Below are 43008 nucleotides of genomic sequence, written 5' to 3'. Positions count from 1 at the left end.
GGGGAAAGGACCCCGAATTTGCCGAAAGCGGCAGCAATGGGAGCAGTGGCGGCATCGGATTGTAGCCCGTCGGTGGTGGACAGGTTGGGGCAATACGCCCGAAGACCGTCTGTCGGTAAAAATGGCGAACGCCCGAGGTGTGTCTGGACGTCGGGGTGGCAGATTGTCGCCGTGGCGGGAGCGGGCAACGAACCGGTGGGCGGTCTGTGAGGCGTCAGGTGGCGAGATTGCTGGAGGCCCGAGGTTTGTCCGGGCCTCATGGTCGTGACATTGGCGAAGGGGCCGGAACGGGCAGCGAGGCTGTGGGGCGTCTGGTGGCTGGTGGAGGCACGGGATTTGTCCGGCGTTGCCCGAAGCCCAGCATCGCCGGAACGCACCGTGGCGTGGGCCGTGAGCATGATGGTCGTCTGTGGGACCCCAGGTTTGTTCGGGCTTCGTCAGTTGCGGGACGTCCGGTTTGGGTTGGGTGCCCTGCTGTTGTCGCCGTCATGCTGCCGTAGTCATTGGGGGAAAACAGGGCAATGGAAGCATTACCCGTTTGATCCGTCATAGGCCGCAATCACCCTAAATTCCGGGCCGTCGGCGGTGGAGTGGCTTTCGTAAAGGCAGAAGCGGTCGACGGTAAAAGTCCGGGATGTCAGGTCGATATTGTCGGCCACCGCCTGTTCGACGGTCGCACGGGCGGCGTCGCGGTTGCGGCCAAGGGTGATGTGCGGGGTGAATTTGCGCATGTCCATGTCCGGGCATTCTTCAAGCCGCAGCAATGCCTTTTCCACGCGGTTTGCCAATGCGTGCAAGGCGGGCTGGTCTGCGACACCGGCCCAGAAAATGCGCAGTTTGCGGGCGGATGCAAAGATGCCAAGGCCCTGCACGCGAAGATCGAACGGTTCGAACGGGAGTTCGGAGAGGGCCGCATCGATTTCGCGGGCCAGACCGGGATCGACATTGCCGATGAATTTCAGCGTGATGTGCATGTTTTCCGGGGTCTGGGCATCGAGCCCCTTGATCCCGCGCGCCAACGGGTAAAGGTCGTCGGCAATATCAGCCGGAATTTCGACGCCAACAAACAAACGCATATTCGGAACTCACGCACGACAATCTGGCAGATGGGGATTTGAGTAGATGATCGCCCGGTATTTATCCGGTCGAACGGCCCGGAAGCGGGATGATGTCATCCTCGCCCTTGATTTGCGGGAAGCGGCCCGCGGCCCAGTCCGCCTTGGCCTTATCGATCCGTTCCTTGGAACTGGAAACGAAGTTCCACCAGATATGGCGATAACCGACCGGCAATCCGCCGAGCAGCATCACGCGACAATCGGATTGGGCGACGATATCGGGAATTTCTTCGGGCGCGATATAGATGAAGTTTTCCGGTTCATACAGATCGCCGTCAATGCGCAGGTTGCCGGAAACGACATAAAGGGCGGCTTCCTGATTTTCGCCGGGCAGCAGAAGCTGCGCGCCGGCATCCATGCGGACATCAAGATAAAACAGCTTGGATTTGACCGGAACCGGGGCGGTTTTGCCGAAGGCCTCGCCCGCGATCAGGCGCATATGCAAACCGGCATCCTCGATGATCGGCAGGTCGTCCTTGGCGATATGGAAAAATTCCGGATCGGATTCTTCTTCGTCTTCGGGCAGGGCCGCCCATAATTGCAGGCCATCGAGTTTATGATGGCTGTTGCGTACCGCATCGGTTTCGCGTTCGGAATGGGTGATGCCGCGCCCGGCACTCATCCAGTTGAGATCGCCCGGCTGGATTTCCAGAAGACTGCCAAGGCTGTCATGATGGCGGATCGCACCTTCGAAAAGATAGGTGACGGTGGCAAGGCCGATATGGGGATGCGGGGCAACGTCAACCCCCTGCCCCGGCTCGAACGATGCCGGTCCCATGCGATCAAAAAACACAAACGGACCGACAGACCGGACATCCCGATGTGGCAGGACGCGGCGCACGGACAGGGGACCAAGATTGGTTTCCTTGCCGGAAATCAGTATAGACATGCGCCGCCTCCTTTTTAAGTCTGCTTCAGACTAATCTGGTTTCTTCCTGCCTTACGGGCAAGGGTTCGGCCAGGTTGTCTGGATTTTCTCGATCTCGGCCAGAACGTCGTCGGACAGTTCAATATAGGCAGAGCCGATATTTGATTTGAGCTGTTCCATGCTGGTCGCACCAATGATGTTGGCAGTCAGGAACGGGCGGGTATTGACGTAAGCCAGCGCCATCTGTGCGGGATCAAGGCCGTTATCCTTGGCGAGTTTGACATAGGCCTCGGTCGCCTTGATGCCATTTTCCGTCAGGTAGCGGCCGAAATATTGCGGCCAGATGGATGAACGTGCGCCTTCCGGGCGGGCACCGCCCAGATATTTGCCCGACAATGCGCCACCGCCCAATGGTGAGTATGCCAGAAGACCGGCATCTTCGCGGATCGAGCATTCCGCCAGACCGACTTCATAGGTCCGGTTCAAAAGCCCGTAAGGGTTCTGCACCGAAACCACGCGCGGCCAGCCTTTTTTCTCGGCCAGTTCAAGGAACTTCATCAAGCCCCACGGGGTTTCGTTCGACAGGCCGATATGGCGGATTTTGCCCGCCTGCACCAGATCATGCAGGGCTTCGAGGGATTCCTCGATCGGGGTGAATTCCTCGTCGCTGTCATGGACGTAACCGAGTTTGCCAAAGAAGTTGGAATTCCGGTCCGGCCAATGGAGCTGATAAATGTCGAGATAGTCGGTTTTGAGGCGTGTGAGGGAACCGTCAATCGCCTCGTTGATCTGTGCGCGGGTCAGGCGCGGGCCACCCCGGACATAGGGAAAACGTTCTGCCGGGCCGACAATTTTGGACGCGATGACCAGATCATCGCGACGGCCGCGTTTTTCAAGCCAGTTGCCGATGATGGTTTCGGTTCTGGTGAAGGTTTCTTCCATCGCCGGGACCGGATACATTTCGGCGGTGTCGATGAAATTGATTTCATTGCCGGTGGCGTAATCGAGCTGTTCGAACGCTTCGTCCTGCGTATTCTGCTGGCCCCAGGTCATGGTACCCAGGCAAATCACACTGACATTGATGTCAGTCCGACCCAATCGACGATATTCCATAGATCAATCCCCTTTTGCGCCCTGATTGGGCGCATTTTATTTTCAATGGTATGAATATATCCCGGTCGCGGAGTGATGAAAGCTTTTAGCGCAAATTTTCTTGCAACATCATGGAATTGCAATGAATTTTCGACGCATTTGATCCTAGATGAACAGGGTCAGAACCCCGGTATAGCTGTAAAAGCGATCATTGCAGACCTCGCCACTGCCGTAAAATCCGGTGAGCGGCAGATCCCCGATTTCATCGCGGATGATCATCATTTCACGGCTTTCGGTGCCAAACAGATGCGGCCCGCGGGCGACACAACTGCAATAAAGCGCGCCGCGCGGTTTGCCCGGCAGGCGTTTTTGCAAATCAGCCAGCATGCGGCGCAAATCCTGTTCGGCGGCAACGCCGTCACGCCGCACGAAACGGATGGTATCGCCGACCTGCACATCGCCGCTGATGGCCATCAGGTTATTGTGCGGATCAACCCCCATCAGATTGCGGACGACAAAATCGCCGGTATCAGAGCCCGGCACCATCAGGGCAACGTGATAGCGGCCCGAGGCGATGGAATTTTCGTTGCCGTCGGCTTCCATTTCCGATTTGAAGACTTCGAGTGCCGGACGGTCATCAAGGGTTGCGATGATGCCATCGCGTCCCTCGGTCACGCGATGCACCGGTCCGACCGGGGTGCAGGCCTGACTGATTCCGACCTGCACAATCGTTTTGTCGGCAAACAAAACCCCCGAAAGGCCGCCTTCGACGACCTTGTCGGCGATTTGCGGCGCACCGCGTTCGCCCGATGCAATGCCGCCAACCAGATAGGTCGACCCCAGACGCGCCAGTTCGGAAAGAGTGGCCAGGCTGTCAGGTGCGCCCGGATCGCCGTGAACCAGACCGAATATCGGTTGCAGGCGATCAATCGCCCGCTGCAATTCCGGTGCATCGAGATCGTTGTCGGTTTTAAGCGGTTCGAAAATATGAAAATCATTCGGATCAATCGGGGCCACCATCACGGAGGCGGCCGGAACCCCGAAATAGGCGCGGCCTGATCCGCACACACCAATCCCGACAGTACCGACCCAGTGTTCAAGCGACAGGCGGGATCGCAGGAAGGTCAGGATGCTGCCGAGATCGGCGGCCAGTGCCTCGGAGACATATAAAAAAGCCAGTGCCTGTTGCGGCAATGGCTGTGTTTGCAATTGATCGGCCAGTTCGGTGGCGACTGCTGCCCAATTTTCCCCGCTGGCATGTGCCGCATGAAATTCAGCCGTCATGCATTCTCCCGCTTTTTGAAAACCTGCCTGATGATGTGGCGGTCCGTTTTCTTGGTCTTGTGGTTATCCAAGCTCTATCTAAGCATTCGGGGGGGCCATTCACAATGGGCGAACAAAGATTTCAGCCCTGCCCCGTCAGGCAATATGTCGGCGCAGCAAATCCATCGCGGCATTAAGCTGTGTCATGCGTTGATGTGAGCCATAATTGCTATCGGGGTGGTGAATGGCGGCCAGAATGCGATATTTGGTGCGGATGGACTTCATGTCGGGACGGGCATTGGGCGCAAAGCCCATGACATGCAGGGCTTCGTTAAAGGTGGTGACGCCGCGATCAAGTGGCTCGAACGCCAGATTATCGACAATGGCGCGCAGACGTTCAAGTTCCTCGCGCGATTGCAGAAGTTCGACGGGCGGTTCGGCCTGGCGTTTTCGGATGGCGTGGGCTTCTTCCAGTGCCTTGCGTTCGGCCGCAAGGATATCGGCCTTTTCAACGCGCATCTTGACTTCGCCCTTGTCGAAATGCAGCGCCATATTGAGCGCCTTGCGCACCGCGATGATTGAATGCCCCGGAGGCAAACGCAGTTGCAGTCTTGGTTTGCGCCGCCAGGGACGGCCTTCGGCGGGGCCTGATTTCAGGACGATGGTTTCACGATCACCCGGCGGCGGATCGCCGGGGTCCTCGTAATCTTCAATCGCGCCTTCGGGCACAATCAGCATGACGGAGCGCGCCAGATCGGCCGCATTGACCCCGCGTTTGGCGGCCAGTGCGAGAACAGCATCACGGAACATCGAAGAACACGGAATGGTGTAGGATTGTTTGACTGATTGTGCCGCCATCACCCTTGCCCGATATATATCAATTTAAATCAATATCTTACGGCGGAAAAACCACCGCAATCCCGATTGAGAAGATCAATTTGGCTAAAGTGTAGCGGCGGGAGAACCCGGCTGCAACTGCGGTTGTAGGCAAAATTGAATCGCTTCCGATTCATCCACAGGCAAAACAGGCGATTTCGCAGGGGTTCCCCATAACGCAAAGACAGAATAAGTAGTTGATATTAAAATATCTTTTCCCGCATTATCGATTCTTCGCCTGAGTTTCAGCCCCTTAGCCCGCCCGCAAGAATGGATCACCCATGTTTGCGGCCCCATAAACGGAGGAAAATCCATAAGATATTGTTATTATTGAGGTATATTCGATTTTTATGCTTTGGTTTGCCCCGGCGGCAACGGCGTCAATTTGGCTGAATTAACGTCTTGTTTGCATTTGTTCTGTCAGATCAAACCAGAGATGACTACAAATGTAGTTGCGGATCGGGATATTCGAAACATAACCGAAAGTAAATGATGTGTTAATTTCACACTCAATCAGGTGTTCTGAGGGCTTTTGGGCCATTTTCGGGCCGGTTTTTACCATTTCCCAGCCGACCCTGAAACCATACAACTCATTGATAATAAAAACATAAACTCGCGAACGCGGGCAGATCGACTTTGTCCTGCCCTGACCCACCAAAATCGTTTCGGTTTGCTTTCTAATTCTATCTACGTATGTAGTTTTTCGGAGCGGTTTCTGTCGAAACTGATCCTCGAGGGCGATGGAAATCCTGTATTTTCATGCCAATACCGCCCAGCAATTATTTGTTATAAAAGGAATTATCGAATTCCACCGCAAGAAGAAAAGGCTGCACCAACGGGTACAGCCTTTGAGAAATCCGGTCACCTGAATGCGGTTGGTGCGGAGGCGGAAAATCAGGAATCTGCTTCGAGAACGTCAATCACCTTCGGCAGGATGCGTTCAACGATCACCTTGACCCCGTCGGCATTGGGATGGATGCCGTCATCCTGATTAAGGCTGGAATCGGCGGCGACCCCATCAAGGAAGAAGGGATAGAAGGCGAGCTGATATTCTGCTGCCAGTTCGGGGTAGATTTCATTGAATTCAGCCCCGTATTCCTTGCCCATATTGGGTGGTGCCATCATCCCGGCCAACAGGACCGCAACATCGCGGTCGCGCAGTTTTCCGATGATTTCATCAAGATTTTCGCGGGTCTGGGATGGTTCCACCCCGCGAAGCGCGTCATTGGCACCCAGTTCCAGCAACACGATATCGGGATCATCGACCAGCGCCCATTCAAGGCGCGAAAGACCCGCCGCCGTCGTATCGCCGGAAACCGAACTGTTGATGACCTTGACGTTATGCCCGGCATCGCGAAGGGCGGCTTCAAGCCTGGTGGCAAAGCCATCCTCGTGCGAGAGGCCATAGCCCGCCATCAGGCTGTCACCATAAAGCATCAGGGTTTGCGGGGCATTGTCGGCAGTGTTGTTTGCCGCATTGTCGGCGGCTTGGGCATCATGAATGCCAAACAGGCTCATGGCGCCAATCAGAATACCAAAACCCATCCCGGCAAATCGAAACAGGCGGCGGGAAAGCCCTTCGAACAATCCGGGCTTTTGCTTGAAAGTGAACTGGTTAACAGCCGGGTCTTGCCCGAACAGCGTGTATGCCACAAATCTCACCTTATGTTTTGTCATCTTGCACAGACGGTTAGCCTCTGGTTACCTGCTGGTCACCCATCGGTTACCCTGAGATCGTCAAATCTGAAGTCAAATCTGAACTGGTGACACCAAATTCCGTACAGTTATTTAACCCGTTTCTTCGCCCCTGCAATGCCTTAGCCCGATTGGACCCGTAATGAGTGTTACCGAAACTGCCTCTATGCCGGAAAAAACAGCGAATACGACAGAGGCAGCGCGCCAGCGCACCGTCGATGTTTCCGGTCTTAAGCTGAGCCTTAAGGGACCGGCGGGGATTGTTGATATCCTCAAAGGGGTCGATATCCAGATTGATGCCGGTGAACGTGTCAGCCTTGTCGGGCCATCGGGATCGGGCAAAACGTCGCTTTTGATGGTGATTGCCGGGCTGGAACAGGCGCAGGCGGGCACGATCAATATCTGTGGCGAGGATTTGCGCAAGCTTGATGAAGATGGTCTGGCCCTTTATCGCCGCCATCATGTCGGCATCGTGTTTCAGGACTTCCACCTTGTGCCGACCATGACAGCCCTTGAAAACGTCGCCCTTCCGATGGAGTTTGCCGGACGCAAGGATGCGTTTGAGCGGGCCGAGGCAGAGCTTAAGGCCGTCGGGCTTGGTCATCGGATCGGGCATTATCCGGGCCAGTTGAGCGGCGGGGAACAGCAGCGCGTGGCACTCGCACGTGCGCTTGCGACCGACCCGGAACTGCTTCTGGCGGATGAGCCGACCGGCAATCTTGACGGGGCCACGGGCGAAACGATTATCGAATTGCTGTTTGATCTGGCGAAACGCAAGGGATCGACATTGCTTCTGATTACGCATGATCCGGGGCTGGCATCGCGGTGCGACCGGTCGATCATGCTGCGCGACGGGGAAATCGTTACGCAACAGGATGCCGACATATGAGCCGTATTTCCCAATCCCCCAACGGGGCGGAAAAGCTGTGGTCGATTGCGTGGCGGGTCTGCCGACGCGAACTACGCGGCGGGTTTTCGGGCTTTCGCATTTTTCTGGCGTGCCTTGCGCTTGGCGTTGGTTCCATTGCCGCGGTCGGAAACGTTTCGGAATCCGTTTTAAATGCGCTGGAGCGCGATGGCCGCGCACTTCTGGGCGGGGATGTCGAGCTTCGGCTTGTGCATATGCCCGCAACCGAGGAACAGCAAAGCTGGCTTTCGGAAAATACCGAACGCATGGGCAGGCTTGCGACCATGCGCGCCACTGCCTACGGGCCGGAGCAGCGCAGGCTGGTCGAGCTTAAGGCGGTTGATGATGTCTATCCGCTGTTTGGCGAGATGGAACTTGCCGATGGCATTCCGTTTGACGGCGCACTTGCCAAGAAGGACGATGTCTGGGGCGGTGTGGCCGAGGCCGGGCTTCTGGAACGGTTGAAGATCAAGGTTGGCGATACGGTTCGCCTTGGCGATATCAATATTCAGGTGCGCGGTGTGATCGCGACCGAGCCCGACAAGGCCGTCGGCTTTTTCAATTTCGGCCCGCGTTTGATGGTGTCGATGGATGCCCTTGCCGAGACCGGACTGGTGCAGCCCGGCAGCCTGATCAATTATTATTACGCTTTGGATTTGAATGATGCGGAAACGCCGAAGGTGTTTCGCGACCGGCTTGATACACAGTTCGAGGATGCCGGGTGGCGCGTGCGTGACGTATCGGATGCCAATCCGGGCCTGCGGCGGTTTATCGAACGGCTGACGCTGTTTCTGACACTGGTGGGGCTTTCGGCATTGCTGGTTGGCGGGATTGGTGTTGCCAATGCGGTGCGCAGCCATATCGAAAGCAAAACATCCGTTATCGCGACGCTTAAATCCATCGGAGCATCACATGGGCTGGTGTTGCGGATTTACTTCCTGCAAATCCTGATGCTGTCGCTTGTCGGGATCGGTATCGGGCTTCTGATCGGGGCGGTGACACCGGCGATTATTGCGCCGCTTCTGGCCGGGCGTTTGCCAATTGATGTGACATTGGGCCCGGCATTGCCGTCGCTTCTGATTGCGACCGCGTTTGGTGTTCTGACCACGCTGGTCTTTGCCATGCCGTCGCTTTTGCGTGCACGTGAAATTCCGGCAGCCCGGCTTTTCCGGGCCAGTGCGGGATTGATGAATGGCAGCGCGTTAAGTAAGCGTGACCTGCCTTATGTTGGTGTGCCGCTTATCCTTTTGCTTCTGCTTACGGTCTTCACCGCGACGGATCGCGAGATCGCGATTGGCTTTATCGCCGGATCGCTTTTGGCGATTGCGGTTTTTGCCGCGGCGGGCAAGGCAATTGTATCGATTTCAAAACGGATGACCGGCGGGCGCAATGCCTTTAGCCGTCTGGCGCTGGCAAACCTGCATCGGCCGGGTGCCAGCACGGTGCCGATTGCGCTGTCGCTTGGGCTTGGTCTGACGCTGCTGGTGACGATTTCGGGGATCGAGGGAAATCTGGATCACGAAATATCGGAAAATCTGCCGGACTCGGCCCCGGCCTTCTTCTTCCTTGATATCCGACCTGATCAGATGGATCAGTTCAAAACGCAACTTCTTGAAAAAGATAACGTTTCGGATATCGAACAAACACCGATGCTGCGTGGCCGGGTGGTTGCGATTGACGGGGTTGATGCCAATGATGTTGGTCCGGGGGATGATCGCTGGTTCCTGCGCGGGGATCGTGGCCTGACCTTTGCCGCAAGTCCGCCGCCCGAAACCGAGATCGTACGCGGGGAATGGTGGCCGGCTGATTATGACGACGGGGCCAAGCCGCTTGTTTCCATCTCGCGCGATATTGGCGAGGCATTTTCACTGGAGCCGGGTGATACATTGACCGTCAATGTGCTGGGCCGCGACATCACCGCCGAGATTGCCAACTGGCGCGAAATCGAATGGCAGAGCCTTCGGATGAATTTCGCGATGGTGTTTTCGCCGGGCCTGATCGACAAGGCGCCCTATAGCCTGATTGCGACGGCGCATATGCCACGCGAGATGGAAGAACCGGTTGATCGCATGATTGGCATGGATTTCCCCAATGTGTCGGCGATCCGGGTGCGCGAGGCGCTTGAAGCCGCCAATGCCATTCTGGCCGGGATCGGAACCGCACTTAACGCGACCAGTTCGATTGCGATTGTCGCCGGTGTTCTGGTCCTTGCAGGCGCAGTTGCCGCCGGGCGGCGCAAACGGATTTATGATGCGGTTGTCCTTAAGACTCTTGGGGCGACACGCGGCAACATCCTTTATGCCTATGCGCTGGAATACGGGATTTTGGGACTTGCCACCGGGGTGATTGCCGCCCTGTTTGGCAGTCTTGCGGCCTGGTCGGTTCTGGTGCTGATCATGGAAGCGAGCTGGACGTTCCTGCCGATGACGATCTTTGGCCCGATTGCGATTGGGTTGGCGGCGACCCTGTCGGCGGGTTTCATCGGGACGTGGCAGGCATTGCGCAGCCCGGCGGCACCGCTTTTGTGTAACGAATAGCGCGCCGTACATAACACCAAAAAGGGCCGGTCCATCACAGACCGGCCCTTTTCATTTCGATTGGGTATCGTCGGAAATCATGCCAGATCACGAAGCGCACGACGAACGACCTTGCCGGTTGTGGTCATTGGCAGTTGTTCCATGAAGGCAATTTCACGCGGATATTCGTGGGCGGCCAGCCGGGTTTTGACGAAATCACGGATATCGGCTTCAAGTTCCGGACTTTGCGCGATCCCGTCGGCCAGCACGACGAAGGCCTTGACGATCTGGCCGCGCTGTTCGTCGGGTTTGCCGATCACACCGGCCATGCGCACGGCGGGATGGCCGATCAGGCAATCCTCGATCTCGCCCGGGCCGATGCGATACCCTGCCGAACTGATCAGATCATCATCGCGCCCGACAAAACGGATATAGCCATCCTCGTCAAGCTGCCCCATATCGCCGGTCAGAAGCCATTCCCCGATGAATTTTTCGCGGGTGGCTTCGGGGTTGCGCCAATATTCCAGAAACATCACCGGATCAGGCGACCGAACCGCAATCCGGCCCATTTCACCGGCAGGCAGGACATTCCCGGCCATATCAATCACCGCGACCTCGTGCCCCGGCACCGCACGGCCCATCACGCCGGGTTTGGGGGCCATGATCGACTGACAGGAACTGACCACCATGTTGCATTCGGTCTGACCATAAAACTCGTTGATGGTGACGCCAAACACGCGACGCCCCCAATCCAGAAGTTCTACACCCAATGTTTCCCCACCGCTTGCGATGGAGCGAATATTGCACTTGAACTTTGCCGCCACATCATCGCCAGCGGCGCGCATCATCTTGAGCGCGGTTGGCGGCAGGAAGGTATTGCGCACGCCATATTCGGCAATCAGGCCAAAGGCGGCCTCGGCACTGAATTTTTCAAAGCGATGGGCCACGACCGGCTTGCCGTGATGCCAGGCCGGCAGCAGGACATCAAGCAACCCGCCAATCCATGCCCAGTCGGCCGGGGTCCACATGACATCGCCGTCCTGTGGAAAGAAGTCATGCGACATTTCCACACCGGGCAAATGACCCAAAAGCACGCGATGGGCATGCAGCGCGCCCTTTGGCTGGCCGGTGGTGCCCGATGTGTAAATGATCAGGGCCGGTTCATCGGCGCGCGTCTTGACCGGTTCGAATTCATCGCTGGCCTCGGCCGAGAGTGCCTTGAAATCAAAACAGCCATCGGGCGCACCATCAATCACATAGACATATTCAAGCGCCGGAAGCAGATCGCGGATTTCAGCAATTTTGCGCGCCCCTTCCTGATCGGTCACCAGTGCCTTTGCGGCACAGTTGCCAAGCCGGTATTCAAGGGCCTCGACCCCGAACAGGTTGAAAAGCGGCACGGCAATGCCACCCATTTTATAGGTGGCGATATGGGCCACGGCGGTTTCGGGGCTTTGTGGCAACAGAATACCGACCCGATCCCCGCGACGAATGCCATGACGGCGCATGACATTGGCAAAACGGTTCGACAGACGTTTGAGCTGCGCAAAGCTGTAATCGCGGCGCGATCCATCGCGCCTGCGATACATCAGGGCAAGACGATCAGGGTCGTCTGCCCATTTGTCGCAAACATCGACACCAATATTGAAATGAGTAGGCACGTTCCAGACAAAATCCGAACGCACCGACGCGTAATCCGCACGAACCGGTAGCATGTTTCCTCCCTGTATCCGCCACGTCTTTTTGATTTTTTGATTTCACGACGTTTTGGTCGGCACATGCTAGTCGATGCATCGGCAAATATGAACCATTTTGTCGTGATCAGACCGGCACCACATGACGCAGTACCCGCTAGCGGCCCGGATCGAGCAGGAAGGTAAAATTGGACGGTTGCCCGGCATCGGTAAACGCGGTGGAATGACAGCCAAGGCAGGTGCCATCCATTTGATGCTGGATAAAGCTTTCAAGGGCGACGTTACTTAAGAATCGGGGAACTTCGCCCACCCCGAACGGGGCCCCGCCGCCATTTCCGATCCATTGGGTGCCGACCAGAAAATAGTTTTTCCAGACACTGTCACCCAGTTTCCGCTGCCAGACGAAATTCGCCTCTGCCGTTCCGGAAAAAAGCCGCCAGCAACGGACGATATCGGGCGCAGTGACGCGATTGCCATCCGGATCACGGGCATAGGGTGGCTCGTCAGCCCAGCGTAAATCGGATTGTACGATCTGATTGGCAAGATGGTCGGCACGGTCGACACCGTCATAAAAAACGTAATCACGATCGGTTTTGTCCGGGCCCAGACAACCGTCGGGGAACAGGTCATTGGCGATGATGCTGTTGGGGCGGCGTGCATTTGATGCCAGTGGTGCGTTATCGACATGTTCGAATGTCGACCATATCCAGCGATCCCCATTGCCGCTTTTGACACGCTGAACGATGTGCAAACCGACCATCCCGACCGTCACATCCAGACATTTTGCCCTGCCATCAACGGCATCCTTTGGCGCAACAGCAATCCGGGCCGGTTTTGTATAATAGCGTTCCTGATCGGTGGGATCGGTCATGATGCGCCAGGCAAACTTGATCATTTGCGCGCCGGGCTTGAAAGACGTCTTGTCGCTGGCCAGCAGATTTGCATTTTCGAGTGGCGAGGTTCCCGCCCCCGCAGACAGCTTTAGAATCGGGAAGCCGACAGACTGGCCACTTTGGGCAAAGGCCATGCGACCGGCGGCACTATCAAGGCCATTCCAACGGATATAATCAGCGGCAATATCATTCACGCGTGTTTCGTACAGAACGAAGTTTCCCGCCTGATCAATCAGCACGTCACCAGACGCCTGCACGAAGGCCGATAGCAACAAAGCCCCGTCGGGCAGATCGTTGCGACATTGATCATCGGGTGCCGACGCCCCGGCAAACAATGAATATTTGTCACGATAGGTTTCCCACCATGCGTACCCGGCATCGGGGTGCCGGTACCCGGCATCAATCGGATTCCCGTCACCATCGTAAGGCCAGACCAGCGAAACCATTGCCTGCCATGAGAAACGGTCAAACGGCCGCTGTGCTTCGTAGGCAACGAAGCGATAAATGAAATTGGCGTCAAATTCGGGCACATCCACCGGTTCGGCAGCACATAGGCCACCGACACCCGCCGTCGCACAAAATTCATCTTCGGGATAAACCGCATCAAATACCGGCACCTCGTTTGCCTTTTTGGAAGCAACGAAATTCGGATTCTGTGCCGATGCGACGGAAACGGCGAAAAGCGACAGGACAAAACCGAGCAACGACGCACGCCCCACCCGCGAGATGAACAAGAACATGTTCGATCCACAGGTTTTCAATATGCCGTTGTTATCGAAAACTTTTTTTCCCATCGACGACCCAAACCGCCACCTGAACCGGGGCGAAACCGCGCGTAACAGTACCGATCCTTTGAAAGGATACGAAATTATAGGCCGAAATGGTCAGAAAATCGCGTTTCGAGACGAAGTGAACAAGATCACAATATTGTCAGTTCCGGGGACACCACAATTAGCCAAACCGTTGCTTTTCACGGAAATGCTGCCATATTTTCAGCATTGCAGAGTTCTATGAACATTCTGCCCGTTATGGATCAAAGAGGGATTTCAATGGCTTTTGAAACGCGTCAACGCGGCTATGACGTCTCGGTTGGCCGGTCGGCGGCCGAGATTGATGAAGGTCTCCGCGCCTATATGCTGCGTGTCTACAACTATATGGCATCTGCACTTGCCCTGACCGGTATCGTCGCGATGGCTGTGTCGACCAGCCCTACCCTGATGCAGGCGATTTTCGGAACCGGTTTGCACTGGATCGTGATGCTGGCTCCGATCGGGCTTGTCCTGTTCCTGAGCTTCCGCATCCATAAAATGAGTTTTGGTGCGGCACAGGCAACCTTCTGGGTTTATGCAGCACTGATGGGTCTGTCGCTGTCGTCGATCTTCCTCGTTTACACGGGTGAAAGCATCGCACGGACCTTCTTCATCACCGCAGGCACCTTCGCCGCGATGAGCCTTTACGGCTATACGACGAAGAAAGACCTGTCGGGTTGGGGAAGCTTCCTGTTCATGGGTCTGATCGGGATCATCCTGGCCAGTGTCGTGAATATCTTCCTTGGCAGCTCGATGCTTCAGTTCGTGATCTCGGGTGCGGGCGTTCTGATCTTTACCGGTCTGACCGCCTATGACACCCAGCGGATCAAGGAAAGCTACCATGAGCACGATGATCAAGCGACCGCAGGCAAGAAAGCCATCTTTGGCGCCCTGCAGCTGTATCTGGACTTCGTGAACCTGTTCGTAATGCTGCTTCAGTTCTTCGGTAATCGCGAATAGAACTGATCCCCGGCATTCGCAGTCGGAAAACCCCGCATCCGAAAGGCTGCGGGGTTTTCTTTTGTCTGATTTAAAGCGTTTTGTGTTTAATCTGCACCATTTTGCCGGAAATCCCTTACGAAGCCTTGGCTTCTCCTGCGCCGCCGGTCGCATCGATTACTGCCTGGCGTTGCGAAAGCTGGTGCATCATGTTTTCGGCGCGGGTGAAACTGCCCGAGGCAGCGCGCGCTGCCCCGCGTGCAGCAGCCTCGTCGAAGGCGTCGTAAGCCTGAGAGAAATTCATCCGTGCATGCGAAATTGTCTTAAGGTCTTTTTCGGCGGCACCAAGGGAAAATTGCACACTGCCAAGCGCGAACATCGCCCGCCCCCAAAGATAGGGATGATCGCGTCTTGAACAGACTTTAAGAGCCGCCTGAAAGACCGGAATAACCTGTTCGGCAACGACACCGACGCTGCCAATCGTGGACTGGGCGACAACAGACTCCGCCAGACCATAGGCAATCTGGGCATATAAAACGGTGTGGGCCTTGGCATTCACAAGTCCCAGCGCCCGACGATAATGGCCACTGGCCGTTTCGGCCATTTCGATATCGTCAATTTCCTTGGCATGGATCATCGTGGCTTCGCCAAGTTTGCCAATGGCAATCGCGCGCGAAACCGGCGTGCCCGCCATCAATTCAAAACGGCGTTCCAGAAGCTTCCAGACGCCGATGGCTGTTGCGCCTGAACGCGCGTTCATATTGCTTACCATCGACCAGTTCAAAAGCGTGCCATACAACGCCATGATCGCCGAGCGTTCCGGATCAATCAGTGACAGATCCGCAACCCCGCGCAACATGTCTTCGGTTTTTTTTATGGTTTCAACGGTTTCCTGCTGAACGACCCTTTCATTCAGAAGACCGGTCGGCTTTTTGATCGTTTTGCTGTCTTTTGGCGTTTCCGCGGCCAGGGTCAGGAATTGACGGACAATCGGTTCAATTGCCCGGATGGCACTGAGGCAATAGCTGCGTTCACCCGTTTCAGCCAGCATAACCGCACCAAAAACATAGGCTGTTGTCACGCCCTGCCCGACATCGGCAAAGTTTTCGCCGTTATTGATCCGTTCCTGAAGGTCATCAAGGTGAGATGCAAGGCGTGCCACCTGCAACGCACGCAGATCACGGCCACGTGCACGCGCCAGCAATTCACATGTCAGAAGGATATGAAGGGCCGCTGCGGTATCTTTATGCTGTGGCTGACGAAAGGTGTGAACCAATGGCAGCAGCAATTCATAAAGCGGGGAAACCAGCATGTCGTTGCTGAAATGAACTTCCAGCAATCCGTTCACCGGATTGGTCTGCCCCCAGAATACCGCCGTAGCATCCTGACGCCGGGCAAGGTTCAATACACCAGCATGGGCTTCGCGCACCGCCTGAAAGGCATCGGCAATATCGGTACTGATTGTGAAATGCCGTCCCAACGACAGTGGCGCAGTATCGGGGATATCCGATAGGGTGCGTTTCACCCAGTCACCAACCTGATCGGGCAATGGCGTTCCGGATGGATCTTCGGGGACAAAGTGGGCAACGGCATACAGACATGGCTCAACACGTTCGTCCGGTCCATCGACCGACGCAGAACCGTTTTCAACCGTTTCCCCGGCTGTAAAGATGGACTTGAAAACAAGCCCGACCATCGACCAGAAGCCCGCCATTTATCCCCTTCTCAAACATCCGTCGCCATCCGTCCGTGGCCGGAGGTTGACTTAGACGATTATGATATAATCTCGTGCAGCGGCGGCGGCGTCAATCATACGCCATCGCATTTCGCACCATACCGAAGGATAAAACCGGCAAGGTTTGTATAGGTCGGGGTCGGGAAAACCCCCAAAATTCTAGTAACTTAGATTAATTCCAGGGGCGACGACGCACCCGGCGATCCTTTGCCGCCCCGGACCACGGACCGGATTTTGCCGGTGCGGCAGCTCCCGATTGTGGCGCGCCCGCCATTTCACGCAATTTGGCAATCCGGTTTGACATGCTCGGATGGGTTGAGAACAGATTGTCCACACCTTTGCCCGAAAGCGGGTTGGCGATATACATATGCGCGGTCGCCGGATTGCGTTCGGCATCCATATTGGGAATGGCATGAACGCCCTTGTCCAGTTTGTTAAGGGCGGAGGCCAGCCACATCGGATGGCGGCAGATTTCAGCGCCGATCTTGTCGGCTTCGTATTCGCGGGTACGCGAGATTGCCATTTGCACCAGCATCGCGCCAAGCGGTGCCAGAATGGCAACAAGGATCATCCCCACCCCGCCCAGCGGATTGTTGTTTTCATTGCGCCCCCCGCCAAACATGCCGGCAAACATGGCAAAGTTGGCCAAGGCGGAAATCGCCCCGGCGATGGTGGCGGTGATCGTCATGGTCAGAGTATCGCGGTTTTTGATATGGGCCAGTTCATGGGCCATCACACCGGCAATTTCATTGCGATCAAGCAACTGCATCAGGCCGCTGGTTGCGGCGACGGCTGCGTTTTCGGGATTACGTCCGGTGGCAAAGGCATTGGGCTGGGGATTATCGATCACATAGACCTTGGGCATCGGCAGCCCGGCATTCTGCGCCAGTTCGCGCACCATCGATACCAGTTCGGGTGCGGTGCGGTCATCCACCTGCTTTGCACCGCGCATGCGCAAAAGCATGGAATCCGCATTCCAATAGGCAAACACATTCATCGCCGCAGCAAACAGCAATGCGATGATCATGCCCTGTTGCCCGCCAATCATCATGCCGACTGCGCCAAACAGCGCGGTCAAGCCCGCCAGCAACAAACCTGTACGCACATAATTCATGGTCGACACTTCCTTTGACGAATACTCCGCGCAGAAGATAGGGAGAAGTTGCGCCAAGGCAAGCGTGACCGAAACCAGATGAGATCAATTTCACAAAAGAAAGAAACAGCCGGACCACGGGGTCGGGGGAACTTTATGGTCCGGCTGTTGTGCAACGGTTTTCGTTACTCCGCGGGCTGCTGCGCGTCAGCCCCATCAAGTGAACGAACCTCGTTGCCACGGCCGATCTTGCGCACCAGCACGTAGAACACCGGTGTCAGGATCAGACCGAAGATGGTCACACCCAGCATGCCCGAAAACACGGCGATGCCGATAGCATGGCGCATTTCCGAACCCGCACCGCTTGAAATCACCAGCGGCACAACGCCCATGATGAAGGCAAGCGACGTCATCAGGATCGGGCGCAGGCGCAGGCGGCTGGCTTCGATGGCTGCCTGAACGGTTGTCCGGCCCTGATGTTCAAGTTCGCGGGCGAACTCAACAATCAGGATGGCGTTCTTTGATGCCAGTCCGGCCAGAACGAACAGACTGATCTGGGTGAAGATGTTGTTATCCCCACCGAACAGATAGACACCAAAGGCCGCCGAAAGCGTACTCATCGGGACGATCAGGATGACCGCCAGCGGCAAGGTCAGGCTTTCGTACTGGGCGGCCAGAACAAGGAAGACCAGCAGAATACAGATCGGGAAGATGAAGATTGCCGTGTTACCCGCGAGGATCTGCTGATAGGTCAAATCCGTCCATTCATAGGACATGCCCGGCGGCAGGGTTTCATCAAGGATCTTGATAATCGCGGCCTCCGCCTCGCCACTGGAATAGCCCGGTGCGGCGTTGCCATTCAGATCAGCCGAACGGAAGGCGTTGTAACGCATGGCGGTATCCGGGCCGAATGTTTCGGATACGGAAAGAACACTGCCAAGCGGCACCATATCGCCATCCGCGTTGCGCGTTTGCAGACGCAGGATGTCTTCGGGGCTTGAGCGATAGGGTTTGTCGGCCTGTGCGATCACCTGATAGGTGCGACCGAACTGGTTGAAGTCGTTGACATACATGGAACCCAGATAAATCTGCATGGTCCGGAAGATTTCATCGACCGGAATGCCGAGCTGCTGGACCTTTGTGCGGTCCAGATTGGCCTGCAATTGCGGGACATTGATATTGTAGCTTGAGAACACACCGGTCAGTTCGGGTGCGGCCCATGCCTTGGCCAATACCTGTTTCATCGCATCGTCAAGCGCACGATAACCCTGATCGGTGCGGTCCTGTACCTGCAATTTGAAACCACCGACCGTGCCAAGACCCTGAACCGGGGGCGGCGGGAAGATGGCAACAAAGGCCTCGTCAAGTGCGGCATATTTCTGTTGCAGTTTACCGGCAATTGCCAGCCCCGACAGGTCATCGGATTTGCGTTTGTCAAAGTCGGTCAAGGCGACAAAGACGATGCCGGCACTTGAACTGTTTACAAAACCGTTGATCGACAGGCCCGGGAAGGCCACGGCACTTTCGACACCGGGTTCGGCCAATGCGATGTCAGACATTTCGCGAATGACTTCTTCGGTGCGATCAAGCGTCGCGCCCTGCGGCAATTGTGCGAAGCTGACCAGATATTGTTTGTCCTGCAACGGAATGAAGCCGGATGGCAAAATCTGGAAACCCTGCCAGGTCAGAACCAGCAATCCGGCATAAACCGCCATCATGATGGTTTTCATCCCCAGCAACCGTTTGACACCCCCGCCATACAGTTCCGTACTGCGGTTGAAGAACCGGTTGAACCAGCGGAAGAACCAGCCAAAGACAAAGTCCATCGCACGGGTCAGCCAGTCCTTTGGCGCATCATGGGGTTTCAGCAGAAGTGCCGACAATGCGGGGCTGAGCGTCAGGGAGTTGATGGTTGAAATGATCGTTGCGATGGCGATTGTCAGGGCGAACTGTTGATAGAACTGCCCGGTCAGGCCACTGATGAAGGCAATCGGCACGAACACGCCGGTGATGACCAGCGAGGTTGCGATGATCGGGCCGGTGACTTCGCGCATCGCAGCCACGGTTGCATCGCGCGGTGACAAACCACGTTCGATGTTACGTTCGACGTTTTCGACCACCACGATGGCATCATCGACCACGATCCCGATGGCGAGGATCAGACCGAACAACGACAGCACGTTGATCGAGAATCCCAGCAACAGCATCAGGGCAAAGGTCCCGACAATCGACACCGGCACGGCCAGCAGCGGAATGATCGAGGCACGCCATGTCTGCAGGAAGATCGTCACCACCACAACAACGAGGGCGACGGCTTCGAGCAGGGTTTTGATCACCGACTTGATCGAGCTTCGAACAAAGACGGTCGGATCGTAAACGATGCTGTATTCAAGACCTTCGGGGAAGTTCTGCTTAAGCTCTGCCATGGTTGCGCGAACGTTGCTTGAAATTTCAAGCGCGTTCGACCCGGGCGAGGCAAAGATCGGCAGGGCAACAGCCGATTTGTTATCAAGCAGGGACCGCAGCGCATATTGCTGTGCCTCCAGCTCGACGCGGGCGACATCGCCAAGACGGGTTACGGTGCCGTCTTCGTCGCGATTGACGATGATTTCGGCAAATTCATCGGGTGTTTCGAGACGCCCGTGGACATTGATCGGCAACTGGAACTGCACACCGGTATCATAGGGCGCGCCGCCAATGGTGCCGGCGGCGACCTGCACGTTCTGGCTTTGAATGGCCGATACGACATCACCCGCCGTCAGGCCGCGTTCGGCAACCTTGTCCGGGTTAAGCCAGATGCGCATGGCGTAATCACCCGATCCGAACAGACCGACCTGCCCGACACCCTTGATGCGGGCCAGCTGATCCTTGACATTCAGGGTCGCATAGTTGCGCAGATACAGCATGTCGTAGCGGTCATTTGGCGAGAGCAGATGCACCACCATCGTCAGATCCGGGGATTGTTTTGACACCGTCACGCCAAGCTGACGGACGATATCGGGCAGGCGCGGTTCGGCCTGCGAGACCCGGTTCTGGACCTTTTGCTGGGCCAGATCGGGGTCGGTCCCGATTTCAAAGGTCACGGTCAGGCTGAGACGACCATCGGTCGTCGCCAGCGAATTGATATAAAGCATCCCTTCGACCCCGTTGATCTGTTCTTCAAGCGGGGAGGCGACGGTTTGGGCAATTTCGGCCGGGTTTGCACCGGGGAATTGCGCTTCGACCACGACGGTCGGTGGCACGACTTCCGGATATTCGGAAATCGGCAAATTCAGCATGGCAATCAAACCTGATAACAATATCAGGACGGATAGAACGCCAGCGAAAATCGGGCGATCCACAAAGAATCTGGATATATTCTGCATAACAGTCAGCCTAGCTTTTGCGCGCAGTCAAGCATCCGTCAGGATGCCGAGGCCTGCAGAATTTCAGGAGCAACAGGCATACCGGGCCGGACTTTCATGATCCCGTTCACAATCACCATGTCACCGGGTTCAAGCCCGGAGGTCACGATACGACGCCCGTCAACTTCGGCCCCCAGCGTTACCTGACGATAGGCAACCGTATTGTCCGACTGGACCACGTAAACGAATTTGCGGTCCTGATCGGTGCTGATGGCGTCGGGTGCAATCAGGATGACATCCTGTTCGGCCGAGGTGCCGAGTTGCAGGCTGGCGAAACTGCCGGGCAGAAGTGCGCCGTCGCTGTTGTCAAACAGGGCGCGGGTCCGGATGGTGCCCGTACGGGTATCGATCCGGTTATCGAAACTGTGGATAAATCCGTCAATTGTCTTGCCACCGGCGATGGTCATGCGGACCGGGATTTTCTGATCCGCGCCGCTGACTTTATTGGCGTCATAGATGCTGGCGAAATAGGTTTGTTCATCCAGATCGAAATCGGCATAGATTTTTCCGGTCGAGACAATGGTGGTCAGAACCGGGGCATTCGGCCCGGCATTGACCTGATTGCCGACGGTCAGTTCAACCCGGCTGACACGGCCATCAATCGGTGCCTTGACAAAAGCATGGTCAAATTCGATTTCGGCAAGTTCAAGCTGGGCAAGCGCACGGTTAACCTGACTTTGCGCAACCTGTTCGGCGCTGACGCGTTCATCAAAGACACGTTTGGAAACGGTGCCATTGGCCACCAGTTTTTCAGCGCGTGCCTTTTCCTTGGCGGCAAGCGACAGGGTTTGGCGGGCAGCCGCCAGTTCCGCCTTGGCTTCGTCAACGGCGGCCTTGTATGTGCGGGGATCGATCACGGCGAGAATATCGCCCTGCTTGACGATCTGACCATCTTCGAAGCGGATATCGACAATGGCACCACTGACCTGCGGGCGAAGCTGGACTTCCTCGACCGCACTCAGCCGGCCGGAGAAATTGTTCCAAAGCCTGACAGACTGGCTGTGGACGTCCTGGACAGTGACGGGGGTGATTTGCGGTGCAGCCTGTGCAACGGCTTCGTCGGCATCGGCGGTGCCTATGGTGCTTAGCCCGTAACCACCGGCAGCAATCGCAGCGATTGCAGCTGTGGCGGACAGCAGCATTCTCAGTTTGGATCGTGATTGCATCTTTCCATTTCCCAATAGCGTGACCCGCGCATTCGCGGACAGAATAACGGGAAGATGCGTACCGATCGGTTTGTTAGCAAGGGGAAAATGAAAAAAATTTACATGCGTTCTAAATTTTATGAATTATCCGGCGACTGACAACGAGGCTTCCTCGGCCTTTACATCCCTGAATTCACAGCGTAAATCCAGCATCCGGCAGATGCCGACACGCAAATCAGACCGAACAGTATCCAAACTGTTAAAAACTTTGCCGTAGGTCAGCAAGCCATGCACAAACTGGAAAACAAGACGCGCCAGCAGGGTCACATCGGCATCCCCGGAAAGCATGCCCTCGCCCTTAAGGCCGCGAATCATGGAGGCAAGATACTTGATCTGCTCCTCGGCAAGTTCGCGTGAACAGTCCTGAATTTCGATATCCTCGGGACCAACCTGGCCACCGGCAGTAAAAATCGGGCAGACACAAACCTCGGCATCCCCCGGAATAGCCTGCTTTTTCTGTTTGTTCATGATCAGATCGATATAGCTGTTCAACTGATCAAGTGGCGCAATTTCCGGGGAAAAGATCGCTCTGAGTTCGTCCTTTCCCTTATCCCAGTGATGGCGCGCCGAAGCGGCGAACAGGGCGGCCTTGCTGTCAAAGTGATGATAAAACGCCCCCTTGGTAACCCCTGCATGCTTGCAGACATCACTGACACCAATATCGTGATAGCTGCTGGTCCATAGCAATTGTATGGCGGTCTCCAGCAATTTTGTCCGGGTCTCGGCAGCGTTTCTCATTTTCACACCATTTTTCTCTTTTTCTGTATTCAATATACGTACCGGTTGGTATTTTTCAAGGCATCCCCTGACTTCATTTGGTTTTCATCATATAAAAACGGCAGGAGAATGGCAGTAAATTAAATCGATTCAATTACTTCGCATTCGTTATCCGGTTCAAAAAATTTACCAACCCGACAGCATCCGGGTGCTCCTGACATTCCGGGGGATATTTCAGACCCCGGGCGAAGGCAAAAAAAAGAGGGCACCGAAGCGCCCTCTTTTGCGAAAATGCCTTGCGTGTGCGGATCAGCCGCCGACCATGGCCCTGATCTGACGGTTGGCAACCGTGATCATCGACAGGTCGATCTGCCCTGCGGCACGCAATTCATCGATCAGCTGATCACACCGTGCACAACCGCGCTGATGATCATCGACCCATTTCCTGACCAGATCACCACCAACCGTGCCGTTCGTGCCAGAAGACAGCACCACACGCGTCAGTTCGCGCTGATGACCGAACAGATCATCAATCGCGGCGGCACGCGCCAGTTTCTGCCAATGGGTTTCGGCTTCGATGGACTCGGCTGCTGCACGCAGCAGGCCAAGCTGGAAGCGTGCCCCGATGGCAAAATAGGTTGCCCCGACATCGATGACATCACGCCCGGTTGCCTCGGCAATGCGGACGATATCGCAAACCGCGACCATCTGCTGCATTGCCGCCACACGGCGCGCCAGATCTTCGGGCACGCCCTGATCGATCAGGGATTGCGATTTCTGATCCAGGGTCGTGCGGAAAGCCGCATCGGCCGGGACGATATCGTCAAAGGCCTCGATCACCTTGGCGACTGCCGGACGGAACAGCTCTATCTTCGCCCCGACATTCAATTCCTCGCAATTGCGCAGGAACCACAGGGTCACATCTTCGACCATGCGGTTGATGTGGGAGAACATCGCGATCTGGACCTTGGCATCAACCTTGTTATCAAGGGCCTCGATCCCCGCCCACAGTTTGCGCAGGCCAAACACCGCACGGGTAATCAGATAACCGCGCGAAACGTCCACCGCCGAAAGCCCGGTTGCCTCCATCATGTCATGGACAAAGGTGCCGCCAACGCGGTTGACCAGACTGTTGGTGCCGACGGTGGCGATGATTTCACGTTTCAGACGATGGCTGGAAATCGCCGCACTGTATTTTTTACGGACAGCCGTCGGGAAATACCGCACCAGTTCTTCGACGAGGATCGGGTCATCGGGCAGATCGGATTTAAGCACCTCGTCATACAGCCACAGCTTGGCATAAGGCATCAGAACCGAGATTTCCGGACGGGTAAGGCCCTGATGGGCGGCCGTGCGACGTGCCAGTTCCTCGTCATCGGGAAGATATTCGATTTCCCGGTTCAGACGACCTTCGCGTTCCAGCATCCGGATCAGGCGAACCTGCGCATCCAGCGCATCCCCGCCCCCGGCAAAGGCGTTCGAGATCGCCTGACTTTGCAGATAGTTGTCACGCAGCACCAGATCACCGACCTCGTCGGTCATTTCGACCAGCAGTTTGTTGCGCTGCTTTTCGGTCATGTCACCGGCGGCAACCACTTCGCCCACCAGGATCTTGATATTGACCTCGTGGTCCGAGCAGTTGACACCCGCGGCATTGTCAATGGCGTCAGTATTCAAACGCCCGCCAGCATGGGCATACTCGATACGGCCGCGCTGTGTGCAGCCAAGATTGGCACCCTCGCCAACGACCTTTGCCCGGATATCCTTGCCATTGATGCGGATGGCATCATTGGCACGATCCCCGGCATCGGCATTCGATTCCGCCGACGATTTGATATAGGTCCCGATCCCGCCGAACCACAGAAGTTCGACATCGGCTTTCAGGATGGCCTTCATCATGTCGGCCGGCGTTACCTTGCCGGAGCCAAGATCAAGCAGCTTGCGAACCTCGGCGGAGGGATCAAGCGTCTTGGCCTTGCGGTCAAAGATTGCACCGCCCTTTGACAGGACCTTGGTATCGTAATCGGCCCAGCTTGAGCGCGGCATATCAAACAGACGCTGGCGTTCGGCAAAGCTTTTCGCCAGATCCGGATTTGGATCGACGAAAATATGCATATGGTTGAAGGCGGCAACCAGTTTGATCTGTTCGGACAACAGCATGCCGTTGCCAAACACGTCACCGGACATATCGCCCACACCGGCAACGGTGAAGGGTTCTTTCTGGATGTCCTTGCCGATTTCGCGGAAATGACGTTTGACCGATTCCCACGCACCGCGCGCGGTGATGCCCATTTTCTTGTGATCATATCCCTGCGAGCCGCCCGATGCGAAGGCATCGTCAAGCCAGAAGCCATAATCACGGGCAACACCATTGGCGATATCGGAGAAGGTCGCAGTCCCCTTGTCGGCCGCAACAACCAGATAAGGATCATCGTCATCAAGACGGCGTACACGTTCCGGCGGGATGATATCGCCACCGACAATATTGTCGGTGATATCAAGCATGCCTGACATCAGCGTTTTATAACAGGCAATGCCTTCTTCAAGGAACGCTTCGCGACCGCCATCAACCGGAGGCCGTTTGACGACAAAGCCGCCCTTGGAGCCAACCGGCACGATCACCGCGTTCTTGACCATCTGTGCCTTGACCAGACCGAGAATTTCGGTGCGGAAATCTTCCTGACGATCCGACCAGCGGATACCGCCACGCGCGACCGGACCACCACGCAAATGGACGGCTTCGACCCGCGGCGAATAGACGAATATTTCGCGCCAAGGACGCGGAAGCGGCAGATCTTCGACCATGCCGGAATTGAATTTTACCGACAGATAGGGTTTCGGATTGCCGTCCTTGCCATACTGGAAATAGTTGGTGCGAAGCGTTGATTGAACGAGGTTGAGGAAGGCGCGCAGAATGCGGTCCTCGTCCGGGTTCATCACATCTTCAAGGCGGGTGATAATGTCGCCTTCGATGGCCTCGGCTTCGGCGGCCAGCCCCGGATCACGATCCGGGTCAAAACGTGCGACAAACAGATCGACGATTGCAGCGGCGAGACTGGCGTTATTGGCCAGAGTTTTGGCCATGTAATCCTGCGAGAAGGCCGATCCCATCTGGCGCATATAACGGGCATAGGTCCGCAGAATAACGACTTCGCGCCAATGCAACCCGCCCAGCAGAACAAGACGGTTAAAGGCGTCGTTTTCAACTTCGCCATGCCACATGCGAATGAAAAGTTCCTGGAACTTGTCACGCACATCATGCAGGTGGAATTCGCCGTCAACCAGCACCCCGAAATCGTGAATGCGGACATTCACATCGGTATCGCGTGGTTCGACCTTGAACGGGTTTTCGGTAATGACCTTAAGACCCATATTTTCAAGCATCGGCAAGACGTCAGAAAGCGGAACCGGTGCACCGGGGTTATAAATCTTGAAGCGCAGCTCGTTCTCGGCGGCCTCGATCGGGCGATACAGATTGACCCGCAAGTCCGATGATTTGATCACGTCCTCGATACGGTCGATATCAAGAGCCGCGGTATCAACACCGAACCGATCACGATAATCGCCGGTGAAGCTTTCGCCGTAACGACGATAAAGGGTCAAGCCGCGTTCTTCGCCCATTTCACGGACCAGCACCTGACGGAGCGTATCAGCCCAGTCGCGCGCGGTTTCAACAAGCTGGCGTTCGATGTCGGTAACATTGTATTCCGGCAATTCACCCGGCGTGGTTTTGACCAGAAGGTGCAACCGCGCAAGGGGGCTATCGCCGATCAATGTGTAATGTGCCGTCACCTTGCCATCAAAGGCGGCTTCGATCACCGACTGGAACTTCATGCGAAGCTTGGTCGAGAACCGGTCCCGCGGGCAGAAGACCTGACAGGAAACAAAGCGTTCAAAGGCATCACGGCGCACGAACAGGGCAATCCGCTGGCGTTCCTGCAAATGCAGGATGCCCATGCAGATATGATACAGATCATCAAGTTCGATCTGGAAAAGCTCGTCGCGCGGGAAGGTCTCAAGGATATTGACCAATGCCTTGGCATCGTGGCTGGCAGGCGGGAAGCCGGCACGCTTGATGGTTTCGGCAAGCTTCATGCGCAGAAGCGGAATGAGGCGCGGGCTGAGGTTATAGGCAACCGAGGTGAACAGACCGACAAACAGATGCTGGCCGACAACCTTGCCTTCATCATCGAACTGCTTGACGACAATCGTGTCGAGATGCACCGGACGGTGCACGGTTGACTGCTTGTTGGCCTTGGTCACCATCAGAAGACTTGGCTGGGCGACAAATGCCTGCACCTCGGTCGACAGATTGCCGATCTGGCGCAGCTCATCAAAGATATGCGTCCCTTCACGGCGCAGAATCCCAAGCTGGCTTTGCGGATTAACGTCCACTTTGGCCTTCTTGCCCGTACCGCTGAATTTATATTCACGATAGCCAAGGAAGGTGAAGTGATCGTTATGGACCCAGCCGAGGAAATCCTGGGCTTCCTTCTGGTCTTCTGCGGAAATACCGGTTGGCGCGGTTCTGATGCCATCAAGAACTTCGGCGACTTTTGACAGCATCGCCTGCCAATCCTCGACCGACAGACTGACATCGGTAAGAACGTCTTCCAGACGATCACGGATTTTTCGCAGAACGGCTTCGTCGGTCTGCTCGTCAATTTCAAGATGCATCACGGATTCACGCGACGCATCCGAATTCTCGACTGCTTCGACCGACTGCAATTCACCACGATCATCACGCGCGATACGCATGATCGGATGGATGACCAGATGGACGGTCAGATCGAATTCGTTAAGCGCAGACGTTACGGAATCCACCAGGAACGGCATATCCGTATTGATCATCTCGATCACGGTGTGATCGGATTTCCAGCCGTGCTCTTCAAGATCGGGGTTATAGACCCGGATCTTGGCGGCATTGGCCGATGGGCGCTTTTGCGCGAATTTATATAATGTCAGTGCCGCGCCATAAAGCGAGTCGACGGATCGACCTGCCATGTCGTCTGGCGGTACATCCTTGTAAAAAAGGCGAACGAATGCTTCTGCATCCTTCGCCATCTTACCGGTCAAGCGTTGCTGGATCTGTTCGACAACCTTGTCGATGACTTCCCGTTTCGGGTCGTCGCTTCGGGCTTTCATGTCCAATTTCCCTTTTTATCGGCTCTGTTTGCCAGAACCGAAGTGCCGACCTTTGCGGGCGGCACTACACACCTCGGATGTCACATGTATTTGGGAAGACAACCTGAAGTTCCCCACACCCGGAAATGACGGAAAACTGCAGCTTCCTTCCATGGCTACACATAGCGGATCATCTGCCTAAAAACTATGCTTCTGCACAAAAAAAAATCGTTCACTCAATAGGTTCCGATCAACGGAGCCCTGTATTCCAATTGGGGATTGTCACAGAATTTTACACTTTGCTGCATCGCAAAATCATCTAAGCTTTGTATCGCTTGCGAATCAGGAGTCCGCTTCGCATCCGCAAAACAACTCAAAGCAGGAGATGCCAAGTGCTGGCAGGAAAGAAGGGCCTTATCGTCGGAATTGCCAACGACAAATCGATTGCCTATGGCTGTGCCCGAATTTTCAACCGGGAGGGTGCAGAGCTTGCGATCACCTATCTGAACGACAAGGCCGAAAAGCATGTCCGCCCCTTGGCAGAGGGACTAAACGCCGCGATCATCACCCCGCTTGATGTTCAGAACGAAGACCAGATGGATCGATTGTTCGCGGCAATTTCCGATCAATGGGGAAAACTGGATTTTGTCCTGCATTCCATCGCATTTGCGCCTGGCGATGACCTGCATGGACGCGTGATCGACTGTTCACGCGACGGGTTTCTGACCGCGATGGATATTTCGTGCCATTCATTCCAGCGACTGGCAAAGCGTGCAGAGCCGTTGATGATCGACGGTGGCGCACTTTTGACCGTCACCTATATGGGGTCGGAGCGGGTTATTGACCATTATGGCGTGATGGGTCCGGTCAAGGCCGCGCTTGAAAGTGCAACCCGATACATGGCGGCCGAGCTTGGCCCGAAAAACATTCAGGTCCATGCGATTTCACCCGGCCCCCTTCTGACACGGGCGGCATCGGGCATTGCCGAGTTTGATCACCTTATGACCACCGCCCAAAGCCGGGCACCGGGACGCAGGCTGGTTACCATCGACGAGATCGGGGAACTGGCGGCGTTTCTTGCCAGCGACCGGTCACGCGGGATCACGGGCGATGTCATCCATATCGATGGTGGTTATAACATCATGGGCTAAAGCAATTTGCCTTTAACCGATCATGCTGTCCTCGAACACGATATTGTCCTCGGTGAAATCGGCAAGATCGGTATTTTCAATCAGGACACCATAATCGTAATGCCGACCATCACTAAAATCGACATACAATCCGGCGTCCGTTTCCTCTGCATGCTCTAGAAAATCAGCGAAGTCATGGATGCCGCTTTTTTCCTGAAACTCGGTTCCGAGCTGAAGCCTGTCACCGTTGGAACCTGTTTCAAAATCGGCAATACGGTCGCGTTCGGCACCGCCTTCAAACACCCGCCACAAAAACGTGTCCGGGCCATCATCCTGCGGATATCTGTCACTGTTGCCGCGCAGGAAATCGTTGCCGTCACCACCCTCGATGATGTCATGCCCATTGCCACCATGCAGCACATCATGCCCGTCGCCACCGCGCAGAACATCATCGCCAAAATGTCCCTGCAGAACATTCCGACCGGCATCGCCGATCAACAGGTCATCATGGATTGTGCCGTATAGATTTTCGATATCATGGACAACGTCGCCTTCGGCTTCGCCGCCCTGAAAAACACCGGTTTCAAGGTTGATCGAAACACCGGCATCACCATTGTAGCGCAGTGTGTCGCTTCCAGCGCCGCCATCGACATAGTCCGCATCGGCACCGGGGCTTAACATATCATCCCCGTCGCCACCCAGAAGGGTATCCTCGCCGTCGCGCCCTGTGAGGGTATCGTTCCCGCTTCCGCCCAGCAGGGTGTCGTTGCCCGGATCATTGCCAAGATAATCGCCGTACAGAAAATCGTCGCCGTCACCGCCCAGCAGCAAATCGCTGCCACCGCGCCCCCAAAGCACATTGCTTGCGTCATCGCCGATTACGGTATCGTCAAACGGACTTCCTTCGACCACTTCGATGCCAACAAGCCGGTCGCCTTGTGCCTCGCCCCCGTGACCGGTTCCGGCTTGCAGATCAACAATCACGCCTTGTGTTGCGGTATCGGTATCGTAGTTGGCGCTATCACGTCCGCCGGGTCCACCGTCAAGCAAATCTGCGCCCGGTCCGCCTATCAGTTCGTCATCCCTGCCTGATCCATAAAGCTGGTCATCGCCCGCGAGCCCATAAATCGTGTCATTATCACTTGATCCGACAAGGCTATCATTGCCTTCTGTTCCGGTAACGAGTGCCATAACGCCCTCCTGCAACTGACAACATCAACTGCAGATTTAAATATATATTCCCGCGTACAGCAACATTCGTAAAATAGAATGAAATATAAACTTGAATTATACAAAATGACCATTTTCAAAAAATGGCGATAACGCGTTTTAAGACATGAAATATTAGAAATTATTTTGCCGTTTTCTGGATTTTATTGCATCATCTGCAAGCGGAGCCGCTTTGACAATTTGCTTCTTAAGGGCAAGAACCAGATCGGCATCGGGGTCCGGTGCGCTGGCAGCGAACAAATCGGCTGTATCACCGCCATTGATCGCAATCATGCGCTTTTCCGTTTCGGCCTGGGTTTCGACACGCCCGTCGGAAACCAGGTGCCGCAAATCAAATCCGGCGGCCTTGAGTGCCGGCGCGATCAGCAATGTGCGATGGCAATCCAGCGGATCTTTTTCCGCACACATCAGACAGATTCGGTATTTGCCCGCACCTGATATCAAACGATCAATTCCGGCCCTGAATTCCGGGCGTGCTGCCATCAGGTCATAGTCCAGTCGACCGTTCGGATAAAGTGTCGGGTCTTGTGGCTTTCCACCCAGCAGATCGCCCATGAAAACGTAAGCAATGCCGTTCTCGCGCAGGAACGGGGCAAAGGTATCGGCGTCAAACGCCTTCCAGTAATTCGATCCGCGAAAAGTCCGGATGTCGGCCACCGCCGTAATATCCTGCCCCTTCAGAAGGGCAAGCAAACTGTCGCGGTCATGCCCGGCATAACCGACGGTCCAGATAATGTTTTGGGGGTAATCGTTGTCCTGATTGTCGTGCATTTTTCCAAAAAACGACATCTTATTGGGAACCGCAAGACCAAAACAAAAAAAGGCCGCCCCGAAGGACAGCCGTTTTTAAACTTTCATCATGGAGCGGGCGAAGAGATTCGAACTCTCGACCCTAACCTTGGCAAGGTTATGCTCTACCCCTGAGCTACGCCCGCATCATCATGAAAGCATGATCAAGGAAACCACCTGATGGAGCGGGCGAAGAGATTCGAACTCTCGACCCTAACCTTGGCAAGGTTATGCTCTACCCCTGAGCTACGCCCGCATTCATCAGTATTTCCTGCCCCTGTGGAGCGGCGCGGATAATAGCCCAACAAAACGCGATTGCAACCCTTTTTTCCATCAAATCGCCGCCACATCCAGAATGGCGGTTTTCCTTGACTTTTTACCCTTAAAACAGGGAAATCACGCCAACATGCTGCAATTTGCGTCCTAATTGCAATCTGACGATCTTCGCGCGACCCAGCCAGAAGGAAAACAGGATGAGTGATCCATCAACCGCACTTTTCGATTATCTCGAAAATCTTGGGATCAAAACCAGCACTCACGCGCATGTGCCGTTATTCACGGTCGAGGATTCGCAAAAGCTGCGCGGGGATTTGCCAGGCCTTCATTCCAAGAACCTTTTTGTCAAAGACAAGAAAGATGCCCTGTGGCTTGTCGTGGCCGAGGAAAATACCGAAATCCGCATGAACCATCTGCACAAGACACTGGGCTGCGCGCGCCTTTCTTTTGGCAAACCGGAGCTGCTGCTTGAAACGCTTGGCGTGGTTCCCGGATCCGTCACACCGTTTGCCCTGATCAACGATCATTCGCGCAAGGTCAACTTCGCCCTCGATTCAAAGCTGGCCAAAGGCGACATTCTTAACTTCCACCCCTTGCGGAATGACAGAACCACGACAATTCAATCGGATGATCTGCTTCGATTTGTCACCAGTCTTGGCTATGAAATCAGAATTGTCGATTTTGACGAGGAAATTGGTTCGTTCTGATTCCGAACAAATGCTCACAAAGCCTTTTACCGCGAAACATTAAGCTATAAGACTTACCTAATGTTATGGTTGGACCCCTTGTCGAACAGCGGTTGCGGCATCATCTAGAATCCAGAATTAGAGAGTAAAGCAATAATGTCCATCATTCTTGACGCCACCGCTGCGAACGCCACCCCGACCGCCGGACAGGACAAAGACCTGATCAAGGACAGCAGCGTAGAAACATTTGTCCAGGACGTCATCGAACCCTCGATGGAAGTGCCTGTTGTCGTCGATTTCTGGGCCCCTTGGTGCGGTCCATGCAAAAGCCTGACCCCGACCATCGAAAAGGTCACACGCGAAGCTGGTGGGCGCGTAAAGCTGGTCAAGGTCAATATCGACGAGAATCAGGAACTGGCGATGCAATTGCGCATCCAGTCCGTTCCAACGGTCTATGCCTTTAAGGGTGGCCGACCGGTAGATGGTTTTCAGGGCGCACAGCCCGAAAGCGAAGTCCGCGCCTTCTACGAGCGCCTTGCAGGCGGCCCGATTGAAAGCCCGATTGCCGCAATTCTGGATCAGGCGGCAGGCGCACTTGCAGATGACGACCATGAAACAGCCCATGGCCTTTATGTTGGCGTCCTTGAACGTGAACCGCAAAACGAAACAGCAATCGGCGGCATGATCCGCTGCATGGTTGCCATGGGTGAGATTGAAGAAACCCGCCATTTTGTAGATAACATGGCCGAAGCAGACCGCCTTAAAGCGCCGATTGCATCCGCGATCAGTGCACTTGAACTGGCGGAAACGGGCTACAGCAAGGAAGACCTTGATGTTGCGCGTGCCAAAGTGGCCGCCAATCCGGAAGACCTGCAGGCACAGTTTGATTTGGGCATGGCCTGCTTTGCCACCAACAAGCGCGAAGAAGCCGTCAACGCCATGATTGCGATCATTCGCAAGGATCGCAGCTGGAACGACGATGCCGGTCGCACCCAACTGATTAAATTTTTCGAGGCCTGGGGCCCAATGGACCCGGCCAGCGTTGCGGGGCGCCGCGCACTTTCGACGGTTTTGTTTTCATGAGCATATGCGGTCCTTTTGATCCCAGTTTTTCGGATCTTCCAGATACGATGCCGGTTTTTCCGCTAAGTGGTGCGCTTTTGCTGCCGCGTGGCCATCTGCCGCTCAATATCTTCGAGCCCCGCTATCTGAACATGATCGCGGATGCCCTGGGACAGGACCGCATGATCGGCATGGTTCAGCCACGCCCGGACGGGCGAAACACCTATCACATGGACCCCGACAATCCGCCGGTGTTCCAGACCGGCTGTGCGGGTCGCATCACGGCGTTCAGTGAAACGGATGATGGCCGTTTCCTGATCACGCTAACGGGTGTCTGCCGATTCAACATCATCGAAGAACTGCCGATGCAAAGTGGCGGATATCGTGCAGTGCTTGGTGATTTCGCCCCATGGAAGGATGACCTGCTGTTGCCATCGCCGGATTTGCAGCCCGTCAATCGCGACCGGCTCCGTCAAGCATTGGAAGGCTATTTTGCCCAGCATTCATTGCGATCCTGCTGGGATACGCTGAGCGATACGGATGATGAAATGCTGGTGACGGCCATTGCAATGGGCTGCCGCCTCAGCCCGCTTGAAAAACAGGCTTTGCTCGAATGCGCAAGCCTGTATGATCGCGGCGATATGCTGACAACCTTGCTGGAAATGGCGGCCCATCCACGGGCCCCGCAAACAGCCACCAATTAAAGTGATATGAAGGCCAGACAATGACCGCGACACATAGCCCGGTAGACCCGAAATTGCTTGAAATCCTCGTTTGCCCGGTCACGAAGGAAACGCTGGAATATAATCGCGAACAGAATGAGCTGATCAGCGTCAAGGCGGGCCTTGCCTATCCGATCCGCGACGGCATTCCGATCATGCTGCCCGACGAAGCCCGTGTCATCGCAGACTGATTGTGACGGCTTTCATGTCGGAAGACAGCTTTACCCCGCGTTTCAGTCCGGTTGAAATCAACTATCTGCGTGATGAGCACATTCTGGAAATCATCTGGGATGATGGGCTGACGTCAAAATTCAGTGCCGAACTTCTGCGGGTCGAAAGCCCGTCTGCCGAGGTTCAGGGACACCATCCGTCCGAGAAAAAAATCATCCCCGGCCGCCGTCATGTCGGCATTATCGACATCGTCCCGGTCGGGAACTATGCAGTGCGCCTTACATTTGATGATCTGCATGATAGCGGATTGTACAGCTGGCAGTATCTGCGTGACCTGCATGCCAATCAGGATCAGCTCTGGGCTGATTACCTTCGCGCCCTTGAAACGCGCGGCCTGTCACGCGATCCTGTGCGTCGTTAAGGCATCAGGCATCCCTGTTTTCTATGAGCCGCCCATTCCATCCGGCCCCATAACCAAAAACGGCCCTGACAACAAAGTCAGGACCGTTCCTGGGATCAGACAACAAACCGGAAAGTTTGCCGTCGGCAGTGATCAGAAGCGGTAACCAACACCGACACCGAACAGCCACGGATCAAGATCGGCATCCGCTTTGGTGGCACCACCATTTACCGACACGTCGGTATTCAGATAAATCTTTTTAACATCAACGTTCAGCGACCACGGACCGGAGATCGCATAGTCAAAACCGGCCTGGAAGGCATAGCCAAAGCCATCGTCATATTTGACGGAATTGAACTGACCCGGTTTGCTGTCATAGAAGAACGTGTAATTGATGCCGGCACCAATATACGGGCTGAAACGCTGATCAGCCATGAAGTGATATTGTGCGGTCAAAGTCGGTGGCAGCAGACGCACACTGCCAAGGTCCAGATTGCTGGAGCCGGTATTCCAAGTCACATCATGCTTGGAGGTACCAGCGATCAATTCCAGCGCAATGTTATCGGTAATGAAGTAGGAAAAATCCACTTCAGGAATAACATCGTCATCAACCTTGCCTTCACCCGCAAGCGTGCCGCTGGTGATGTCTTCGTCCGGAACAACCCCGACAACACGACCGCGAATCACAATATCGCCTGCCTGTTTCGTTTTAAATGCCGCTTCCTGCGCCTGTGCGCCAGTTGCGGCAATCATCATCGTGCCAACAACAGCGCAGCTGGCCACTGTGGTCATCAATTTCCGGGTAAGTGTCATGTTTATCCCCTGCATTCAAAAATACGTCATGGGGACACTGCATCTTCGCAAATGCGAAATGCTTGACTCAAATCAACACGGCACGACAAAAAGCGACACAATTTTGAATTGTTTTTAACTGCGCGCAGATAACCAAACCAAAAGGCGATCTTTAGAAATCAAAGATCGCCTTTTGCATCAATCCCCATCTGGATGGGGGAAGATTAAAGCGGTTTACCCTGCATCAGGCGCGGCAGAGTCCCCGCATACCCCATGGCATGGGACATGAAAGTCTTTTTGAGCGGCGGGATTTTCTGCACAACGGCAAGCCCGATATCGCGCGCCCAACGCACCGGTGCAACATCATTGGAAAACAGCCGATTGGTCACATCGGTCACCGCCAGCATCACGGTATTATCAAACCGGCGCCATTGCTCGTATTCAGCCAAAACATCAGAACCACCGATATCGCGACCAAGGCGGCGGGCTTCGACAAGAATCTCGGCAAGGGCCGCGACATCGCGTATCCCCATATTAAGCCCCTGCCCGGCAATCGGGTGCATGCCATGGGCCGCATCCCCGATCAGGGCGATGCGCGGATCGGTGTAGCGATAGGCATGCTGCAAACCGAGCGGATAACAAAAACGCGGACCGATGACTTCAAGATCACCAAGGTAGCCGTCAAACCGCCGATGCAATTCGTCGACAAACGTCTCCTCGTCCAGATTGACAAGATAATTGGCGAGATCGGTTGTTTCCGTCCATACGATCGAACAACGATCATCGGTCATCGGCAAAATGGCAAATGGTCCGGCGGGCAGGAAATGCTCCACGGCAAGACCGTTATGGGGCACCTTGTGCTTGACCGTACAGACCACCGCACTTTGCCTGTAGCTCCATTGGTAGGTCTTGATGCCCGCCCAATTCCGCAGCATCGAATTGCGCCCTTCGGCGCCAATGGCCAACGCGCCGCGGATAGACCGGCCATCTGCCAATGTAACCGTCATGCCGCCCTGATCACGTGCAATGGTTTCAACACGTGCCGGTGCGATCATTTCGACCAGATCGGTTTCGGCAATAGCCCGATAAAGCGCGCCACGTGTGATCAGATTCTCGACGATGTAACCCAGAGGCTGGTTTCCGACATCTTTATGATCATAATGAAGGAACAGCGGGCTTACGCCGTCTGCAATCCTGATATCAAGGATCGGTTCGGCTTCGTCCGCCATATATTTCCATGCACCGATCACATCAAGCACGGACCGGGAAGCCGCAGCTATGGCGCAAGTACGTCCATCATAATTGGCAGTGAGGATGGCTTTGGGGTCAGCGTAATCAATCACAACGGAACGCAGGCCACCATGCGCAAGCGCAAGCCCCATCGCCGCACCATTCAGCCCCCCGCCAAGAATGATGACATCGGCCTTAATCGTTTCCTGCTGAGCAACCATCGTGCACACCTTTGCTTTCTGCGCCAGCCGGGCAAAGTCGCATGACACCTGACTGGAAAATCCATGTTTCGACAGTTTTTACGTAAAACAGCCGTCGAAAGATGCATCTGATTTACCGCGTCACGACCACGGCCACAAGCCGGAGCAGGAAAATACCGCACATTGCGTCAATCCGGACATTCTCGATCCTGATGACAGCAATGCCGCCACGACATCGCCTTGACGGAAAACGGATTTTTAGATCGCTATAGTTGATTAAAATTTGTGCATAAATTTTAATCAGCGCCAAAATCTATGCACAATTAGTATCCTGCCCGCGTTTTGCATCACCCGATCAGATGCCCTGTTTGTTGAGGAATATATATAAGATTCAACGTATTAGAAGATTGATTTCGAATCTGGCACGATTCTTGGTTTGTAGGTTGCGACTGCGAAATCGTGATTACCACGTCGGTACTCAACGGATATGCCGGGAGGTCGCAATATTATGAAACTCGTTACTGCTGTCATTAAGCCATTCAAGCTCGATGAAGTCCGTGAAGCGCTTAGTGCGCTGGGCGTTCAGGGCCTGACGGTGACTGAAGTCAAAGGTTTTGGCCGCCAGAAAGGCCAGACCGAAATTTATCGTGGCGCTGAATACATGGTCAGCTTCCTGCCCAAAGTGAAGCTGGAAGTCGCGATCACGGATAATCTGGTTGATCAGGTTGTCGAAGCCATCACCAAAACTGCTCAGACCGGGAAAATCGGGGACGGAAAGATTTTCGTTCTTGATGTGAGCCAGGCGGTACGTATCCGCACGGGCGAAACCGGCGACGACGCCCTGTAAGTCCAGAGACAAGGGGAGACATTATGAACATTCCGATGAAGAAAACCGGCTTTGCCGCTCTTGCCGGGGCCGCTGCGCTGGCAATCACGTCACCGGCCTTTGCTCAGGACGCGGGCGTTCCGGCCGAGACCCAATACATCCTCAACACCTTCAGCTTCCTGTTTAGCGGTGCGCTGGTGATGTGGATGGCCGCCGGCTTTGCCATGCTGGAATCCGGCCTGGTGCGGACCAAAAACGTATCGACCATTCTTTTCAAAAACATCGCCCTCTTCGCCGTTGCAGGTATCATGTATTACCTGATCGGTTATAACCTTATGTATATGGACGTTTCCGGCTGGATCGGTTCGCTCAGCCTCTGGAGCGCTGATGACGCTGCAGCTCTTGGTGGCGATTTCTCTGGCGGGTATTCGGCGACCTCCGACTGGTTCTTCCAGATGGTGTTCGTTGCAACCGCAGCTTCGATCGTTTCCGGTACCGTTGCCGAACGTATCAAACTGTGGCCGTTCATGATTTTCGTCGTTGTCCTGACCGGTATCATGTATCCGATTACCGGTTCCTGGACCTGGGGCGGTGGCTGGCTGTCAGAAATGGGCTTTGCCGATTTCGCAGGCTCGACCATTGTTCACTCGGTTGGTGGCTGGGCGGCTTTGACCGGCGCAATCATCCTTGGTGCACGTAAAGGCAAATATGGTGCGGACGGTTCGGTTCATCCGATGCCCGGCTCGAACCTGCCGCTGGCAACGCTTGGTACCTTCGTTCTGTGGCTCGGCTGGTTCGGCTTCAACGGTGGTTCGCAGCTTGCAATGGGTTCGGCTGCTGACGTTATCGCGATTGCCAACATTTACGGCAACACCTCGATGGCTGCTGCCGGTGGCGTTGTTGCCGCAGCAATCCTGACCCAGATCCTCTACAAAAAGGTCGACCTTACCATGGCACTTAACGGTGCACTGGCTGGTCTGGTCTCGATTACTGCTGGGCCGGACACCCCGACCATCGGTTCCGCCATCATCATCGGCGCCATCGGCGGTATTCTGGTTGTTGTTGCGGTTCCGCTGCTCGACAAACTGAAAATCGATGACGTTGTCGGTGCGGTTTCGGTTCACCTTGTCTGCGGTATCTGGGGCACCATGGCTGTTCCGTTCACCAATGACGGTGCATCGTTTGGTGTTCAGCTGACGGGTGTTGTTGCGATGGGTGCCTTCACCATTGTTGCATCGGCAATCGTATGGCTGATCCTGAAATTCACGGTTGGCATTCGCCTTAGCGAAGAAGAAGAAGCACTGGGCAGCGATGCTGTCGAGCTTGGCCTCGAAGCTTATCCGGAATTCGGTAAAGGTTCGCAGCGCTTCTAAGCGATCAGATTTCCTGACGGGTGCCATGTTCGCATGGCACCCAGCCTGTCAGACCGATTGACCCGCCTTGGGATTTCCCAGTGGCGGGTCTTTTGTATTTTGCCCATGCCACCTTTTTAAGCACAGTGATAAGCACAAGACATGCAAACGGTTCCATCCGGTCCTTATCCTGAGGATGATCCGCGTGCCAGCTGATCTGCCAATTCTTTGCCCGAATTTTCTGCCAAAAGCCCGGAGAGCGCAACTTTCCGGGCTTTTTCGCAACGGATACCACCGCCCTTAAATCTTTCTTTGTATTTTTGGCATAGGGGTAAAGTCAGGGGAGATTGCACACATTTTGCGGATACCTGCATTTTGACGCCTGTCGATCTGCGAGATCCATTCATGACCGGAATGCCGAACGCGATGTTTAACCAGCGCCTTGATCAATTGCCCGCCTATCCGTTTCCACGGCTTGCTGCCCTGTTAGAAGGGCTTGAACCCGGCAAGACGCCATTGGTGATGTCGATTGGCGAGCCGCAGCACGAGCCCCCGGCGATGATCACCGAGGCCATGGTGAAATACGCCAGCCTCTGGCATAAATACCCGCCGGGAAACGGCACGCCGGAACTGCGCAGTGCGATCAAGGGATGGCTTGACCGCCGTTATAATCTGCCAGATGGCATGATTGATCGGGATTCTCATATTCTGCCGGTCGCCGGAACACGCGAGGCGCTTTATCTGATTGCAACCTGTGTCATCCCGCAGGATCAGCCCGGCCCGAAGCCCAAGGTTCTTCTGCCTAATCCGTTCTATCAGGTCTATTGCGGTGCCGCGGTCCTTAATGATGCGGAAATGGTGCCGCTGGCAGCAGATCCGGAAACGGATTTCTTGCCTGACCTTGATCAGATCGATATCGAAACACTTAAGGCGTGCCGCCTGTTTTTCCTGTGTTCACCGGCGAACCCGCAAGGGGCCGTTGCATCGCGCGACTATCTTGAGCGCATTATTGCGATGGCGCAGGAACATGATTTCGTTCTGGCGATGGATGAATGCTACGCCGATATCTATGATCGCGAGGCCCCGGTTGGTGCCCTTGAAATCTGTGCGGCACAGGACGGCCGGATGGATAATGTGGTTGTTTTCCATAGCCTGTCAAAACGATCCAGCGCGCCGGGCCTTCGTTCAGGGTTCGTTGCCGGTGATCCCGTGATTATCAAACGCTTCAACGCATTGCGCAGCTATTGCTCGGCGACGATTCCGATGCCGATCATGGCCGCATCCGCCGAACTGTGGGCCGATGATGCCCACGCATCGGAAAACCGTGATCTTTATCGCGCCAAGATTGATGTCGCGCAGGAAATTTTTGGCAACCGGTTTGGTTTCTATCGCCCGCCGGGGGGCTTTTTCCTGTGGCTTGATGTCGGTGATGATGAAGCCGCAACCAAAAAAATATGGGTGGAAGCCGGGGTAAAAGTCATTCCGGGCAGTTATCTGTCGATCACGGATGCAGATGGCAACAATCCCGGAAAACGCTTTATCCGCATTGCCCTTGTTCATGACCTTGAAACCACCCGCGAAGGGCTTCGACGTATTGCCGATGCCCTGAGCTGAACCAAGTCTGCCCGATCAACAGCGACGAAACGACAACGGATACCCCGATGAGCAGTCAGTCCAACCTTCTCGCACGCAGCACCGCCTTTATGCCGGGCAGTCTTGTCAATCTGCTGAAACGAAGCGGATTGCAGCTTTGCGGGCTTGCGCTGGTTGGCGCAGCAATCGCCCTTTTCATGATGCTGATCGGTTTTCATCCCGGTGATCCGTCTTTCAACCATGCGGCTGATCGCGATGTGATCTTCAACCCGCTTGGAACATTCGGGGCTTATACCGCCGATCTGTTGTTGCGCACGCTTGGTCTGGCATCGGCGCTGCTTACTGTCTTGATCCTCGGCTGGGGTCTGCGGCTGATTGCGGTTCGGCCGTTCAACTGGATGTGGGCACGTTTTCTGGTTTTGCCGCTTGCCCTGCTGATGGTCGCCACCGCGGCGGCAGCGGTCCGACCGGGTATGCACTGGCCGCTCACGGTCGGGTTTGGTGGTTTTGCCGGTGATCTGCTGCTTCCCAAGCTTCAATACGGGTTCGAAATGATTGGCGTGCCAGGTGCACGTCCGCTGATTGCGCTGATTGCAATGATACTTGGTCTGTTCCTGACCATGTTCTGCATGGCCTATCACATGTCTGAATGGCAGAAAGTCGGCTCGATCCTGTCGCGTATCGCAGGCGGTATCATTTCCGCAATCGGCCGCGCCATTCCTGGCAATTCAACAGATGACCGCCCGGGCGAACGGACAGCAGCCCGCAATCCCCGCATGCGTCAGGAACCGTCGCTGGAAAAAGGCAAAACCGGCCTTGGTGCTGCGATCAGTACCCGTCTGCAAGCGGCAACATCGTCACATAACAAGGACGATGATATCGAAGAAGACGATTACAACGACGCCGATCATGCGCCGCCGGTTCATATTGTCGCGGCCCCGGCGGCAAAATTGCAGCCCGGCGAAAAAGCATCGGCCCAGCGTCAGGCGTCGTTTGATCTTGGATCAGACGATTACCGATTCCCGCCGCTTAGCCTTTTGCATGAACCCGACCCGGCGGACGCAACCCAGATTGATCAGGAAGCATTGGCGCAAAACGCCCGCCTTCTGGAAACCGTTCTTCAGGACTTCGGCGTCAAGGGCGAAATCGTTCAGGTTCGCCCCGGTCCGGTTGTTACCCTTTATGAACTTGAACCGGCAGCAGGCGTCAAGTCATCGCGCGTGATCGGTCTGGCCGATGATATCGCGCGTTCCATGAGCGCGATTGCCGCCCGTGTTGCGGTGGTACCGGGGCGCAATGTCATCGGGATCGAATTGCCAAACGCACGCCGCGAAACCGTACATCTGCACGAAATTCTGGCATCGAGCGATTTCGAAAAGAATACCGGCAAACTGAATATGAGCCTTGGTAAGGATATCGGCGGCACACCGGTAATTGCCGACCTGTCGAAGATGCCGCACCTGCTGATTGCCGGTACCACCGGTTCGGGTAAATCGGTCGGGGTCAACGCGATGATCCTGTCGCTGCTTTATCGCCTGAAGCCGGAAGAATGCCGTTTCATCATGATCGATCCGAAGATGCTGGAACTGTCGATTTATGACGGTATCCCGCATCTTCTGACGCCGGTTGTGACCGACCCGCATAAGGCGGTTGTCGCCCTTAAATGGGCAGTGCGCGAAATGGAAGACCGTTATCGCGCCATGAGCCAGGTCGGTGTGCGTAACATCGCGGGCTATAACAAACGCATCAAGGAAGCAGCGGCCAAGGGCGAACAGCTGACGCGGCGCGTTCAGACCGGCTTTGATCCCGAAACCGGCAAACCGATCTTTGAAGATCAGGAACTGCCGATGGAGCCACTGCCGTTTATTGTGGTCATCGTCGACGAAATGGCCGATCTGATGCTGGTGGCAGGCAAGGATGTTGAAGCATCGATCCAGCGACTGGCACAGATGGCCCGTGCCGCTGGCCTGCATCTGATCATGGCAACCCAGCGCCCGTCGGTGGACGTTATTACCGGTACGATCAAGGCCAACTTCCCGACCCGAATTTCCTATTCCGTGACATCGAAAATCGATTCCCGGACCATCCTTGGCGAAATGGGTGCCGAACAGCTTCTGGGTCAGGGGGATATGCTGTATATGGGGCAAGGTGGCCGATTGCAGCGCGTCCATGGTCCGTTCGTATCGGACGAGGAAGTCGAAAGCATCGTCGCCCATCTGCGCGATCAGGGCGACCCGGCCTATCTCGAAACCGTTACCGAAGAACCGGAAGAAGATCCGGTCGCGGCTTATATGGCCGGTGGCGGCGGTTCAGACGGCGGTGGGAATGGATCGGATGATGATCTGTATAATCAGGCTGTCGGCATTGTCCTGCGCGAGAAAAAGGCATCCACCAGCTTCATTCAGCGCAAATTGTCTATCGGGTATAACCGCGCAGCCCGAATCATCGAACAGATGGAAGAAAACGGCATTGTTTCGTCGGCCAACCATGTCGGCAAACGTGAAGTCCTGATGGAAAACATGGACGGATCGCCTTACGAATACTGATCGTCGTGCAACCAAAAATATCAACAACAAACGAAAGAGGGATGCCATGTGCATCCCT

The 43008-nt window shown here is 55.3% G+C and carries 32 protein-coding genes and 2 tRNA genes; 14 read left to right on the top strand and 20 right to left on the bottom strand.

All coding sequences use genetic code 11. The features are described 5' to 3' along the window. Nucleotides 1-210 (top strand): hypothetical protein (locus SMB34_RS21395; protein ID WP_205618052.1); only part of this gene is annotated, 210 nt, incomplete at its 5' end. A gap of 320 nt (nt 211-530) precedes the next feature. Here the strand turns inward: SMB34_RS21395 and thpR are convergent. The 6 genes from thpR to SMB34_RS13470 all read right to left on the bottom strand — a co-directional run bounded on the left by thpR (nt 531) and on the right by SMB34_RS13470 (nt 6867). Further along, complete coding sequence (gene thpR, locus SMB34_RS13495) at nt 531-1076, bottom strand: RNA 2',3'-cyclic phosphodiesterase (protein WP_037990773.1); 546 nt, start codon at nt 1074-1076, stop codon at nt 531-533. 61 nt (nt 1077-1137) lie between these two features. Then, nucleotides 1138-2004: a pirin family protein gene (locus tag SMB34_RS13490; protein WP_037990770.1), complete on the bottom strand. Its 867-nt coding sequence runs from the start codon at nt 2002-2004 to the stop codon at nt 1138-1140. Nucleotides 2005-2055: 51 nt separating this feature from the next. Then, the gene (locus tag SMB34_RS13485; protein WP_037990767.1) at nt 2056-3096 is read right to left on the bottom strand and encodes an NADP(H)-dependent aldo-keto reductase; all 1041 of its coding nucleotides are present in this window, start codon (nt 3094-3096) and stop codon (nt 2056-2058) included. 144 nt (nt 3097-3240) lie between these two features. Next, the gene (locus tag SMB34_RS13480; protein WP_037990765.1) at nt 3241-4359 is read right to left on the bottom strand and encodes an FIST signal transduction protein; all 1119 of its coding nucleotides are present in this window, start codon (nt 4357-4359) and stop codon (nt 3241-3243) included. 135 nt (nt 4360-4494) lie between these two features. Then, on the bottom strand, nt 4495-5196 hold the full coding sequence (locus SMB34_RS13475; protein WP_007088749.1) for a J domain-containing protein: 702 nt from the start codon (nt 5194-5196) through the stop codon (nt 4495-4497). Nucleotides 5197-6108: 912 nt separating this feature from the next. Beyond that, entirely contained in the window at nt 6109-6867 is a 759-nt protein-coding gene (locus tag SMB34_RS13470; protein WP_240478827.1) for an arylesterase, read from the bottom strand. Nucleotides 6868-7051: 184 nt separating this feature from the next. Here SMB34_RS13470 and SMB34_RS13465 point away from each other — a divergent pair, with 184 nt between their 5' ends. Next, entirely contained in the window at nt 7052-7798 is a 747-nt protein-coding gene (locus tag SMB34_RS13465; protein WP_110252387.1) for an ABC transporter ATP-binding protein, read from the top strand. Then, nucleotides 7795-10353, top strand: coding sequence for an ABC transporter permease (locus tag SMB34_RS13460; protein WP_051682300.1), 2559 nt, complete (start codon nt 7795-7797; stop codon nt 10351-10353). Before SMB34_RS13465 ends, SMB34_RS13460 begins: the two co-directional genes overlap by 4 nt. A gap of 77 nt (nt 10354-10430) precedes the next feature. Here SMB34_RS13460 and SMB34_RS13455 read toward each other — a convergent pair whose 3' ends face one another. Next, on the bottom strand, nt 10431-12047 hold the full coding sequence (locus tag SMB34_RS13455; protein WP_037990762.1) for an acyl-CoA synthetase: 1617 nt from the start codon (nt 12045-12047) through the stop codon (nt 10431-10433). 136 nt (nt 12048-12183) lie between these two features. Further along, complete coding sequence (locus tag SMB34_RS13450; protein WP_240478826.1) at nt 12184-13659, bottom strand: hypothetical protein; 1476 nt, start codon at nt 13657-13659, stop codon at nt 12184-12186. Between the two features lie 309 nt (nt 13660-13968). On the opposite strand from SMB34_RS13450, the gene SMB34_RS13445 reads away from it, so the two are divergent. Further along, a complete protein-coding gene (locus tag SMB34_RS13445; RefSeq protein ID WP_007088742.1) occupies nt 13969-14688 on the top strand; it encodes a Bax inhibitor-1/YccA family protein in 720 nt (239 codons plus the stop codon). A 115-nt stretch (nt 14689-14803) separates the two neighbouring features. Here SMB34_RS13445 and SMB34_RS13440 read toward each other — a convergent pair whose 3' ends face one another. The 6 genes from SMB34_RS13440 to SMB34_RS13415 all read right to left on the bottom strand — a co-directional run bounded on the left by SMB34_RS13440 (nt 14804) and on the right by SMB34_RS13415 (nt 27966). Then, entirely contained in the window at nt 14804-16381 is a 1578-nt protein-coding gene (locus SMB34_RS13440) for a hypothetical protein (protein ID WP_037990758.1), read from the bottom strand. Nucleotides 16382-16574: 193 nt separating this feature from the next. Beyond that, nucleotides 16575-17516, bottom strand: a complete 942-nt coding sequence (gene htpX, locus SMB34_RS13435) for a zinc metalloprotease HtpX (protein WP_051682299.1) — start codon at nt 17514-17516, stop codon at nt 16575-16577. Nucleotides 17517-17680: 164 nt separating this feature from the next. Continuing rightward, nucleotides 17681-20860, bottom strand: coding sequence for an efflux RND transporter permease subunit (locus SMB34_RS13430; RefSeq protein ID WP_007088739.1), 3180 nt, complete (start codon nt 20858-20860; stop codon nt 17681-17683). A 38-nt stretch (nt 20861-20898) separates the two neighbouring features. Further along, on the bottom strand, nt 20899-22065 hold the full coding sequence (locus SMB34_RS13425) for an efflux RND transporter periplasmic adaptor subunit (protein ID WP_037990757.1): 1167 nt from the start codon (nt 22063-22065) through the stop codon (nt 20899-20901). Nucleotides 22066-22188: 123 nt separating this feature from the next. Then, the gene (locus SMB34_RS13420) at nt 22189-22842 is read right to left on the bottom strand and encodes a TetR/AcrR family transcriptional regulator (protein WP_037990756.1); all 654 of its coding nucleotides are present in this window, start codon (nt 22840-22842) and stop codon (nt 22189-22191) included. A 288-nt stretch (nt 22843-23130) separates the two neighbouring features. Beyond that, on the bottom strand, nt 23131-27966 hold the full coding sequence (locus SMB34_RS13415; protein ID WP_037990755.1) for an NAD-glutamate dehydrogenase: 4836 nt from the start codon (nt 27964-27966) through the stop codon (nt 23131-23133). A gap of 371 nt (nt 27967-28337) precedes the next feature. Between SMB34_RS13415 and fabI the strand changes: the two genes are divergently transcribed. Then, nucleotides 28338-29096: an enoyl-ACP reductase FabI gene (gene fabI, locus SMB34_RS13410; RefSeq protein ID WP_007088735.1), complete on the top strand. Its 759-nt coding sequence runs from the start codon at nt 28338-28340 to the stop codon at nt 29094-29096. Nucleotides 29097-29108: 12 nt separating this feature from the next. Here the strand turns inward: fabI and SMB34_RS13405 are convergent, their stop codons facing one another. From SMB34_RS13405 to SMB34_RS13390, 4 genes are all read right to left on the bottom strand, one after another. Further along, on the bottom strand, nt 29109-30266 hold the full coding sequence (locus SMB34_RS13405; RefSeq protein WP_051682298.1) for a calcium-binding protein: 1158 nt from the start codon (nt 30264-30266) through the stop codon (nt 29109-29111). Nucleotides 30267-30419: 153 nt separating this feature from the next. Then, complete coding sequence (locus tag SMB34_RS13400; RefSeq protein WP_051682297.1) at nt 30420-31094, bottom strand: DUF488 domain-containing protein; 675 nt, start codon at nt 31092-31094, stop codon at nt 30420-30422. A gap of 71 nt (nt 31095-31165) precedes the next feature. After that, a tRNA-Gly gene (locus SMB34_RS13395) sits at nt 31166-31240 on the bottom strand. 35 nt (nt 31241-31275) lie between these two features. After that, nucleotides 31276-31350, bottom strand: a tRNA-Gly gene (locus SMB34_RS13390). A gap of 217 nt (nt 31351-31567) precedes the next feature. Between SMB34_RS13390 and SMB34_RS13385 the strand changes: the two genes are divergently transcribed. The 5 genes from SMB34_RS13385 (at nt 31568) to SMB34_RS13365 (ending at nt 34432) form a co-directional block, all read left to right on the top strand. After that, nucleotides 31568-32077, top strand: coding sequence for a prolyl-tRNA synthetase associated domain-containing protein (locus SMB34_RS13385; RefSeq protein WP_037990753.1), 510 nt, complete (start codon nt 31568-31570; stop codon nt 32075-32077). A 135-nt stretch (nt 32078-32212) separates the two neighbouring features. Then, nucleotides 32213-33139, top strand: coding sequence for a thioredoxin (trxA, locus tag SMB34_RS13380; RefSeq protein ID WP_065701864.1), 927 nt, complete (start codon nt 32213-32215; stop codon nt 33137-33139). Beyond that, nucleotides 33136-33822, top strand: coding sequence for an LON peptidase substrate-binding domain-containing protein (locus SMB34_RS13375; protein WP_037990752.1), 687 nt, complete (start codon nt 33136-33138; stop codon nt 33820-33822). Before trxA ends, SMB34_RS13375 begins: the two co-directional genes overlap by 4 nt. A gap of 20 nt (nt 33823-33842) precedes the next feature. Next, the gene (locus tag SMB34_RS13370; protein ID WP_037990751.1) at nt 33843-34031 is read left to right on the top strand and encodes a Trm112 family protein; all 189 of its coding nucleotides are present in this window, start codon (nt 33843-33845) and stop codon (nt 34029-34031) included. Between the two features lie 14 nt (nt 34032-34045). Beyond that, entirely contained in the window at nt 34046-34432 is a 387-nt protein-coding gene (locus SMB34_RS13365) for a gamma-butyrobetaine hydroxylase family protein (RefSeq protein WP_007088728.1), read from the top strand. Nucleotides 34433-34564: 132 nt separating this feature from the next. Here SMB34_RS13365 and SMB34_RS13360 read toward each other — a convergent pair whose 3' ends face one another. After that, nucleotides 34565-35224: an OmpW/AlkL family protein gene (locus SMB34_RS13360; RefSeq protein ID WP_007088727.1), complete on the bottom strand. Its 660-nt coding sequence runs from the start codon at nt 35222-35224 to the stop codon at nt 34565-34567. A gap of 203 nt (nt 35225-35427) precedes the next feature. Beyond that, nucleotides 35428-36654 carry a UbiH/UbiF/VisC/COQ6 family ubiquinone biosynthesis hydroxylase gene (locus tag SMB34_RS13355; protein ID WP_037990749.1) on the bottom strand — a complete coding sequence of 409 codons (1227 nt, stop codon included), beginning with the start codon at nt 36652-36654 and terminating at the stop codon, nt 35428-35430. Between the two features lie 487 nt (nt 36655-37141). Here SMB34_RS13355 and SMB34_RS13350 point away from each other — a divergent pair, with 487 nt between their 5' ends. The 4 genes from SMB34_RS13350 to SMB34_RS13330 all read left to right on the top strand — a co-directional run bounded on the left by SMB34_RS13350 (nt 37142) and on the right by SMB34_RS13330 (nt 42950). Then, complete coding sequence (locus SMB34_RS13350; RefSeq protein WP_007088725.1) at nt 37142-37480, top strand: P-II family nitrogen regulator; 339 nt, start codon at nt 37142-37144, stop codon at nt 37478-37480. 23 nt (nt 37481-37503) lie between these two features. Then, a complete protein-coding gene (locus SMB34_RS13345) occupies nt 37504-38832 on the top strand; it encodes an ammonium transporter family protein (protein ID WP_051682296.1) in 1329 nt (442 codons plus the stop codon). Nucleotides 38833-39216: 384 nt separating this feature from the next. After that, on the top strand, nt 39217-40425 hold the full coding sequence (locus SMB34_RS13335) for an aminotransferase class I/II-fold pyridoxal phosphate-dependent enzyme (protein WP_037990741.1): 1209 nt from the start codon (nt 39217-39219) through the stop codon (nt 40423-40425). Between the two features lie 47 nt (nt 40426-40472). Further along, the gene (locus SMB34_RS13330; protein ID WP_037990739.1) at nt 40473-42950 is read left to right on the top strand and encodes a DNA translocase FtsK; all 2478 of its coding nucleotides are present in this window, start codon (nt 40473-40475) and stop codon (nt 42948-42950) included. The last annotated feature ends 58 nt before the right edge of the window (nt 42951-43008 follow it).

This window comes from Thalassospira permensis NBRC 106175, assembly GCF_000714555.1.
GTDB classification, from domain to species: domain Bacteria; phylum Pseudomonadota; class Alphaproteobacteria; order Rhodospirillales; family Thalassospiraceae; genus Thalassospira; species Thalassospira xiamenensis.
This window is presented reverse-complemented; position numbering and strand designations above follow the sequence as displayed.

Coding starts and splice junctions, on each gene's coding strand:
- thpR (WP_037990773.1), bottom strand. CDS start 1,076: ATGCGTTTGTTTGTTGGCGTCGAAATTCCGGCTGATATTGCCGACGAC.
- SMB34_RS13490 (WP_037990770.1), bottom strand. CDS start 2,004: ATGTCTATACTGATTTCCGGCAAGGAAACCAATCTTGGTCCCCTGTCC.
- SMB34_RS13485 (WP_037990767.1), bottom strand. CDS start 3,096: ATGGAATATCGTCGATTGGGTCGGACTGACATCAATGTCAGTGTGATT.
- SMB34_RS13480 (WP_037990765.1), bottom strand. CDS start 4,359: ATGACGGCTGAATTTCATGCGGCACATGCCAGCGGGGAAAATTGGGCA.
- SMB34_RS13475 (WP_007088749.1), bottom strand. CDS start 5,196: ATGGCGGCACAATCAGTCAAACAATCCTACACCATTCCGTGTTCTTCG.
- SMB34_RS13465 (WP_110252387.1), top strand. CDS start 7,052: ATGAGTGTTACCGAAACTGCCTCTATGCCGGAAAAAACAGCGAATACG.
- SMB34_RS13460 (WP_051682300.1), top strand. CDS start 7,795: ATGAGCCGTATTTCCCAATCCCCCAACGGGGCGGAAAAGCTGTGGTCG.
- SMB34_RS13455 (WP_037990762.1), bottom strand. CDS start 12,047: ATGCTACCGGTTCGTGCGGATTACGCGTCGGTGCGTTCGGATTTTGTC.
- SMB34_RS13450 (WP_240478826.1), bottom strand. CDS start 13,659: ATGTTCTTGTTCATCTCGCGGGTGGGGCGTGCGTCGTTGCTCGGTTTT.
- SMB34_RS13445 (WP_007088742.1), top strand. CDS start 13,969: ATGGCTTTTGAAACGCGTCAACGCGGCTATGACGTCTCGGTTGGCCGG.
- SMB34_RS13440 (WP_037990758.1), bottom strand. CDS start 16,381: ATGGCGGGCTTCTGGTCGATGGTCGGGCTTGTTTTCAAGTCCATCTTT.
- htpX (WP_051682299.1), bottom strand. CDS start 17,516: ATGAATTATGTGCGTACAGGTTTGTTGCTGGCGGGCTTGACCGCGCTG.
- SMB34_RS13430 (WP_007088739.1), bottom strand. CDS start 20,860: ATGCAGAATATATCCAGATTCTTTGTGGATCGCCCGATTTTCGCTGGC.
- SMB34_RS13425 (WP_037990757.1), bottom strand. CDS start 22,065: ATGCAATCACGATCCAAACTGAGAATGCTGCTGTCCGCCACAGCTGCA.
- SMB34_RS13420 (WP_037990756.1), bottom strand. CDS start 22,842: ATGAGAAACGCTGCCGAGACCCGGACAAAATTGCTGGAGACCGCCATA.
- SMB34_RS13415 (WP_037990755.1), bottom strand. CDS start 27,966: ATGAAAGCCCGAAGCGACGACCCGAAACGGGAAGTCATCGACAAGGTT.
- SMB34_RS13405 (WP_051682298.1), bottom strand. CDS start 30,266: ATGGCACTCGTTACCGGAACAGAAGGCAATGATAGCCTTGTCGGATCA.
- SMB34_RS13400 (WP_051682297.1), bottom strand. CDS start 31,094: ATGTCGTTTTTTGGAAAAATGCACGACAATCAGGACAACGATTACCCC.
- SMB34_RS13385 (WP_037990753.1), top strand. CDS start 31,568: ATGAGTGATCCATCAACCGCACTTTTCGATTATCTCGAAAATCTTGGG.
- trxA (WP_065701864.1), top strand. CDS start 32,213: ATGTCCATCATTCTTGACGCCACCGCTGCGAACGCCACCCCGACCGCC.
- SMB34_RS13375 (WP_037990752.1), top strand. CDS start 33,136: ATGAGCATATGCGGTCCTTTTGATCCCAGTTTTTCGGATCTTCCAGAT.
- SMB34_RS13370 (WP_037990751.1), top strand. CDS start 33,843: ATGACCGCGACACATAGCCCGGTAGACCCGAAATTGCTTGAAATCCTC.
- SMB34_RS13365 (WP_007088728.1), top strand. CDS start 34,046: ATGTCGGAAGACAGCTTTACCCCGCGTTTCAGTCCGGTTGAAATCAAC.
- SMB34_RS13360 (WP_007088727.1), bottom strand. CDS start 35,224: ATGACACTTACCCGGAAATTGATGACCACAGTGGCCAGCTGCGCTGTT.
- SMB34_RS13355 (WP_037990749.1), bottom strand. CDS start 36,654: ATGGTTGCTCAGCAGGAAACGATTAAGGCCGATGTCATCATTCTTGGC.
- SMB34_RS13350 (WP_007088725.1), top strand. CDS start 37,142: ATGAAACTCGTTACTGCTGTCATTAAGCCATTCAAGCTCGATGAAGTC.
- SMB34_RS13345 (WP_051682296.1), top strand. CDS start 37,504: ATGAACATTCCGATGAAGAAAACCGGCTTTGCCGCTCTTGCCGGGGCC.
- SMB34_RS13335 (WP_037990741.1), top strand. CDS start 39,217: ATGACCGGAATGCCGAACGCGATGTTTAACCAGCGCCTTGATCAATTG.
- SMB34_RS13330 (WP_037990739.1), top strand. CDS start 40,473: ATGAGCAGTCAGTCCAACCTTCTCGCACGCAGCACCGCCTTTATGCCG.